Raw genomic sequence first — 56,066 nt, forward strand, 5'->3', positions numbered from 1 at the left:
GAGGCTCTTGCTTTTCTAACCGTTCGGGTGTTATGAACCTTTTATAACGACTGGGGCTCTCTCTTTCCTCGCCGTTCAGGTGTTATGAACCTTTTATAACGACTGAGCCTCTTGCTTTCCATCCCGTTCGGGCGTTATGAAGGCTACATGAGAACGGACCGTTTATTTTTTCATTAGTTTTAGCGCATCGAAAGGCTGTATGTGTCCGGACAAGCTATTTTTCTAAGTGTTAATATCCCGATAAATCCAATTAATAAATCGTTTACTAACTTGATATGGAAATAAACGCTTTCTGCATGGGCTACTTGCTCTTCAATGGTTACGCGTTTGTATACTATTAGTTTTATAGGAAATAAACACGAAAATGGAACTCTTCAACCAATTTCAGCTACTGTAAAACAAAAAAACCAACCTCATTATTGGTTGGTTATATAAGCAAACCTTTTTTTCTCCTAATTCCCTTAACTGTTTCAATAAGTACCATTATTGAATAACCAAAGAGGAAAATTAAAAATAAAACAATACCGTAAAAATAGAAAGTAGCCTTATAACCAATTGGGGCAACTAATTGAAGTGATGTAAATAGAAAAATAATCAAATATACTTCAAATAAAATAATAAAACATAAAAACAGAAGATACGGTATAACTATTTTTTTATGGAAAATCTGTTTTAAAGTAAAACCTTCCCACATTAAATCAGCTATTCGTCTCAAATATACCCCTTCTTATATCCTTTTGTATATTATATTCTGAATTTTTGGTAAATATCCTTTAGACTTTTTGCATTTCCGGCAATAAATTTTAAGTAATTTTTCAATCCTCTCACCTTATATTCTTCTATTAATAATTCCATCCAATAGAAATTAGGTCAGTTGATTCTATATCGTTATAAAATATCAAGTTTCTTTCAAAGCGAAACAAAAGGCTGTCTAATGTTTCTAGACAGCCTTAGGACATTCTTTGGTACATCCCTTTTTCTTTTTACGAAGCTGGTTCAACTTTTGTTGCTTGATAGCCAGAGCCATTCCATTGGAGATACACACGATATTTTGGCGAACCTTGTGCTTTTGCTGATATCGTCCCGACTGAGCCGCCTGGGTTGCTTTTGTCGCTCCCTAAAAACCATACAGTCATATTGCTTTGATCTATTCCAGTAGCAGAAGAGATTGTCTGCAGCATCTGCTGCCAATCCTGAGAACTTGAATCATAGTTTGTAACATGCTGCTGATCCGTTTGTGCCGGTGTTTCCGGTGCAGGTGATGTTGGTGAACTTACCTGTGAACTATCCGAAGAAGATGAGGATGCATTGCCTGCTGCTGGATCACTATTCGTTTGATCACTTTGAGTTTGATCTTCAGACGATGAGTCGTCATTTGCTTGATTACTTGATGAACTCTTTTTCTCAGCTGGCTCATCCTTCTTTATATTTTGAACTGATTGTTTTTCGGCTGAAGCTTGAACACTTTTTTGAGATGCTGCCTTGTCATCTCCTCCCGAAAAAATCGAATAAGATACAAATGCAATAAGTATAAGGACAATTACAATTGATCCGTTTAAAATGATATTGATTTTTTTCCTCTTTGCTCTGTGCGTTGCACGTGAGTTGTCTAGAAAATTTTTCAAAATAACCACTCTCCCAAAACTGAGACTCTCAACATTCTACCATGTGTGGGGAATAACTTGAAGTATTCTATCACCCTATTCCACATTTTGGTACCTTTTCTCTATTTTCTAATACCTTTCATGAAGCTTTTTAACTATTTCGGAAAGCAACTTTATGCCCCTTTTTCGTTACCAGTCACATTTCAACTTTATTGTTTCCTAACTTTTAAGTACTATGATTCTATCCAATCCTAATGGGAGCCTCCACCCCCCATTTAAAACAATTGGAGTAATTCCAAGCTCCTCTGCTTTAAAAGAGCTTCGAAATTAATTATTATATCAAAATAAGATATAATGAAAAAAAATACTTGAGGTGATTTTCATTGGATTATGATTCACAGTCAGATCAACAAGTAGAAAAAGAGAATGTAGAAGAAAATATAGAAAGAGATTACCCGACGAGGCAAGCTGTCAAAAGAGAACGAGAAAAAAAGGAACATAATAAATTGTCTATGGGGAAGAACAAAAAAGCCGATGATAATGGCTTTGCGGGAGTATCCTCGATATTCAAGTTCTTTTCGTCAAATAAGAAAAAGAAAGTAAAGATGTTTTGGATAAAACTAGTCTTTAAGATTTTTGTTATAGCGGCCGTTTTTTTCGACATCAACTTCATTCTGAACTTTATGAAAGATCCTATTAGTAATTTTCCGCATACATTATCTGTAGTTGGAATGTGTGCAGGAATTAATTTTATTGCCATTTTGGTTCTGTTTTTTAAAAATTCATTGATAAGGTTGTATCTCTCCCTATTTGCAATAGTAGGATCATTTGCGTATTACATCTATGTAAATTATACGAATCTTTCTTTTTTGGGTGTTAACACCATAGCTTCAGTGCTTGTTATTATTTCGTTATTAATGGTCATAAATCCTAAACTAAATTATTATGTAAAAAGCATATTGTTACTAGTGATACCTGTCTCTGGGGTATATTTTAGTGGTAATAAATACGCACTTGTATGGACTCTTATGATTAATGCCGGATTGATATTATTATTTAGAATGCCTAAATCATCTAAAAAAGAAGAAGATAGAATAAAAAGAAACATAAAGCAATCAGCTTAATTGAGATGTTTTGAATGAAAATAGGCCGAAAATATACATTTGTTTAAAACACTTGTATATTTTCGGCTTATTAAAAATTTCAAATATGTAAACATATGTTTAGTCAAAAACAACCTTATTAAGTATTTTTATAATAGAATCAATTTTTCACACCTTTAACAGTTGTTTATCCAATTCACGTACTTGATCATATGCTTTTAATAGATGTACCGGTACGAGTGTTCTTCCATGTTCCCAAGCATTTTCTTCGACTTCTGCTAAAAGCTGTTTCTTATCTTCTTCTTTTCCATAATAGAGAGTCTTTAAAACTCGAGGATTTTTCCTGAATTCCAAATAATAACCTAGCTGATGATAAAGAATAATTTTCGTAAAGTTTTCATCTGATTCTCTAACTTTAAAGTTAATTTTAGCGTTATATCCGTTAATTTGTAGGTAGTTAAACTTTATCGTATTTGTGGATACGTTATAACTCATTGGTGCAGCGAGTTTGTTGGTGAATTCAACATTTATTTTTAGTTTAAGCTCTTTTAATGTATTTGTAATGATCTTCTCAATATCCCACATATAAAGCATATGATTTTTCCTTTCCTAAAAAAACATTTTCAACTCTATTAGTCTTCGTAATTAATAAACAAAGCAAATATTAAATTGGCATGTTGAAGTTGTTTTAACAATATAATACGCCTGCATAATGTAACAAGAGTCATTTTTCATAATTTTTGTTATGGACTATACTCCCTTTTATTAATAAGGTACATAAAAAAAAGACCGTTCTTCATGTTAACGGGTTCTCTTTTGAGGTTCAAAAAAATTTCACAATACATTTTTAACGTGAATTCAGACATGAATTCACGTTTTAAAAGTAAGAGAATTTCTTTGTAACGAGAAATGCTTTTTATTTTTGTAAAAATAAAAGGATATTTCAATACAACAATAATATAATAAAAAACAATATTAATTTATTGTAAAACGATAAGCCACATGATAAAATCATGTTGTCATTAAATAAGTGAGGTGTTTTAAATGAAGGTTAAACGAGGTTCAACCACTTTCTTAAAGGTAATTATTTTTCTGGCTGGAATTGCAGTTCTTGCTTTATGCATATTTTTAGTGCCCCCTATGGCGCATTTCGCAGCAAAAATGTTTCCAAATATTGCCCCAATGAAATATCTCGTTTTCATCGTGATGTATGGAGCAGCTGTGCCTTTTTACTTTGCTCTCTATCAGGCTTTCAATCTTTTACGGTACATTGACAAGAACACAGCGTTCTCGGAATTATCTGTAAAGGCGTTAAGGAACATAAAGTACTGTGCGATTACAATCAGTGTTTTGTATGTATTAGGTTTGCCACTCTTTCATTTTATAGCGAAGAAAGTTGACCCTCCTATTGGATTCCTGGGAATATTCATCATTTTTGCTTCGTTGGTTATCGCCGTTTTTGCGGCTATCCTCCAACGGCTTCTACAAGAGGCGATTAACATAAAATCAGAAAATGATTTGACAATCTGAGGTGTTTGATATGGCAATTATTATTAATATTGATGTGATGTTAGCAAAACGAAAAATGAGCGTAACGGAGCTTTCGGAGAGGGTTGGAATTACGATGGCGAATCTTTCCATTCTGAAAAATGGGAAAGCAAAAGCGGTTCGCTTTTCAACATTAGAAGCGATATGTAAGACTTTGGATTGTCAGCCAGGTGATATTTTGGAGTACAAAAGCGACGAAGACATTCGATAAAAACAAACAACAAATTTATTTAACTGGAGTCGATAGAGAATTTAAGGGATAGCGATTAAGCTATCCCTTCTTTACTTTATTGATATTATTTACTTAGGAATTTCCATTGAGAATTGCATTGGTATTCAACCTTCTATTGGGAAAGCATCTAACGTATTTTTAATTACTGCTCTTCCGTATTGCCACTGAAACTAACTTTGTTTCAAGATAGTCTTCTAACCCGTACTTCCCGCCTTCTCTTCCTAGTCCGCTTTCCTTGACGCCGCCAAATGGAGCCTGAACAACGAAAGGAGCTGGGTCGTTAACACCTACCATGCCATATTCCAGCCTCTCCGACACACGGTGTGTCCTTGAAAGATCATTTGTATAAAAATAAGATGCCAAGCCGTATTCGGTATTATTAGCTTTTTGAATGACTTCTTCTTCTGTACTAAAGCGGATGATTGGAGCAACAGGTCCAAAGGTTTCTTCATAAGTGATTTTCATTTCATCATTAACATCGACCAACACTGTCGGTGAAAAGTAATAACCGTTTTTAAATTCACCGTCCGTTAATGGCTTTCCGCCGCAAAGAATGGCAGCTCCCTTATGAACGGCGTCAGTCACATGTTCATAAGACTTATTTACAGCATTCTGATTAACCAGTGGTCCAATTTGAGTTTTTTCATCTAAGCCATTACCGACTACCATGGAGGAAACCTTGTCCGCAAAACGCCTGGAAAATTCTTCATAAATCGAATCATGAACGTATATGCGGTTCGCACAAACACATTGCTGCCCGCCTGAGGCGAATTTACTGCTGATGGTACCTTCAATAGCCAGGTCAATGTCCGCGTCCTCAAAAACGATAAACGGTGCATGCCCGCCAAGCTCCATAGAAACGCGTTTTACTGTGTCAGCGGATTGACGAATCAGCTTCTTTCCAACTTCAGTAGAACCTGTAAATGAAATTTTCCGGACAACCTCGCTCTCCATTAGTGCTCCGACTACTTCAGAGGAGTCCCCAATGACAAGATTGACAACACCCTCGGGCAATCCGGCTTCATCAAATATTCTAAATAGCTCAAGAGTTGATAACGGCGCCTCTCGGGATGGGCGGAACACGACGGTGCACCCTACCGCTAATGCGGGGCCTAGTTTTCTGGCACCCATTGATAACGGGAAATTCCAAGGTGTAATGGCACCGACAACGCCAATTGGTTGTTTTAAAACAGAAATTCTTTTATTTGGCGCAGATGCCGGGACAATATCGCCATATACACGTCGGGCTTCTTCCGCATACCATTTAAAAAAGGCAATCGTACTGCCCACCTCATATCGGGCATTATGGATAGCTTTCCCCATTTCTTTCGTGATCGTTTGAGCCAGCTGCTCTTGCTTCTTTTCCAATAAATCTACTACTTTATGCAAGTATGCACCGCGCTGTTCTCCGGTTAAAGCGGACCATGATGGAAAAGCATGTTTAGCCGCCTCAATCGCCCTTTCAGTCTCTTCCCTGCCAACTAAATAGACTGTATCGACCAGTTCACCATTGGCGGGATTGGTCACCTTTAATACACGTTCGGTTTCTATCCATTTTCCATTAATATACATTATACAAACGTAGCCTCCTGCTGATATAGTGGTAAAACTCTTTTATAAATCTTGATAATATCTTCCTTCTCAGCCTTACGGGGATTATTAGGGATGGTTCCTTTATCATCCATCGCATCATTTGCCAAGCGATCTACCATATCCTCTGTAAACTGGATGCCTAGATAATTGAAATCACTTGGAATATCTAGTGACTGATTAAAATCACGGAGTATACCTGCCAAGCTTTTAGCAGCATTCCGATCATCAACTGAGATTAAGGAAAAATCGATAACTCTCGCAATTTCCGCATACTTTTTATAGTTGGCGATTAAGTTGTACTCAACTACACTTGGTAATAGAATGGCATTGGCCAAGCCATGTGGTACATGGTAGACCGCTGACATCGGGTGGGAACAAGAGTGAACGATGCCCAATCCGCCCAGACCGAAAGCCATCCCGGCAATTGTGCTTGCTAAGTGGACTTGTGACCTTGCCTCAAGGTTGTCTGGATGGGCATAGGCAGCAGGCAAGTGCTCCTTCAACATTTTGATTGCCCGTATCGCCAATCCATCTGTGATGGGAGTGGCGCGTATGGATACATAGGCTTCAACCGCATGAACTAAAGCATCAATTCCTGTTGTGGCAACTATCTGACGCGGCAGCGAGGCCGTTAATAATGGGTCCACAATGGCAATTTTTGGTGCCAAGGTCGGTGCCGCGATTACATATTTCCTTCCTGCCTTATGGTCGGTAATGACCGATACAGTTGTTACCTCAGAACCGGTTCCGACCGTTGTTGGAATCGCAAATAACGTGGGAATTTCATTGACAACCGGCTTTTCGCCACGCCGGTAATCAAGGATATGCCCTGGGTGACTGACCGCTACACCAACCGCTTTGGCAAAATCCATCGCGCTTCCACCACCGATGGCAAGAATCATATCACAGCCTTCAGCCTTATATAACTCTGATCCTTTCATGACGGTTTCCGCATGTGGATTGGGCTCCACTTCGGAAAAAATGATAGATTCAATTCCGTCTCTCTTTAAAATGGCATAAATTTTATGTGGAATGCCGGCTTTAACAAGCCCCTGATCAGTCGCAATAAAAACCTTTGACTTCTTACATTCTTTAATCTTAGATGCCAAGTGAGCCTCCAAGCTGTTAACTCCAAAAATAACAAGGGTCGGCAAGGCGGAATTGAAGGATTGTTGACTTAAAAACAAAGAAAGATCCCTCCTATTAAACTAGCTTTTGATTAAAGTTTCCTTCAATCTTTTCAGGAATCAAAACATCATCTTAAATTGTGCGAATCCTGCTCCTGTTGAAATAGAAACAAGGGATGATACGAATCCGTTTGGTTCGTCTCTTCCTCGGTATCTGCGTTATTTTATTTCTTTTTTACTGCCGCACGGTCGAAAGCAAAACCTTTATATCCAGCCTCTTTTATGAAGCTGCGGTAGTTTCCTAGGCCGCCGACATAGAATCGGACCGCATTTTTCTTGCCTGGGATATTCGCTCCAAATATCCACGATTCTATCTTTGAAAACAGTGTAGCTTCTGCCATCGATTTGCATAATGCAAGCCATTCGTTTTCGGCTTCCTGTGTCGGTTCGATGGTCGTCATGTTATTTTCCATCATGTACTTGACTGTATCTGAGATCCATTCTACCTGGGTCTCAATACTTGGTGTCAAATTGGTGAATGGACCGTTCGGACCTAGGACCATGAACATATTTGGAAAATCAGTATTTGTCATGCCAAGATACCCTGTCGGTCCATCTGCCCACTTTTCATTAATGGAAACACCTCCGCGGCCCCGCAAATCGATTTTGACATAGTTGCCCTCAACCGCATCGAAACCGGTTGCATAGATAATCACATCAAGCTCATACTCACCGTCAGTAGTACGGACCCCTTTTGGTGTAATTTCTACAATCAGATTTTCCTTTACATCAACAAGTGAAACATTGTCGCGGTTAAAGGTTTGGTAATACCCATTGTCACAAAGCGGACGTTTCGCATAATAGTCAGTAGGTGTCAGCTTTCTGGCTGTTTTCGGGTCTTTGACAATTTCGTGAATCTTCTTACGGATAAAATTAGCGGCTGCTTCATTGGCTTCAGGATTGATAGCTATATCGTTGAAGGTTCCAAACATGAAATAGAAACCGCCCCCTTCATTCCATGCCGCTTCAAAGACACGTTCCTGTTCTTCTTTAGAAACGGTAACAGCAGAGATGTTGGACTCTTCAAAGCCAAATGCCACGGCTGAGGATTTAACCTGCTTCCAAATCTCATCGTAATTTTTCTTGATTTCAGTAATCTCTTCTTCTGACTGAGGACGCAGCCCGACCGGCACACTATACTGTGGTGACCGCTGAAATACGGTTAGATGCCCAACCTCCGGGGCGATGGCTGTGATGGTCTGAACCCCTGTTGAACCTGTTCCGATTACACCCACTCGTTTTCCATTAAGGTCAACGCCAGCTGGCCAGGCCCCCGTATGATATTGCTCACCCTTAAAGGTCTCTCTGCCCTTGAAATTAGGTACGTTTGTAGCCGAGAGCAAACCAAGACCATTTACGATGAACTTAGCCCTGACTTTATCCCCCCTGTCGGTCACAATTTCCCACAGGTTTGTTTCCTCGTTGAAATGGGCTGCTGTTACTTTAGTGGAAAATTGAAAGCTTTGTCTGATGTCAAACCGGTCGGCAACATGCTCCAAATACTCAAGAATTTCCGGTTGAGTCAAATAGGTATTTTTCCAAGTCCAGTCCTGAAGGAGAGCTTTATCAAAGGAATATCGGTAAACAAAGCTTCGTGTATCTGAAAGTGCTCCAGGATAACGGTTCCAGTACCAGGTTCCACCGACTCCAGTGCCTTTTTCATAGCCCCGTACATGCAGGCCCAATTCATTTCTTAGCTTGTGAACTGCATACAATCCGGCAAATCCAGCACCGACAACTACCGCATCAAATTCAGGCACATTGGTAACGCTGTCATTTTTATGGTAAGTCATAATCGTTCTCCTCTCATTAGTTGAACTATATTTAAAGCGCCTGATACCAATCAGCAATTCTCTTAATCTCTTCATCCGCTTCCTTTGCCCGTCCGGCCAGGAATGGGAAGACATGCTGCATGCCGTCTACTACTGAAAGGGTTGACTGGACTCCCATCTCTTTTGCTCGCTCATGCAGTCGAACAGAATCATCCAGTAATGCTTCCGCACCGCCTGCATTGATATAAAGCGGCGGATAAACTTTGAAGTCAGCGTAAAGCGGGTTAACCAATGGATGACGGGTTTTTGAATCGTCTTCACCGATAAACATTCCGATCATTCCTTGTAGAATTTCAGGCGTGATTAGTGCATCCGTCTCAGCATTGGTCTTGAGAGTAGAACCGGTCAGCTCCATATTCAGCCACGGCGAAAAGGCAATGACGCAGCCAGGCAGTTCCAAGCCCAATTCACGAAACTTCAGAACAGATGTAACAGCCAGGTTCCCGCCGGCGGAATCGCCAATAGTCGAAATATCCTTGGCCTTAATGCCTGATTGAAGCAATGCTTTATAGACTGCAACAGCATCCTCTAATTGTGCTGGGAACGGATACTCAGGGGACCTTCGGTAATCTATTACCAAAGCAGATACTCCGAGCGCTTTTGCCACATGTCCCGCCACTTTACGATGGCTGGATGATGACCCGACAGCGAAACCGCCACCATGAGTGTAAAGGAGAACCTTCGATTTATTGCACCCTACCGGATAAGCCCAGACAGTGTTGACGCCACCGATTGTATCTGTTTTATACGTTACATCCTCGGGCTCAAGTGTGGCTTTTTCCCATTCATCAAAAAGACTGCGCATATCCGCCAACGTCATATTTGGATTGGCCGCCATCCGATCGCTCCATTCCTTGTACAGCTCTCTTAAAAAATCTGCTTGCTTAGTTTGCATATTTCATTCTCCTCTCTTAAACTGTTTTTTATTTTTCACCTTTAACTTAGGGTGATTACTATCCTATATTGCAACTATCGTGCCAACTTATTTAGTCCGTCTTTTCAACTTTTGGTTACTTTCCTCTCCCGATTTTGTTGCAAATTTAGGACAATAATTTCCTAAAACCATAGTGCGAACCGTTATACTTTCTCCGTTTCTCAAAATTGCGACAGTGATTCCTACTTTTGCTACAGAAGTGTCCAAATCAACTTTTCAAACTGAATCAATACTCCTAAACTCTATTAGATAATTGACTTTTCACTATTTTGGTGCGACAATAAAATTGTGAAAATTATGTATTTTTAGAATATTACTACTGAAAGGGTGAGTAGTAGATTGTCGATGGTGCCTCCTTCAGTCTATAAACCGATTAAGGATAATATTTTTCTTTTAAGGGAAAAAAATTATCAAACGTGGGAACGATTTTTTTTCAAGCAGAAAATACAGGAGCAGCAGCATGGAGAATTAACTGAAACGAGAGATGTTATCATACAATCTTGGAACCGTTGTAAGCAGTATGAAGACCTCCATCCGCTTATTCCGGGTTCGGTAAAAAATATATCGAATGAACAGCTTAAAGAAGCAAGAGTAAAAAATAATTTCTATCATTTGGCTCAACCAGTCCTTAAAAAAGCAACAGAAGAACTGTCCTTTACAAGACATGCGATTCTTTTTTGTGATGCTGATGGTACGATTTTAGATTGCTACGGAGATTGTTCCCTGCTTAGAAAATTAGGGAATATATCGAACGTAAACAATGGCGCCCAGTGGTCAGAGCGATGGGCTGGCACGAATGCTATTGGTACCTCCATTCTATTACAACAGCCTGTCCAAATATTTTCATCTGAACATTTCGCACATGGCTGTCATGATTGGGTTTGTTCCTCCGCCCCTATTATGAATCCGCTTACAAACGAGCTGATTGGGGTTATCAATCTTTCTACCACTGCTCCCAATTTCAACCCACTTAGTATGATGAAAACGATAGAAATCGCCAATCAAATAGAAAGGATTTTCTTTCGCAGCAATTACCAAGCCTACGAATTGATGCAATCTGTTTATATTGAAGCCATCAGCAAATGGAAACATCAGACGGTTATTTTATGTAATAGGAACGGCAGCATTCTAAAGGCCAGCAGCGAATTACCAGTTGATCAATTAGATTCTATAATAGGCAGGATAATAGAAAACAACCACCAATCAGAGAAAACGGAATGGGAAGAGGAAGTAATACTTCAAGGCAGTCTATTTCAGGTCAAGTTTAAAAAAATATGTTGGCATTATCAATTTCTTGGTCTGATTGCTATTATGGAGAAAAAAATAAAGAGCAGCCAACCGATTGGTAAACAAAATTTTCATGCAAAATACTCTTTTCAAAACTTAATAGGAAAATCGGAAGCTTTTAAAAGTGTTCTACATACAGCTAAAATTGCGGCTTCAGGTGATTCAAATGTGTTGATAACCGGTGACAGTGGTACTGGGAAAGAATTGATTGCCAACGCAATCCACCAGGCCAGCAGCAGGTCTGATTATCCTTTTATTGCTTTAAACTGTGCTGCAATCCCGAAGGATTTATTGCCAAGCGAGTTGTTTGGATACGTAGCCGGGGCATTTACAGGTGCCAATCCGAAAGGCAGCATTGGAAAGTTCGAATTGGCAAACAAGGGCACCCTTTTTTTAGACGAGATCGGCGATATGCCGCTAGAAGCACAGGTTCAGTTATTGCGCGTTATTCAAGAACAGGAAATCATCCGAATTGGAGACAAAACCCGTATTCCAATCGATGTAAGAATTATCGCTGCCACAAATAAAAATTTTAGCGAAGAAATCCAGCTAGGGAAATTCCGAAAGGATCTATATTATCGGCTTAATGTTATTCCGATAGAACTCCCTTCCCTGCAACAACGAGCTGAAGATATTCCTCTGTTGGCCGAGTATTTTGTCCGGAAACTGACGCTTAAAAATCGCAAAGGCCCTTATCAAATAACAGTTGAAGCGATGGAATATTTAGAAAATTACTCTTGGCCGGGCAATATTCGCGAGTTAGAGAATGTTATAGAATATGCCGTCACATTTTCAGAAAATGGGGTTATTACCCCAATGAATCTTCCAAGAGATATTAAGCCGCAACAGAAACAACTCAAAGAGCCGACTCAAATGAACCCGGTAAACCAGGCGGAGTTAGATTGGATCCTATCAGCATTAAAGCAATCAAACATGAACGTATCAGAAGCGGCCAAGGAATTAAACATGAGCCGCAGTACAGTTTATCGAAAATTAAACAGGATGGGGTATGATATAAAATTCTTAAAGTAACTTACTGAAAATTCTTCATATATTACCCCGAAACACACTATATATTAAACTGCACCTCCAATTGGTAGACACAACTAACAACTGGAGGTGCAGTTTTTAATTATGCTTTCTTTTTTCGAGAGGATATGGAAGTTTTCTTACGATTGCTATTTCCCCCTTTCCCCCTAAATTCCATATTCCCTTTAGAGTTTTTCCTTGATTTCTCTTGGACTTTTGTTTTAGGCTTACTGGCATATCGGGGTGTCTCGGAAGTTAACTGAACAGGAACATCACTCTGTTCCTTTGACAACAATTTCAAGGCAACTGAAACTAACGCGATAGAATCGTACTGATCGAGTAATTCGCCTGCTGCGCGTTTAAACTGCGTGTACTGCTCCTCTTCAACCAATTGAATCATCTTTTCTACTGCGGCTTGCTGTATTGACTCCCTTGCCTCTGCTACCGTCGGTATTGATTTGCGCTGGATATGTCCTTTAGAAGCTTTTTCAATACTGCGAATTTGTCCAGTTTCCCTCGGTGTAGCAAATGTGATAGCTAACCCCGTCTTCCCAGCTCTCCCCGTTCTGCCGATTCGGTGAACATAACTTTCCGGGTCTTGAGGAATGTCAAAATTGTAGACGTGGGTAACCCCTGAAACATCAATTCCCCTCGCAGCCACATCGGTCGCAACTAATATATCAATGTTACCCTCACGAAATTTATTCATCACAACATCTCGTTGTCGTTGATTTAAATCACCGTGCAATCCATCAGCAAGATATCCTCTTTTATTCAATGCATCACTTAATTCATCCACGCGTCTTTTTGTTCTTCCAAAAATAACCGCTAATTCAGGGTTATCCACGTCTAGCAGACGGCAAAGAACATCAAATTTATCCCGTTCATTAACCTCATAATAAATTTGCTTAACAGTTGGAGCGGTAACTTCCTTGGCTTTCATCTTTATAAGCTCTGGATCCCTCATAAACCTTTCCGCAAGATTTTGAATCGGTTTTGGCATGGTTGCGGAGAACAGCAAGGTTTGTTTTTCTTCAGGGGTCTCTTTTAGAATTCGTTCGATATCCTCAAGAAAGCCCATATCTAACATTTCATCAGCTTCATCCAATACCACCATAGAGATACGGTCTAACTTTAACGTCTTCCGTTGAATATGGTCCAAAAGTCTTCCGGGCGTTCCCGTAATAATGTGGGGTCCCTTCTTTAATGCCTTAATTTGGCGATCTATCGACTGCCCTCCATAAATTGGGAGAGAGGTTATGCCCATGTATTTCGCCAGTCGATTGATCTCTTCTGAAACCTGAATAGCTAATTCTCTTGTAGGTGCAATGGCAATCGCCTGAACATATTTTTTACTCGTATCCACTTTCTCCAAGATCGGTATGGCGAAGGCAGCCGTCTTTCCGGTACCTGTTTGCGCTTGTCCAATAATGTCCTTACCCGTCAAAGCTATGGGAATGGCTTTCTCTTGAATAGGAGATGCTTCTTCGAATCCCATATCTGTAATCGCTCTTTGAATGGGCTCACGAATACCCATTTCATGAAATGTTGTCATATCAAAACTCCTTTGAAAAATAAATAACAGACTCATGAAGAGGCTGTTATTTATTCGTTCTTCTTATTATTAAGCTTTGTGAACGTTTGAAGCTTGTGGTCCACGTTGACCTTGCTCTACGTCAAATGTAACTTCTTGACCTTCTTCTAATGATTTATAGCCTTCACCTTGGATAGCTGAAAAATGAACGAATACGTCTTCTCCACCTTCACGTTCGATGAATCCAAAACCTTTTTCGCTGTTAAACCATTTTACTTTACCTTTTTCCAATATTGCTGCCTCCTATTGTGTAAATATGATTATATTATTACCTAGATGAATGAAAGTTTATTCAGTTTATTTAATATGAAGCCACAGACCGATGCTGATTTTCGTAACAACATGGCACACATCATAAATTGGGATAACCCTTAAACCTATATTTGCTGTATTAATGACTTACTTGCCCGGAAAACCGGAACTTTGCCAGCTTGAATGATCGATTCTTCCCCCGTTTTAGGGTCGATACGAGTACGGGCTTCACGTTGACAAACTTCAAATTTACCAAACCCTGAAAGCGCAAAAGAATCTCCGCTAACTAGTGATTGTGTGATTATATCGAATACAGCCTCCACAGCTATTTCTGCATCTTTCCTAGACAGCTCTGACTTTGCTGAAACTTCATTTATTAATTTTGTTATGTTCAAAAGTAATCCCTCCAATTTGTCAAAAAACTGCTTTCCTGACCCTAAAACAATGAAAGCCCTACCTCTCTTTCATCCTTACGGCTCCTTGACCGTGCCAGTATGAATCAGGATTGTAAACTCTAAAAATTACTTTAATTAACTCATTCAGAAAATATCGATTTGTGCGGTGAAAAAATAAGAAATAATCGATTATGAGGAAATAAAGAGGCGCATTAAAAATATGAGCAACTGGATAACGATGGAAAAACAAACTTAAGAAACTAATCATTCAATATTTGTTACCTTTATTAGGATACCACATTCTGTCTTATTTATCAAAATTTTTATTTTATCATTAGTTTTCTCTTTGTGTCAATAATTTTTCCCCAGTATGCTTTAAGTTATTTGGTGTGAAAACTTATGCAAAAGAAACGGTTGTAAATGGTAACGCTTAATCTAATTAGATTTTATTTACTCATAGCTAAATGTAATATAATGAGCATCCTAAATGAATGGACACCTTTGGCTGCTGTACATAAAAGAAGAATTTCATCCACTTTACTCACATATGATGAATAGGTAATTTTACATAACAAAAATATGGGGGAATAGGATGAAAGTATTCAATAAAGTGATTGTCGTAACAGGTGCTGGTGGTGGGATTGGGAGAGAGCTTGTCCGCCAACTCCTGGAAAAAGGAGCCAAAGTCGCTGCCATCATTCACAAAAACGGGCTAGAGGAAATAAAGTCATTAGCTACAGTATACGGCGATAAGATTTCGATACACACGGCTAATGTAGCTAACAGAGATGATGTGGAAAAGCTTCCAGAAGAGATCATCGCGTCTCACGGCTGCATAGATGGAATCATTAATAATGCCGGAATTCTTCAACAGTTTAAAACTCTTAACGATCTTGATTATGATCAAATTCAAAAAGTCATGGATGTCAACTTTTATGGAACGCTCTATATGTGCAAATCGTTCTTACCATACCTTTTAATTCGACCAGAAGCGCACATTACCAATGTATCAAGCATGGGTGGATTTCTTCCGGTGCCGCTTCAATCGATTTACTCCGCTTCAAAAGCAGCTGTCAAGATGTTAACGGAAGGCCTGCATTTAGAGCTTAGAGATACCAATGTAGGCGTAACCATCGTCTTTCCGGGTGCAGTCGACACCAACCTAGTCCAAAATGCGAAAATAGAATTCGAAGGAACTTACAACCATTCCTATAAGATGCTCAGTCCAAACGAAGCAGCTGCGATCATTATTAAAGGGATGGAAAACAATAAATACCGAGTATTAGCAGGAAACGATGCAAAAATCATGGACTTCCTTTATCGATTACATCCAAAAAAAGCAACCGACCTTATTTTGAAAAAAATTAAAACACCGGGTAAAAAAGGATGAACTCTTAATTCCATTTCAATCCCCTTCCTATTAGCCCAAAAAAGCGTCTGCTAATCAATATTTCTATGTAACTAAAGAAATGCGGGAAGAAGAGAATGTAACTATTTAAAGGCCCAGAGTCTTATGCTCTGAGCCTCATATATTACGCTTTTTTATTTGGCTCTGTTATTATTCATTGTTCATTTTCGTGTAGGCATAAGAATTGATAGGCGGAGGATTTCCGGCTAATGTATATAGATGGAGATTAAGAAGCAGAAATAAGCGGAGAATTTCCGGCTAATGTATATAGATGAAGATTAAGAAGCAGATATAAGCGGAGAATTTCCGATTAACCGCTCAAAATTAGACAAAATCCAAAGATTTGGATCAAATAAACGGAAAAACCTCCTTTATATTTAAGGAAATAAGGGTATTTCCCAATTTAAACGAAATTTTTACGTTTATTTCAAATACATTGAAATCAACATTAAGCTATAACAGAGCTTTTTATTTAAAAAGCTTGTTATGCTTGAGCAGTCATCCATGCTACCTACAAAGAGTGTATTCCCTCCACTCCACTAAAGAAATTAAGATTCCCTAATATGTTCATCACAATAATTTTCATCAGGCTCAGGAATACCATCGCAGCCCTCCACCCGACATCGTCTTCTAGCTTTAGGAACAGCCGGAACCCAGCCACCATCATCAAAAGATAGTTTTTCATAATTCTCTTCCCATTTTTCCTCTGTCCATTGGTCCAATTCCCTTGCACATGGAGATTGTGGAGGTTTCACTTAAACCAGGTTTGTTAAAGAAGGAATATAAATGAAATCGGTAGAATAAGTAAATTTGATATAAATCTTAACATCTAAATATTAATAAGAGGAAAAAGTCTATGGGAACTAACGAAGTAAAAAGTTTAAACTAAAATAAGTGCGGGGGTTTAAAAAATATGAAACAATTGGGGACGCTATACTTTTTCTGCGGAAAAATGGGAGCTGGAAAATCAACTAAATCAAAACAATTGGCGATAGATAAACATGCGGTACTGTTGTCTGAGGATGAATGGCTTTCATCTCTTTATCCCAATCAGATTGCATCATTTGATGATTATCTAAAATTCTCAGCGCAGCTCAAGCCATTGGTGAAAAAGCATGTCCAAAACATATTAAGTGTCGGTACAGATGTAGTGATGGATTTTCCAGCTAACACTCAAAAACTGCGAAAATGGTTTTTGGATATGGTGTCAGAGGTCAATGCAAGCCATCAACTAATTTTCCTTAATCTAAATAACGAGCAATGCTTACGTCAAATTGCACAAAGGCGTAACGAACAACCCGAAAGAGCAACTTTTGACACGGAAGCGGTGTTTATTCATGTTACTAAATTTTTTGAAGCACCAGAGGCATCTGAGGGTTTAAATATTTTAGAGTTTAGCGGAAAAGAATAACAAAGAGTTCAAAGATTCGTGTGTATAGAGTACCTTTTGTTCTGGGAGGTGCTCTATATGATATTAATGAAATGTGAGTAAGAAAAGTTTCAATGAGCTAAAATCGATAGTTAAACAACGATTGATTAATTGGGAGTTAGAAGATGAAAAATAAAAAAAGAAGTAGAGACGGCTTTTTTAAAGATACCCTAATTGAGTTTATATTTGAAGTGATTTGGAACATCTTAATGTTTATACCAAGAATGATAATTCGCTTAATAGGGAACATTTGGTGAAGTTAGTCAAAATAGAGTTAACGAGGGCGATTGAAAATAATCATTCTCTTTAATGTCTCTGATTTAAATTACTCGAAAAAATATCCACCAGAGTTTCTAACTCAAGGGTGGATTGTTTTTTCTAGCAAACACTAGTCTTCAAAGATGTCGGGAGCATGTTTGAAAGTTTTTACAAAGTCAACCAGGCAGCTTTCGCAAAGATCAAATTTCCATCTTTGTTCATCATACATTGATTCATATCCAAATGTTAAATTTAAAGAATGGAATTCATCTTGTTCGAAGCCGAAGTCAGTAATTTCTTTAGACTTTCCACACTTATTGCAAGTAATAGATTTCAGTACTTTTTTTGTTACTTGTATTTCATCAAATTCTTTCATATAAATCCCCCATTCAAAGATTCGGTTAATTAAAGCATCATACTTTCATTCTACTAAAATATTAGCAAAATAACATTTTTTTCAAACAACAGATCGCAAGCCTCTCAAGTCACACCCACTCTCCCATTCAACTGAAAATTTGAAAATTAAGGCCAGACTCCCGCCCCCCCTCCTGCTAGAGCCTTTTTCTCTGGAAGATATTTTGTTATCAATTATCAAAATAGTAAGCTAAAATAATAAAGTAAACCGCTTTCAGGAGGATTAAAATGGAAAAACATCTATCTCAAGAGATATTGGAAGAGATTTTGCAGGAAATGTCCAAGGTGATTATTGGTAGAAAACAAGAATTGAAGCTGCTATTAACAGTCTAGTTTGTTGGAGTGTATGGAAGAAAGGCAGGTATCGATTGAAGGCCAAACCTATCAGCTGGAGAGTCCTTTTATCGTTCTTGCGACACAAAATCCGGTTGAGATGGAAGGAACCTTTCCACTACCAGAGGCACAGCTTGACCGATTCTTAATGAAGCTAACTTTAGGTTATCCTTCCCGGGAGGAAGAAGAAATAATGCTTGAGCAGGTTGGCGATGAAACCCCTTTTGGGGACATAAAGAGCCTCTTACATCCACTGCAAATTCAACATCTGCAGCAGCAATCTCAACAGTTTGTCGTCCATGCAGGCATACGAAAATATATTACGGAACTAGCGCATGCGACTAGAAATCATTCGCTTGTTTCAATTGGAGTAAGTCCGCGAGCAACGAAAGCCCTTTATAAGACGGTGAAGACATGGGCACTGATGCATGGTCGGGCGTTTGTTGTGCCTGATGATGTGAAGGAAATGGTCAAGCCTGTTTGGAGTCAACGCCTTTTATTAAAAACGGAAGCGCAACTGAACGGGACGAATGCAGAGGATGTCCTGGCCGACATCCTTGCTGCACAGGAAATCCCTAATGAAGAGGTCTCTTAGTAAGTATTTTTCAGTGGTCTCGAACCGTCCTTCTGCCTCATTCATCTGCTTACAAAACTCTTATACTGTTTGCTTACAAAATCTTTTAATTGCTCTAATTTTTCTTTAGTGTCAATTATTTCAAAAGGAATGAAAACCTCATGTTTTTTTAATGCAAAGCTTCTCATTTCCTTGATTTCAAAATGGAAAAGTTCTTGAATCTCTTTTTGAATCATTTTTCCTTTAATAGATTCCGGATTGCCTGGGTCAACATGTAGTATCAAACAGTTATAGCGTTTTTCACCATATAAGGTGGCAAACTTAGAAAATCTTCTACCAAAACGAAGGGGTATATATCCTAACGATAAACTCTTTGGCGCAAGCGTACAATTCATTTCACCTAACCCATTTAAAAATTTATGTAGTTCACTAAATACCTGTAATTCGTTCATTTACTTCTCTCCTTGCATTAAGGTTCGATAATATTATAGATATAGAGTAATCATAGAGACCTCTATTTTCCTAACCTGTCAATAGGTAAACATGTCATTAATAAATATTGTCAAAAAAAAGGACTTGAATTACCCCAGAGTTGTGGATTTCTGGCAGTTAAATGACAAACTTTGATTCTCTTAGAATCGCTTTCGCCAAAAATAAACCAGTAGCAACGTTCACCTGGTCCTTACAACACAAATTAGAATAGGAGCAGTTCGTCCAAGTCGATGATTTCAATTTTTTTATGAGGCTTTTGTTTAATTAGACCTGCCGCTTCAAAATCTGATAGCTTGCGGCTAATCGTTTCCGGGGTGGTTCCCAAATAGGACGCCAAGTCTTTTTTGCTCATCGGTAGGGTAAATTCAACTTCGCGACTATCTGGATCCAAACATTCCGCCAAAAACAGGGCCAGCCTTGTTTCCACCTTTTCAGTGGCAAAGCGTGCGGTTTGTTTTTCAGATTGTTCCAATCGCTTGGAAAACTCAGTTAAAATTTTTAAGGAGATGGATGGGAATTTCAACAGAAGTGCCTGCAAGTCTGCGCGTCTAATCATACACACTTGCGTGTCTGCCATAGCCTCGGCAAATGCTTCGTGGACACCTTCGTTAAATAAGGCTAATTCACCGGTAAATTCCCCCGGTGTCAGAATCCGTAACAGCTGCTCTTTTCCAGACTCTGAGAGGCGATAGATTTTAATTTTCCCTTTATTAACGATATAAAGGGCGTTTGATTGATCGCCTGCCTGATAAATGATCTCCCCTTTTTTGTATGAAACCGACCTGGCTGCCACCATAATTTCATCCATTTGTTCCTGTTCCAAATGATTAAAAATTGGAACTATAGAAACACATGCGTTATGAGTTCCTGTACATACATGTTGGTTATACTCCATTTCTACCACTCCCGATAATCCATTGCTTCTATTTTCTTCTTTATTAGAAATATAGTCCAGCGTTATTTTAATAAACCTGGTGCAAGCTGAGTCATGCTATTCACTTTTATCTTACCTGGATTAAATCTGACTAATCTCATCGCATTTAAAATAACGAGGAGAACGCTAGCTTCGTGGATAAACATACCGGATGCCAAATGAACTGAACCAAACAAAACACCGACTAACAAGAGAAAAACAATCGTAACCGCAAAGTACGTATTTTGCTTGATATTTCGAATCGTTGCTTTTGCCAGCAAGTGGGCGTGTGCCAATTGCATTAACCGATCAGCCATTAATACTACATCCGCCGTTTCCATGGATACATCAGTCCCGCCTTCGCCCATAGCAAACCCGATGTCGGCTGTCGCGATAGCTGGTGCATCATTGATTCCATCACCTGCCATAGCAACAACATAACCCTCTTGCTTTAACTTTTTTACGTAATCAACTTTATCTTCCGGGAGAAGTTCAGCCAAATACTCATCTACACCTAGTTTGTTGGCCACAATTGCAGCCGTATAGCGGTTATCTCCAGTTAACATAACAATTTTATCGATACCGTTTTTTCTCAGTTCTGACAAGGCAGTTTTTGCGTCATCACGAATTTGGTCAGCAATGGAAAGGATTCCAGAAATTTCACCATCTATTGCAGCAAATATAGCCGTATTTCCAGCCTTTTCCTGGTCAACTGCATATGCTGCAACCTCTTCTGAAATGATAATGTTTTCTAAGGACATGACCTGTCGGTTCCCAACAACCAAATCATGCTCTTCGAGGTTCACTCGGATGCCTTTTCCTTTAATGACCTCTCCTTCCACTGCGCCCTTATTGATAGATAAATCTCTTGCCAGAGCTTCCTTAATAATGGTTTTACCCAAATGATGCTCAGAAATGGTTTCAGCTTGGGCTACCAACTGAAGCAACTCATTCTCCTCCAGTTGACTAAATACCTTGATATCGGTCACTTCTGGTTTTCCTCTCGTTAATGTTCCCGTTTTATCAAACACAATGGCATTTACCTTGGATAATCGGTCCATCACTTCACCACCTTTAACAAGGGCGCCGTTCTTCGCACCGTTTCCAATCCCGGCGACACTTGAAACAGGAGCCCCTATGACCAAAGCCCCCGGGCAAGCAATCACTAAGAACGTTATCGCCAATTTCAAATCTTTAGTAATTACAAAAGCTAGGATGGCCAGCAGCGCGATTACCGGTGTATAAATATTGCCAAACTTATCCAGAAATTTCTCAGCCTTCGTTTTTGATTCTTGCGCTTCTTCAATAAGCTCCATTATCTTTGCATAGGTAGTGTCATCTCCTACTTTTTCTGCCATCATTTCGATATAGCCAGTGTCAACAATCGTGCCTGTATACACCGTATCCGATAATTTCTTCGTTACTGGCACCGATTCACCTGTTAGAGCCGCTTCGTTTAAAGAAGCGTGACCGAATACGATACTTCCATCTACTGGTATCCTTCCTCCAGAACGAATGATCACCCGATCGCCCGTGCCGACCTCTTCGATCGGGACGATAATCGTATCTCCGCCTCGAATTACCGTAGCCTCCTGTGGAGCCATGTCAATCAATTCTTTTAAAGATGATCGCGTCTTTTCTAATGTTCGTGCCTCCAAATAAGCACCAAACAGGAATAGAAAGGTAACGACTGCAGATTCTGTATATTCTTTCAGGTAAAGAGCGCCCAAAACTGCGAGACTTACCAATAATTCAATGCTAAACACTTTCATCCGCAAACTCTGCAAGGCTTTAAGAAAAATTGGGATACTTGCGATAACGGTTGCGAGTAAAAATGCAATTTTTCTAAACTCAATATCTCCAGGCAATCCTGTCAAAAATCCAACAACAATTAAAACGAATGAACATGCGGTAATTTTGTTTTTATTTTTGTTTATAAGCGTAACCATTTTCACGCCTCCTTCCTGACCTTTAAGAGATTAAGAGACTTTGGTTGAAATTACTTCGTATCCCAATTTATGAAACTTTTCCTCCAATTGGTTTGCATTTACCTCGGATTCATTAAATTCTGCTTTTACCTTGCTCATATTAAATATAACCTTGGCCATTCTGACACCGGGCGTTTTCTGAAGTGTGGTTTCGATTTTTTTAATACATGATGGACAAGTTAATGGTTCTAATTGGAATACCGCCTTTTTCATTTTCTTTTCCTCCTCGAATTGGTTATGCCTTTATTTTACTTAAGTTTTAAAGAAAAAAATTGATTAGGGACAAGTTTGGTTTTATATTTGCGAACAAACTCAGAGCCTTGAGTCAATGACTTTGAATGAGCTTTTCAGAAAATATTGCACACGCAGCCTCAAGTTCTTCAGTATACCAGCGGTCAATTTTCAAACCTTCAACTACTATTTCCCCACCTTGCGCTTGTATCGCTTCTTCCCAAATATCGACTGCTCTGGCAAAGTGAGGATAGGTGGAATCACCCGGGCCAAAAACTGCCGCCTGTTTACCATTTAAATCAAGCTTAGATAACTCTTCATAAAAATCGACCATTTCATCAGGCAGGTCACCATCTCCCCATGTATAACTGCCAATTAAAACTCTGTCGTACGATTGCAGGTCATGTGCGTAAGCTTCAAGGGCATCTTTAATTACTACTCTCTCCCCTGCCTCAGTGAGTTTTCCCCCAATCATCTCCGCCATTAATTCCGTTGTCCCTGCCATACTTGTATAAATGATAATTGTATCCATACACTCACCCCCAACATGAGTATTTGTCAAAATGAGTATATCTTTTAACGTATAAAAAGAAATTGACCACCATCAAATTCCACAAGAAAAAAGCTGCGAAAAGCCAAGGGGCCCATTCTAATGGTAAAAAAAGTCACCGAAACGATCTCCATGGTCCTGACCTAAACGGATGATGGTATGAAGCTTGTTTCCGTCATCTTCAATAAAGCCAACTACCCTGTTATTAGGATAGTTGGCTTCTTTAAGGGACGATGTCTAGTGTAAGTTTAACGAGTTTATTAAGAGAGTTGTTTGTAGTAATTTATTTTTATTTTTAAAAATATCAGTTATAATATGATTAAATATGGAATAATTTAAAAAAGACCGAACATGCAGTAACATGTCCGGTCCAGTAATAGACGGTTCCCTTTGCGGGGGTCGGCTTATTGGCGGGATAATCCACCTGAGCGCCTAACTCAAGGGTGGATTATTTTTTTCGGTTAAATGACAGAATGGTTACGATTAAACCTGCAAAACCAATCGCAAACATGAATGATTCATAAACTGTCATCCAGCACCACCCCCTTTCTGTTTGGGAGTGTGCCGACCACCCTTGAAAAAACCTATTCTATTGTATCTAAATTATACCATTACCACACACCGATAGGAACATATGTTCACTTCGGATTCCACTAATATTTTTCAAAGTTCCCTATTTAATTTCCAATCTAGACAACTGCCTAACACTCCCGACAATCTTCGAATGAAAATATTCATCTTCAGCCCCTGGCACCACCCTAATCGCTCCCATGCCAAATTGCTCTTGGAATTCCAATTGAAAATACCTCATCTCCTCGGCCACTTCATCCGTTGTCGGTGTAAGAATATAAACCTCCTGAACGGCCCGTTCACCTGAGTCCCGCTTGAGAATACCATCGCGATATTTATGCATTTCACCCAGTGCCGTACCCAGATTATCCGGAACCCGATATTTCGGGTCAAACACGATCATGCCGTTTTCCCCTTCCAGAACAATATCTGGAATCATTTTTTGAGTAAATGTATGAAAAGTTGGTGAGTTGAATTGATAGGCCCGTTGGTAGTACAGGCTCACACCGCACTGCAACTGAATTTTGCTTTCCTTGTTCTCAGCTAGATTCAGAAAAATGCCATCCTTCGTCAACTTATACAAACCAGCAGAATCGACTACAAGGCCCGCTTCCCTCAGAATCCTGACAACCTTCATAAAGCACCACATTTCATACAATTGAAACGTGTCTTTTAATGAAATCGGGTAATCAAAGCCAATGCCCTCACGGTTATGCTTATAAAGCTGATCAAACCATTGATACCACAAACGGTAAACGGGGTGCTTACGAAATTTTTGCGTAATCGTATAAGTACCTTCATTTGCTGTGACTTCATTCATAAACGCACTGTTTAACCAACGCTTGACAATCCCTTTATATCTCAACGCTTTGCCGGCTACCTCATCATGTTCAACCACTTCGTACTTGCGGAGGAGCCGATACAAATCCTGTAACTGCTGCTTTAGCACTTGATTTTCGTACAGATTTCGCGATTCCAATGTCTTCACATTTTGAACCATACTTGGAATCTCGTCGCCGTGCCCCTGCAGATCCAACCACCTTAAAGTAACCTGTTCCGAATGCTGGACCTTTTCCCGTTTCATCATCATCGTATACTTGTCCAAACGGCGAAGCGGCTGCTTTTCAATTTTTGAAAAAATGTGCTTCAACTGATGAAAGGATCGATCCAAATAACTCCATTGTGTCCAAGTGATATCACGGTTTCGGCCAGATGCATTGACATGGGTCGTCAACCCGCTGAGCTGGAAGCAGCTATTCGCCTCCGAAAGGATTTCTTCCAGCATCAGGTTGAACTGTTCTTCCGTCAGTTTCCGATCATCCGGATAAACAAAGGTCTCAGATTCCTGACCATTTATCAAAACCCGAACGGTGCCAGATTGAAAAGGCGTCATAAACGTGGCAAATCCTTTCCCCTCTTTTTGAAAAAATGGTACCGGAATTCCCTGAAACCTCACATCCATTTGCGTACCGTTAAAACGCAGCTTGTATTCGGTCGCTTCTCTAAGATACGCATCCAAAAACGGAATCCAGCCTTGCTGTAAATCAAAAAGCTCAAGAAGATTAGCGCCAGAATTGGGTTGCACCATAATACTCTAACTCCTCTTTCATCCGTTTCACGTGCTGGAGTGAGATAGAAGCAGCACCTAGATTCATGGTCAGCCATGCCTCCAAATTCACCAGCATATCAGAAATCCGCTCATCCCCTCGGACCTTTGTTAAAACTTTTTCAGAAATCACCCGATCCAATGCTTCCATTGCATCCAATTGATACTCTTCAGGAAGCTGACGATTGGCATATAGCTTTTGCAGCATTTCCCCCATCGAACGATAGCCAAAATGCAGCTCATAAAAGGATAACGTGCGATGCAATTCCCGTAAAATCGTAAACTCGTTCGCAAGCGCAACTTTCAGATCCTGGTCGACCCGTTCCCAATACGAATCAAAATCAACATCGGAAAGTGTCATGACAAAGGCTCGGTCCAAGACTTTATCTGAGATGGAATGGGTGGTTTCGTCGACATTAATGGTTCCCAACACATAGACATTCGGCGGAATCACCATTTTCTTCGGAATATCGGTAATCTGATCATCCTGATGCAGCGGAATTTCTTTTCTGGATTCAACCGCACTTAGGTAATCACTCAGATAATATTCCACACGAGCCAAGTTCATTTCATCTAATAAAATAAAATGAGGCTTATCCCTCTCTTTTAACGCATGCAGAAGAACCTGCAGAAACTCCGTTTTGACATAGCGTTTTTCAAAGGAACTATAATAACCGAACAGAGCAGTCGTATCAGTCCAGTCCGGACGTACCGGAATAATCGTAAAATACGGATTCTCACTCTCATATTCCAGACCATAAACGGCATTAGCATATAAGCGGCAAAGCTGGGTTTTCCCTGTTCCGGAAATCCCGCTTAACAGAACAAAATGCTTATCATCCAAAGCGGTCAGATTCAAATGTAAGTCACGAATAATGTCATTGGAAAACGTAAATTGACTGTTGGTAATCATGTTGATGATTTCGCTGAACGTAAAGTTCGGTTCCAAACCTGGTTCCGTATCGGGGTCGTCCTCTTCTCCATTCCCTCCAGTATCGGTATCAGACGGCAATTCCAGTTTTTCTTTAGCATGATGAAAGATTAGGGCAGCATCGATAAACGTTTTCTTGACCTTTTCGGTCCCTTCCACAAATGACTGCGTTTCATTATTGAAGCTTCCCACATAATAGGAACTTCCTTTAACCTCTATATGATGTTCACCTAACAATCGCATTGCATTGGCCATCACTTTCGTGTTCTCCTGGCTCTGTGACGCGAATACCTTGGTAATCCACCATTCTTTTGTGCCGTCCCCAATTATTTCTCTGGCACTTGTGAAAATATGATTATGGCCCTCCAGCTGGACGATAATCGTCTGAAGTGGCGAGTTCTTATCATGATAGTCAAGGTAGCTGATAAACCCCTTTGTTAGCAACTGCTCACCATCAAAAATATAAAAAGCCTGGCGTTTTCCCTGTTTTTGATCTTCCAATGGCCCTATATCGACCGTATAGGGACGGCCCAGCAACTGGGTTTCCTTAATGTTTCGGGTCGCTGCCAAGAGCATAAGGGCATCATACGCTAGAGTTGAAACATCAATTTCTTCGTTATAAAAACTTCGGAAAGGGCCAAGCTTTTCCCAAACGGACACAAGCTGGGCAATCAGGGATTCCTCTTCCATGTTCCCTTCCAACGGCAGGCTTGTTCCAATTTCAAAGTTAGGCCGTTTGCGTGGTTTAATACAGCTTTTGACAAACGGAACAAACTCCTCTTTGGGGATCACCGACTTTTCCTTCCAGCCCGTAAAAATAGAATAATCGGACGGAATCGCCTCCAGGACACCTTGAATTTTTTCGTTCCGAACCCATGCCCAAAACGGGATGAAATTCAGTTCAGAATGAATCATCAACATTCTACTGATCCCATCTAGTTCAAGGGTGAGGAAATTGTACTCCTTGTCATCCACTTTCCTATTCAGTTTTATATAGTGTTTCCGGCCAATATCCGATTCCTTTTTCTTCTCGGCATACGTTGGGTTACGAGCATCATGGTAGGTAGTGGTAAGCGTCGTATCATAGCTCCTGATTATGTACTCATTCCCGAGTGGAATCCCGATTCTTTCAACAAATTGTTGAAAAATTGGTTTTACAACTGGTGAAATTTCGTCCAGCACCTTCCGGCAGCGAATTTCTGTGTTGTCTTCGTTAAATAATGATTGAAAATATGTAAGATTTAGCATTATTAGTTTCACCCGCTTAAAATAATTCATTGATCGTAATCTTAAACTTGTTCCGGCCTTTATGGCAGGTGTCGAGGCGCTTTAAAAGAGCGCATTTGAAATAATTAAGATTTATTTATATTCTAGCAGAATTAGGAAAATTACATCTACCAAATTTGGTGTAACTGAAGGAGAAGTTCTACCAAGTGGACACAATTTAGGGTCAGACCTGTAGCACGTTAAAACTTTTGCATGCTGGAAGGCTGACCCGCCGGCCTTTTATTCTATTGCAACGTGTGCACTAGAAAATATATTTACTATTACAATCATAAACGAATTACCTAATTTAGCTAAATTAGGTAATGTAGTCTAAGAATTCCGAAAAATATGATATTATTAAAAGGGAGAAATTTTAACAATGGGGGAATTATCGGTGAACAAGCAAGAATTTATGGCACATATGGAACAGGCTTATGATACAAGCGCCATCAAACCGGAAAGTATATTTATGTTCAATATGTTGCAGTTTGAGTTTGATTATGATGATGAGGCGAAAACATGTACCATTACTTGTCCGGTTACTGACATTATGTATAACCCGGCTGGGATCGTGCACGGCGGCATCTTTACCTTTCTCGCTGACACAGCGATGGGTCATTTAAACTTTCGGCTGAAGGACGTACCTTATGTATCGCTAGAATTGAAGACCTCTTTTTTTAAAGCAACGAAATCTGGAAAATTGATTGCAACGTCTCGTTATAAGAAGGATGGCTATAAAATTTCATTCATGGAAGCAGACGTCCGCAATGAAGAAGGCGAGTTATTGTGCACGACCTCGGGCACATTTTATCGATACGACAAGTAACCGAGGGTGACCAGGAGGGATAGTTCTCTACTTTATTTTATTATTACTTCCTCTACATAACTACTTCAATCTACTATTTATTATTATCTTAGGCACCATCCAATACTTGGGTGGTGCCTATCACGACTAATTCCTTTTTGTTAAAAATAGAATGATTTTGCTTAACTTGATGGCCATATTGTCATCAGGCATCTAATTGCATAGCTTTTTTTATCGAAAGTAACAATACTTGTTTAATGGTTACAGCTTTATGCCATGCCACTTTTTCAAATGCTCAGCATGGGTGGATAAGTAAGAATGCGGGTCAAATAGTTTGTCATAATACTCCAAATCTAGATGATGCGACTGTAAGTACATTAATGAATAGACAGAAGGCACGGTTGCCGGAAATTTCCCGAATGTATCATACATGTATTGAGCCTGCAGGGCAATAATTTCTTTAAATTCTTCATCATGAACTTGTGCGTTGCTGCGCACGAACGACGGATTCTTCCAAATTCCCTTTGTTTCAGGATGAAATGGACCGTCCTTCCCAAATTTGCGTTCCACTAATGCTTCAACTGCATCTCTCATGGTCGGATAATGTGGAGGTGTATACGAAGTAAATACTCCTTCAAGTCCTGTTGGGTTAGGTATTGCCCAACGTTCATCTGTATCATAGCGGAAACCAAGACCGGGAACATCCGGATCACCACTGGCTCCTAAAACGGTTAAGCGATCAATTCCATCAAACATCCAACCGCCGAGCCCGATTGCTTGCTGCAATAACATTCCTGAGTATGTTGCTGTAGCCAATTCTGCAGATAGTTCAGCAAGCGAATATTGATCAAGGAAGCTAAGGGGAACCGGATTATCGACATCCACAATATGTCTGTATTTCTCTAAACCTGGGATTTTCCGTTTATTAATATCGTCATAGATCACTAGCCCATTCTGAACGTAGAAGCATAAATTTAACAGTGTATGCTGAGCTAAATCCCCTACTGGGAACACTAAGAAAGTACCAGGTTTATTGGCCACCCAAGAATTATGCCCCTCCATATAGGGCTCATAATTAGGAATATACAGGCGATCATCGGATAATTTCTCAATTCTTTTTTGATGTGATTGCAGTAATTCTTTTGTAGAAAGTTTTCCATTGTCTGAGCGTCCCACTTCTGGTGCAAAATCACGGGTACGGAAAATGTAGGTCCCTGTGTCATCCGTAAAAAATACTTCCGAAGTATGAAAGCCTGCTGCAGATGGATGGGTTCTGCCCGACGCTGATCCAGAATAATTGGATAGATACGGTTTATAACGATCATGTCTAGTAACTGAATGATGCCAACCCGTTACACCACTGACCCCCAATAATATTAGTAGTTTTTCTAAATTATTTAGCGGTACTGGTTCGTGTCTTGATTTATATGCAAGCGGTCCGTCAGGTATTTCTGCTCCAAGAAAAAATCGGCGGGAACGCCGTCCAAAAAGTGCTTCAAGAAGTGGGAATTCTGATAATTCTCTTAGTAAATCTTCATTTATGTCCGCCTCAGAAAGATCAAAACCACTTTGCTTTATTTTTGTCATCGTTACATATTCCTCCCTCATAATAAATTATTTTCTAATCATAATTTCTTCTTCTACCATCGTGTTGAAAAATGGGGTTTGTGTATGACACTTTTTCTTTTTTACCTTTGTCAGCACGGTTTCATTCTCTTTCCATCTGAAATAAATAATATAAAATGTGATTTTGTCTATTTCTCTATTATTCTGTCTATTTGAATTATAATTGAGATATACGTTGATTTAGAATTAACAATATTTAATATGGGGTATAAGTACCACTTATACCCTAAACTTTTCGCTGCTTTTATGTAACATCCCCCATCGGCAACCTGATTCCCTTAAATGATACGAAATTATTTCTCCTGCTTCCTTTATATCCTTACAAGGTTCTATATCCATATACTTCGTTACATTTATATCCGTGAAATGCCTAAAAACCTCTTCTGCATTTTCAAGGTTTAAAATTTTTAATTTAATTCTCTCCGTTTACAATGGAGGGAACTCAACAATTTTTGTATTCATGTCGATTGAACTAGCTCATTGTAATAGCTTCTCTAGCAAGATTGGATTCTGTAACAAAAAATACCTTTTAAGAACCTTCCCTAAATCAATTTATATAGTTTTGGTCGAAACTTCTTAAAATCAGCTCCAAATTAGAAATAAGACAGTAGATTTGCCATTTTCAGGGGGTAATTCTGCTCCAAATTAGAAATGAGTGGATTCGCTGAAATTAGGAATTCCCGCTATGGTAGAGATACCCGGGAATACAATGGCATAAGCGCGCTTTCCTGAAAGGACCTAGCGTTGGAAAGCTTTGAACAGTTAGCAGAACAATATCAGCCGATGATCCACAAGATCATCCACTCTCTTCATCTTTACACAGACCTGGAGGAATTTTACCAACTTGGCCTCATTTCCTTATGGGAGGCTAGCCAACGATTCAATCCGGAAAAAGGGAATTTTACAAACTATGCTTATTCATATATTAGAGGCAAGCTGCTTATGGAACTCAATAAGATGGCAAAAATCCAGGAAAGAAGTTTTTGTCCGGAGGAGGAATTCTGGGAGGTGGCACCTGACTGCCAGCAAGACCCCTCTTTAGAAAAAGAAATCTTGTTATCCTGTTTGGAAATGCTAACTCCGAATCAAGGGAAATGGCTTCAGTACACTCTCATCAATGGCCTATCCGTCAGGGAAATTGCCGAACGGGAAAGTGTAACGGTATCGGCTGTAAAGCAATGGCGGGAAGGAGCGCGTGGGAGATTGAAGGGTTTAATCAGAAACTGAGCTGCAGGAAATGCCATAATAAAAAATCGTATAGAGAGAATCATCTAATACATTATTGATATCCATTTATGTTCCACAAAATGGGTGATATTGAACTACTTTTGGATAAATAAAAGGGGACAATTTGTCCAAAAGTACATCCGTTTTGAAAAAAGAGGATAACATAACAAAAAATAATTTAAAAAAATCCTCAAATCACTATTAGATCTGAGGATTTTTTCCCTTACCTTCAAAATGATAATGAAGCCGGTATTCACAAATAAAGAATTTCTTCATCTTCCTTTGCGATGTCAAAAGTAAACCTAAAGATATTATCATTGAAAGCCAATGATTTTCCTATTTCCAACGGTTGCCGATATCTATTGCAAAATCCTCATAGGGACGAATAGGAAGCATTTCCTCAATTTCAACATACTCTGATAATGGAAGCCCAGCCATAAAGGTTCGATCCAGTTCATCATGAGAGGAAGCATCATAAATAAGCACGACTTTTCTTTGTCCAGAAATCTTATAGGCCCCGACGATTTTCTTCCGCTCAACTGCTTTAAGACAAAGTTGCGCTTCAGCCTCCCATTTCTCCCATAACTCATCCATAGAGAGATCCTTTTGAATAACAGCAGCTTTGATTAAAAATAACAAGATTAACGCCTCCTTTGCTTCACTTTCAATTTTTTTAAATTATACTCTTTCTATAATCAGCGCCGTTCCTACTCCTGCTCCTCCGCTTATGGCAACAAGTCCGCGCTTCTGATTGCGTCTTTCCAATTCGTCCAACAGCGTACAAATGAGCATACCTCCCGTTGCCCCAAGCGCATGTCCCATTGCAATCACACCGCCGTTCGGGTTCAGCTGATCCCGGTCAAGACCAAAATCACGTTGAAACTTTAGTACCGTCGCAGCAAAAGCTTCATTAAACTCAAACAAATCAATATCCCCGATTGTTAATCCCGATTTCTTCAGAACCTCTTCAGCTGCCTTTTGCCCGCCGCCTAATAAGAAAGGGTCATCCGCAACGCTAGCGGAAGCCACAATTCTGGCTCGCGGTGTTAAGCCCAGCTTTTTCCCTTTTTCTTCCGAACCAATGAGAATCAAAGAAGCTCCGTCGGCTAAGGAAGGAGAATTCCCGGCATGATGGACATGGGAGATTTCCTTCAATTGAGGGAATTGCAGTTTAATTCGGCTCTCCATTCCACTTATATGTTTTTCGGAAAACGATGGCTTTAAAGCCGTTAATTTTTCCATTGAAATATCAGGACGAACAAGTTCGTCCTTTTCCAAAAATTCTTGATGTTGTTGATCATAGATAGGGAGTAAAGAACGGTTGAAATAGCCCTGCTGATACGCATTCTCGGCGCGTTCATGCGATTCATAAGCATATTGGTCAAGCTCTTCGCGAGTAAATCCTGATAACGATGCCATAATATCAGCGGATACCCCCATATGGACATAATTTGTTTTATCCATCACCTCGGGAGCAGAAAACCACGATCCTTCATCAGAAAACATGGGAACTCTCGAGGAAGACTCCACGCCCCCTGCAATGACAAGCTCATCCATTTCTCCCTTCACTTTTGCAGCAGCAATCAGAACGGCATCTAAACCTGACGCACAATAGCGATTGACAGTCATGCCGGGAATGGTATTGGGCAATCCGGCAAACAGAGCTGCCACCTTAGCAATATTAGACCCTTGGTCGCGGACCTGTGTAACACAGCCTAATACAATATCGCTCACTTCTGATAAGCGCAGTTCGTTCCTGGATTCAAGCGCATGAAACAGTTGTGAAACGTAATGGATGGGATTCACTTCAAGCAATGAACCATTTTTCTTTGCTGCCCCGCGCGGTGTACGGATCGTATCATAAATATAAGCCTCCATCTTGCACACCCTCCTTTCTTAAAAATAAAGCTCCCTAATTAACTCGTTCACTCTTCACCATCTCCCGGAGCTGATTCTTCAAGATTTTCCCTACCGGATTTCGCGGCAGCTGATCTAACAGGACCAATCGCTCCGGCAATTTATAAGAAGCAATCTGTTTCTCCCGTAAAAATGCAACAAGTTCCTCCAGCTTGATTTCTGCAGACTCTCTTGGAACGATGCAAACGCATACATTTTCACCCATAATCGGGTCCGGATAAGAGACGACAGCCACATCTTCCACCATTGGATGGCCTTGAAGCAATCCTTCCAGCTCCTCAGGTGATATCTTTAGTCCCCCGCGGTTGATTACATCCTTGACTCGTCCAACAACTCGATAATATTGATTTTGATCACCGGCAATCTCAAATAAATCCCCTGTACAAAAGTATCCGTCTTGATCAAATGACGTTTGATTCATTTCTTCTGAATTCCAATATCCAGAAAACAGACTGGCCCCTCTAATCCGCAGCTCACCAGGGTGAAGTGATTCTGTAATGTCCTCCCCTGTCTCTAAATCTACAATCTTACTTTCAATCCTTTCAGAAATTCGGTTGTCCCAGTTGAACCCTTTGACTCCAAATCTCGGAAAATATTTCGCTCGCATTTCTGGATCGGGGATATCATTCGGACTGCTTAAAAATGCTGCCCCTTCGTTAGAGCCAAAGAAATTGATAATGTCCACGCCATACTTTTCCTTCCAGCCGGCAATCATCCATGCGGTCAAAGGAGCAGAGCCTGTTCCCACAGCCCTTAGTGGGGTAATGTCTTTACCAATTAGCATGGCTTGATTTTTTAGCATCATATTTAGTAAGGCAGGTGGAATTAGTGTGTACGTAATCGTTTCCTGTTCAACCTGCTGAAGAAATGAGGGTAAATCGAAGGGATGATGCAGCACCAATTTCCCCCCTGACAATAACCACGGAATCAACATCCCACCGATACCCGCCATATTCACCATCGGAAAGGTATTTAAAATGCGGTCATCTCCTGTTAGTTGAGCGGCATCTACTGTTCCATAAGCACTGATAAACCATTCATTATGGCTTCTTGGGACACCTTTTGGTTTCCCCTCTGTTCCAGATGTCCAGCAAATAGTGAATATATCATCCGCTGTTATTTCAATCGTATCACGATAGGCTTTCAATCTCGTAAACTCTGAATCAATCCCGTCTGTATGAATCGGAATCGCCCCTTTGGGAACATCATTCCCAAATACAAAAACATGTTGAACCGATGGGACTTGCTCTTTAATTTTGACATGCATGGCTGCATATTCACGTTGATTCATTCTCTCTATCGTGATCACTGCTTTTGCACCTAACATCTTCAACTGTTGGGAACATTCAAATTCACGATATTGAACCGGAAATGGACTGGAAATCGCCCCCACTCGCAAAACCGCCAAATAAGTAATAACAAGTTCCACGATATTAGGCAAATGTATCGCCACAATATCATCCTTCACAATGCCGTGTTCAAGGAGAATGTCCGCTAACCGACTCACCCTGTGATCCAATTCTTTATAGGTTAGCCTTTGCATCAGACCTCCACATAACGCCCCCCGGTTAATCGGATCGACAATGGCTTCCTTGTCCGGCCATTGTTCAACGTGCTGAAGAAAATACTCCTCTATGGTGGCAGCTCCCCACCAGCCTTTTTCTACATACTCTTTTATTCGTTCATCTGATGAAAGAATCATATTTTTACCGTCCCCCTGCTATCAGGTGCAAATTTTGGAAGGCTTACTTTTCATTTCATTAGGAAAAGTAAGCCCTTTCTAAAAAAACAGGTCAAACTTTACCGCCCAACTTGAGCCTGTTACGTGAAAAGCTTTTCACCGTTAATCCACGTCGCATGGAAGCCCATTGGGATATGCTGCGGGACAAGAAGTCTGGCAATCGGGCCAAGCTCAAATTCCTTTGCATCCATAATAATCAGTTCCGATCGATTCTCCCGCTGATCATGAACATATGTCACCAAATAACCATCATCCTCAGCTTTGGCATTTATTTTCGGTGCATAGGCCCCCTCCGTACCATAACGGCCTTCTCCGAACATGTACTTCTTCGATTGCCCTGTCCATGTATCATATTTGACCAATCCGTCAAATTGTACCGTTTCCCCAGGACCGATATGAACATTATAGGAATAACGCGATTTATGCCCCATATAATCAAGGTTAATTACCGGAAACTCTGTGTTCATGTCACATAGCTCGCCCTCTTTTACTTGCCCTGTTTTCAAATTAAAGCGCCAGTAATGAAGCTGGGCATCTATACGGAGAAAAGCCAGCATTCTTTCAATTGGACCGCCCCTTTTTGTACTTGAAGGAACAGGTTCTTTTACCCGGCATCCCGTTAAAACGATTTCGTCTCCTTCTTCCCAGGCATTAATCACATGGTAAATATAGCAAGGGCTTGCTTCAAACCAGCGAATGGACTCGGCTCCACCATAACGCGGAATAATGCCAAAACGGCTCGGCAATTCGCGGAAAAACTTGACACTGTATCTTCCTAATTTCGCTGATTCAGGGTCGTTAAATAACGGCAAATCCATCAGGATCGAGTAATTTTTCGTAATTGCCATATCATGCGGCAGTCGCGGACCCGGAAGCTCAACCGGTGCAACATGCATCAGCTCTCCTGTTACCGAAGCAACGCCATACATCATATACGGATACACATTACCATAATCGAAAAAAATAAACTCACCCGTAGCCTCATCCACTTTCGAATGGGCCGAAATATTGCACGTCAGACGGCCGCCAAAATCCTCTACTCCGATTGTCTCCAATGTTCTGGCATCGACTTTGTAGGGCTGGCCGGACCGATACCAAAGTGTCAGCAAATTATTGTTATGAAAGACGACATCCGTATTGGATGTATTTTTTTCTTTTTCAAAAAACGGATTTTGCTTTTTATCTTCCATTAATCCTGCCCATATGGCTTTTCCTTCAATGGCTTCATGCTGGAAGGCCTTTGTATGGATATAGCGGTTTCGATAGCTGACTTTTCCATTTTCGAAATAAACGGCATGAAGCATTCCATCCCCATCGAACCAATGATAGCGGCCCTTAGGTTCATGTTTTGGATTAGGGCCGTTTCGCACATAGGCTCCGTAAAAATCGGTTGGAACCTTCCCCTCAAGGACCGTTAATTCATCCACATACATTTCATCCTTAATCGGAGCGTATAGACCATCGTGGAAATAGGGATTTTCATAGGTTTTTGTGTCAATCATCGTATAAATTCCTCCTTTTCCTTTTGTTCCGCTGGAAGCCACTCATTTGGCTGCTGAAAATCTGAATAGGCCTTTCTGTATTGCTGTTCAAGCTCTTCAATGATTTCTTTTGCCGGTTGAGTTTTTGTAATCGTATCCACGCCGTGCCCAGCCGACCAGATGTCCCGCCATGCTTTTGTTTCTCCATGTGGATTGTCAAAGTTTATTGCTTTTTTAGTTGATAGATTATTAACATCATAGCCTGCTTTTTCAATGCTTTGCCGGAGCATATTAGCATGCACACCAGAAAATGCATTTGTCAGAATAATATCCTCGTGTGTGGCTTCGATGAGCATTTCCTTGTATTGATCATTGGCCATGCTCTCACTGGCTGCGATAAATTTGGTCCCTAAATACACGAGGTCTGCCCCTAATGTTTGGGCAGCCAAAATGCTTTTTCCCGTAGAAATTCCTCCGGCAAGTACAATGACTCCATCCCAAAATTCGCGAACAGCATCAACAAAGGCAAAGCCAGTAATAGATCCAGTATGTCCTCCAGCCCCGGCGCTGACTAGAACTAAACCATCCACACCAGCTTCAGCTGCTTTTTTGGCATATTTGACTGAATTCACATCCGCAAACACAAGCCCTCCGTAGGAATGAACAGTTTCAATAACAGGGATCGGACTCCCAAGTGCGGTAATGACAATCGGCGGTTTAAATTTTTTCAGTAAGGCAAGCTCCTGCTCGAGGCGTTTATAGCTTCGATGCGCGACGATATTTGCTGCCCAGGGAGCCACTTTTTTGTCTGGATTTCTTTCTTTGTACTCCTTTAACTCCGTTGTCAATCGCGTCATCCATTCCTCAAGAATGTCGTTGGTTCGAGCATTCGGGGCAGGGAAAGAACCAATGACCCCATTTTTGCAGCAGCTTAAGACAAGATCCGGTCCCGATACTAAAAACATCGGGGCAGAAATAATCGGCAATACCGTGTTTTCGGTTAGCCAATTTGGTAATCTTCGACTCATGGACAATCACTCCTTTTCATTCATACTTTGCAGCCACTGGCATTAAACTACAAGCTACACTATTTATTAATGCAAGTACCGTGCCAATAGTTTAAACACACGATGGATGATGAATATTTTATCAATCACTCTTTTTTGATGAATTTCTGAATCAATTGATGAATTTTTTATCAGAGGTCTTTAATGTATGAAAAATGGTTCAGACAGAGTTTGTACCCTGCCTGAACCTTTTTCTTATGCAAAATCATTAGATTTTAACTTTTGGCTCTTTTCTAAAACATTGTTGCTTTCTGCTACCTTCTTAAGGCTCATTCTAAAAAATAGAGGAAGAAATTCCGCTTATTTAGGAAAATGGGTGTAAATTAGCTGAAATAGACGGAGAAATTTCCCTTATTTGAGTTTAAACCGCTAAAATCGGGAGTTTTTCATTGAATAACGGAAAAAACTCCGCTTATTTTTTACTAAAAAAGCTCCATTTTGCAAATAACGGAAAAACTTCCGCTTCTTTTTTACTCTTCCAAGGGTGTCGACCCATAATCCAGCTTTTTCGCAGAGGGGAACCCGTTCCTAATTGAATAAACCACTGCTTTTCTTGCATAACAACAAAGTTTACGAAAACAGCCTAACTTTTTGAAGCTCTTCTAGTATCAAAGCCCTTAATTTGTATTTCTCAATTTTATTTGTCGGCGTTTTTGGCAAGTCCGGAACGATACGAATGTGCTTCGGCCACATAAACTTCGGCATTTCCTTTTTCGTCCATTCTTTTAGCTCTGTTTCGCTTAATTCATGTGTTTTTGGGACAACGTATACGACAATATCATCCTCGTCCCCTTCTTCAGCTGGAATCGGGAATGCGGCACAAAGATCGACTTGGTCATGATGATTGATGAGATCTTCAACCTGGAAAGTTGATATATTTTCGCCTTTATGCCTAATCACATCTTTCATCCTGTCGACAAAATAATAGAATCCATTTGCGTCTTTATAGCCTAAATCCCCGGTGTGGAACCATAAATTTTGAAAAACCTCGGACGTCGCTGCAGGATTATTAAAGTATTCTTTCACCATGATATGCGGAAACAGTGGACGATAGGCAATTTGTCCTTTCTCCCCAATGTCACATTCCTCATCATGTTCATTGAGGATGGCCACTTCTATAAAGGGAGTCGGAGTCCCCATGAAGCCTTTCGCAAATTCCTGATTGCCTTTTGGAAAAGAAAGGTTTAAACTTTTGGCTATTTCAGCAATTTCTTCTCTTGAATATCCCTTATAAAGTTCAGGAGGAGTGCCTTGTTCCTCTCCAAGTTCATCAATAACGACATTACACCCGCCTCCTGCTTCCGTCTGCCCATATCCCGTCTGGACAAAATGAATACCAAATCGTTTCGCAAATTCATGGTGAAATTTAGGAAGTGGCTGCATTTGTACTTTTTTCAAAGTATTATTACGGTCGTTGTCAGTCGGCTCTTGTTTCATTAACCGCGGTATCATGACATCGGCAAGGATGGCATTTGTCGCTCCGCTAACCTCAATACGCCTCCAAAAATCACTCGGGCTGAATTTATCCCACATTGCAACCGTACATCCGACAAAAGCGGCATTAACAACATTCCCAAATGCTGCACCAATATGATACATCGGCATATCACTGTAAAGGACATCTTCTTGATTATTAAACGAGCGTAAGACATACGTATAACTGTGAAGACAGCGATGGGATTGAACAACCCCTTTGGCAGGTCCAGTTGTACCAGACGTGTAAATAATGTTTGCTGTATCATAAAAATGAAGGTCGATATTTGGATTTTCACAATTTCCTGTTAGGAAATCCTGAAATGATAAACTTGGAAACTTACGGTCTAGTTCGATATTTTCATCTTGATAGTCATGCTCTTCCTCTTTTGGGTCATGAATCATGACAGGTAAAGCCGCTAGATTATCCTTTATGTCATTGATAATTCCTGCCATTTGTCTTTCAGTAATAAGCATTTTCTGCTGGGTACTATTAATCTGGTATGATAGCAGGCTGCCTTTATAATTAAAGTTTATCGGACAGTAAACAGCCCCAGCTTTCCAAATACCAAACATTGCAATCGTGGTGATGTAGGGATTTTTTAAAAATAGCGAAATACGGTCCCCTTTTTGAATACCTTTGTCCATTAAATGATGGGCAAAACTGTTTGCCATTTCATTGAATACCTTATAGGTAATGGATCGATGATCTTCCCCGTAATAGATAAACGTTTTATCCCCTTTTTCTCTTGCCCATTTTTCAAGTTTTTTGATAACGGACTCTTCATCAGTCCCTAATGTTTGTTTAAACAATTCCACTCCCATTACTGCTCCTCCATCTTGTAGAATTCCATGCCAACTTTTTGAATTCGCTTACATGTTTTCCCCGAGAAAACTACTACGTAAGGAAAAAATCGCTATGAAAGATTTGTACGTAAGGGAACGGTCTCTGGAGTTAATTCAAGAAGTACTCCATAAGCGTCTTTGGGATGCATAAAAGCTAATTCTATGTCGTCTGCTTCAAAATAGATACTATTTACGCGGAGCCCTTTTTCTCTTAACTCCGCTAGAGCCAGTTTAGGGTCCTGAAAAGTGAAACAGAGATGATGAAGGCCTTCTCCATGTTTTGAAATGTATCGTCCAATTACACTGTCTTCTGACATAGGCTCCATTAAGTAAAGACAGAAGTCCCCAATTTTGACCATACAATCCAAATATAACTCTTCCTCAACCGTCCCTTTACTTACTATTTCCCCTCCGAATGTATTGGCAAAAAAATCGGCTGCTTTATGCATATCTTTAACGGCAATCGCTACGTAAGGAACTTTCGACACTTTAGTGTTCATTCTATTTTCCTCCTCTCATTAATTTCCTGTAAAAACGGGCTCTCTTTTTTCTTTAAACGCACGAACCGCTTCCTCATGGTCCTTTGTTTGTGCTGCCCTTGGACAGTATACTTGCTCATAGATTAAGGATGTCTTGAGATCTCTTTCTAAACTGTGGTTAAGGAGTTTCTTAGCAATTCCAAGTGCTTTCGTAGGGGCTTGCGACAACTTTTTAACTTCCTTTTCCACCACCTTATTAAATTCTTCAAAACCCACAACACTGGAAATAAGGCCTAAGTTAAAAGCCACATGGGCATCAATGGTTCGGCCAGAGAATACTAATTCTTTTGCTTTCGCTAATCCAATTAAACGTGGGAGAAAATGGGTCCCACCCATTTCCGGTGCCAAACCAACTTTTACAAAAGCTGCTGAAAATTTTGCCTGATTAGACGCAATAATAATATCCCCCGCCAAAGCTAGACTGAATCCGGCGCCAAAGGCGTAGCCATTGACAGCAGTAATAACAGGAACTTCTAAATTGGCGATGTTGTAGAGAGCGCGATTAGCGAGTCTTAGCGCTTCCTGATTTTGCTCCTGCGTTGTGGTCTCCATTTCTTTCACGTCTCCACCCGCGCAAAAAGCTCTGCCTGCCCCAGTAATGACTAAAACTCTAATTTCGTTAATATCCTGAATAATGGATGCAGCCTGATCCAACTCCTTGATTAAAGCAAAATTTAATGCATTTAGACGGTCCGGTCTGTTTAAAGTTAACCTAGCAATCCCGTCTTCCACATCCAAAGTAATTGTCTGGAACTCATATGCACTTGACAATCTCAACTCCACCTTTCATGTATGTTTATATAGTTGTTATTTATACATTTGATTCGGAAGCCAGGTTACAATCTCAGGGAAAATAAATAATATAATCGTACCTAATGTAAATAATCCAACCATTGGCCAACACGCTTTAAACGTGTCGGAAATCTTTATGTCCGGAGCAACTCCTTTTAAAATAAACATCTGTATTCCAAAAGGCGGAGATAAATTCGCTGTTATAGCACTGATGATAAAAATAACGCCAAACCATACTAAGTCAATCCCCATGCTTTCAAAGATAGGCATGATAATAGGTGCCGTCATGAACAAAATCGGTACAGCATCAAGAGGTATACCTAGGATAAAATAGACAATGAGAACAACAATTAGAAACATCATAGGAGATAAATTCCAACCTTCTATTAAGCCTGACAGATATTCACCTACTCTAGTAAGGCTGACAATTTTTGCATAGGCTGAGGCGCCAATAACAAGCCAAAACAACATGGCACATAATCCAATTGTCATTTCAAACATATTTTTGATGTTGCTCCATGATAATTTCCGCTTGATTCCCGCACAAATTAAGGAACCTACAACTCCAACTGCAGCAGCTTCTGTCGGTGTAGCTACTCCCATGAAAATGGTGACCAAAACTGTAGCAATGACTGCTAATGGTAAAATAACACCTTTAAGGGCTACAAATTTCTCTTTCCACGTAAACCTTTCTGCCTTTGGGATAGCAGGGCCGAAGTCAGGTCGCACCCAACAAACGACTAAGCTGTATATGATGATAAGGACAGCCATCATGATTCCAGGAAGAATACCAGCCATAAACAACTGTCCAGGAGATACATCCGCAATGACAGCATAAATGATCATGACAATACTTGGGGGAATGAGAATTCCTAACCCGCTCCCTGCCAAGATTACGCCTTGTGTTAAAACATCATTATAACCGCGGCGAATCATTGAAGGACGTGCAATAGCTCCTAGTGCAGCTGTAGAAACCATTGTAGTCCCAACCATAGCAGAGAATAAGGTGGCGATGATAGTTGTTCCAACCGCTAGTCCTCCCCTGAGCCCCCCAAACCAACGGTAAAACGCTTCATACATCCCTTCTACCAAGTCACTGTATCTTAAGATTCCGGCCATGAAGATATATAATGGTACAGCAGTAAATACAAATTGGCCTACATCACTATAGGCAGACAATACAAACCCTGTCAGACTAGTAGTTCCGCCCCATATGAAGAAGCCAACGATAATGGAAATGCCGGACATCGTAAAGGCAATGGGAATACCCATCATGATACCGATCATCAGTGCTCCAAACATGATAAGTGCTATAACATAACCATCCACTTATTTGTCCTCCTCATATTTTCTGCCAGTAACAATTAAGTAAATATCCTTATAAAAGGTTACAAATGCCTGCAGGCCGAGCAGGGTTCCTCCGAATGGAACAATAAGAAACTTAATCCATAATGATATATTTAAGCCTGATGTAGCAACCGTTCCTTGTTCAAATAATTTAAGGACATGACTCCCCCCCCACCAGACAAGGGGAATAACCGTAAGAAATATGAAAAGATGAGTGAACAGGTCCACGATACTTTTTCCTTTGTCGGAAAACTTTTCATAGAAAATATCAACTCGAACGTGTTCATTTTTTAATTGCGAATACCCTCCGCCAACAAACGCCATCACCACCGTCAGCCAAATCGATGTGTCAAACCCGAAACTAGTAGGTTTATGAAAGAAGTAGCGGGCAAGTACATCGTAGAAAATCATGAATGATAGAAAAACAATAATCACGCCAATCACAATATACATTTTTTCATTTATATAATTGATTGATCTGATTGTTTTTCTGATTGATTTGTTGACAACCTCCATCAATGTCCTGTTTTCTTTTGCTTGGATTATTTCACTCTCAACTTTCATCCTTAACCCACCCTTCATAAAAAACTGATATTGCGCTGCGTCGAATCTTATCTGGCGTTACCTAATCCTCGACAAAGAAACAACAGTCATGATGTCCAAGCTAATGGGTGGACATCATGACTGGAATGAAGACACTTCCCGGAACTTTTAGCTATTGACTTCCCCCATTTTCCTTACGTAGTATTTCCACGGTTTTTGCTGTGTTGCCATTCAATTTGGCATATTCATCCCAAACGACTTGGGCGCTATCATAAAGTTTCTTCTGGAAGTCTTTAGGAAGATTGATCACTTCAATATTATATTTGTCCACTTGTGCCTGAATTGTTTTTTCCTTTTCTTTATTCGTTTCAAGAGCCTTTAGCTCCATTTCTTGAGCAACTTCCGTCATAACCTTCTGTAAATCCTCGGGTAGTTTATTCCAGGCATCCTTGTTGATAAATAGACCGCTTAACCCTCCATTTATGAATGCTGGTTGAACGATATACTTAACAACTTCACCATATTTCGAAGATTCTAGTTCTGTAAATGACCATGGTGTTCCATCAACAACTCCTCTTTGCAGTGCATCATACGTTTCTGCTAAAGGAATGCTGGCACCTGAGATTCCGACATTTTTATACCATGTATCAGTAGCCCACCCGGATGAACGTAACAGCAGTTTACTAAGATCTTCATACTTCTTTATCGGTTTATTTAAGGCAAATCCATAACCACTGCCGCCAACAGCATAGGCAAGGACTTTGACTCCATGTTCTTCCAGTTCTTTTTCAAATAGTTCCCCTACACCTGTTTCACGATAGAGTTTATAAGAATGTTCAAGTGATTTAGACCAATAAGGAAGACTCTGTGTCGAAGCAGTAGGAACGCTATCGCCAAAGTAAACAGGGCTGGTGAGACCAAGATCTATGGTATTGCTAGACAGTGCACTCAATATTTCTGATTGAGGGACAAGCTCATTTGAGTAGAACGGTTTAATCACAATCCGTCCGTTGCTTCTCTTTTCAACTTCCTTGATAAATTCAGGTCCTATAAAATTAAGCCCTGCTAATGTGGTGTCTGGGTATACAGAATTTAGGTTAAATGTATAAACTTTCTTTTCATCGCTGCCATTAGATTTACCAGAATCCCCAGAAGTTTTATCACTTGAGCAAGCTGCCAAAATAACGATTAAACTTAACATTATGAAACTAGCAAACAACGAAACATGCTTTTTGTCTCTTTTCACCATATTTTCCCCCCTAGAATTTTTTCCAAATTAAATAGATTCTATTAATCATTCCTGTATTTGATATTCTCAGGGGTCAACTCGATTAACACCCCATATGCATCTTTTGGATGAAGGAAAGCAAGTTCATCCGTGGCTTGACCTAAATCGAAAACCCTTAGTGATCTTTCTCTTAAATCTTCTACGGCTTCTTGTAAATTTGGGAAAGAAAATGCGATATGATGAAGCCCTTCCCCACGTTTTTTAATAAATTTGTCTACAACACTGTTTTCTTCCATTGGTTCCATTAAATAAAGATGAAAATCCCCGATTCGAATCAAAGCATCCTTATAGCCTAAAAAGTCGTTGTCAGGTCCTGAATAACTAGTAATCACTTCTCCACCAAACGTCTTTGTAAAAAAATCAGCTGCTTTGTCACGGTCCCTTACTGCAATTGCCACATATGGTACCTTTGTTACCTTCGCTCCATTCCTTACGTTCATTCTGATTCTCCTCTCTTATTTTCCTAAGAATTTAGGTGACCTTTTATTGATAAAAGCCTGAACGCCTTCATGATAATCATCTGAGTCAAGGACAAGGTTTTGTCCTAGTTGTTCATAGCTTAAAGCTGTCTGCAGATCATGATCATAACTTTTGTTCAGCAACTGTTTCATAATCCCGATGGCTTTTGTTGGGGCTTGGCTAAACTGCTGAGCCAGGTTTTCGATTTCTTGTTCAAAATTTTCACTATTTACTACCTTACTCACGATCCCCATATCACAGGCTTCTTTCGCATCTAGCATTCTTCCTGTAAACATCAGCTCCTTCGCTTTCGCTAACCCTATTAGCCGCGGCAGAAAAAAGGTGCCTCCGCCGTCAGGAATGACGCCAATTTTAATGAAAATCTGCGAGAATTTAGCCTTGTCTGATGCGATAATAATATCTCCAGCTAAAGCGAAGTTAAAACCGAGACCAACGGCATGACCATTGATTGCTGAAATAACCGGAATTTTTAAATTAGCAATATTCGTAATCACTCGATTGCCAATTTCCATTTGGTGATTCATATGGCGAAGGGTTGCGTTCTCAAAACCATTAACATCGCCACCTGCACTAAAAGCTCTCCCAGCCCCCGTTATGATTAATACCCGAATGGTGTCATCTTCTTTAATTCTGGTAACAGCCTTATTTAAATCTAGTAACATTGCATAATTTAGGGCATTCAGCTGATTTGGACGGTTTAGCGTAATTTTCGCGATCCCATTATTGTTTTCAAATACAATCGTTTCGTATGTTTCTTCTGTAGACAACAATCATCCCACCTCTTTCATACATAATCCTTAGATTTTAACTTTTTGGAGTTCTTCTAGAATTAAAGCCCTTAATTTATATTTCTCAATTTTATTCGTCGGTGTTTTCGGCAAGTCCGGAACGATTCGAATGTACTTAGGCCACATATACTTGGGCATTTCCCTTTTCGTCCATTCCTTTAGCGCTGCTTCATTTAATTCATCTGTTCTTGGGACAACATAGACAACAATATCATCCTCGTCCCCTTCTTCAGCTGGAATCGGAAAAGCGGCGCAAAGATCCACTAGGTGATGCTGAGTGATGAGATCTTCAATTTGATAGGATGAAATATTCTCCCCTTTATGCCTAATCAAATTCTTCATCCGGTCAACGAAATAATAAAATCCGTTTTCGTCTTTATAGCCTACATCCCCTGAATGAAACCAAAGATTTTGGAAAACTTCTGCAGTCGCTGCAGGCTTGTTAAAGTATTCTTTCATCATGATATAAGGAAAAAGAGGTCGATAAGCAAATTGTCCCGACTGCCCAATGTCACATTCCTCATCATGTTCATTTAGGATGGCTACTTCCATAAATGGAGTCGGACCTCCCAAATAACCTTTTGGAAATTTTATATTGCCTTTTGGAAAAGAAAGATTTAACCGTTTGGCTATTTCAGCAATTTCTTCTCTTGTATATCCTTTATACAGTTCAGGTGGAGTGCCTTGTTCCTCTCCAAGCTCATCAATAATGACATTACACCCACCCGCAGCTTCAGTCTGCCCATAGCCTGTTTGTACAAAATGAATCCCAAATCGTTTAGCGAAATCATGGTGATATTCAGGCAGCGGCTGCAATATCACTTTTTTCAATGTATTGTTACGATCGTCTTCAGTCGGTTCTTCATTCAATAACCACGGAATCATCACATCTAAAAGGATTGCATTTGTCGCTCCGCTTATTTGGATACGCCTCCAAAAATTACCTGGGCTGAATTTATCCCACATCGCAACCGTGCAGCCGACAAAAGCGGCAGTGACAACATTCGCAAATGCTGCACCGACATGATACATGGGCATATCACTGTAAAGGACGTCTTCTTGATTATTAAAAGCTCGTACGAGATACGTATAACTGTGAAGACAACGATGAGATTGTACAACCCCTTTGGAAGGACCTGTGGTACCAGATGTGTACATAATATTTGCTGTATCATAAAATCGAAGGTCAATAGACGGATTGTCACGATTGCCTGCCATAAAATCTTCAAATGATAGGCTGAGAAACTTACTATCAAGTTGGACATGCTCATCCTGATAATCATGATCATCTTCTTTTGGGTCATGGATTATGACAGGTAAAGACGTTAACTGATCTTTTATATCATTGATGATTGATACCTTTTGTCTTTCTGTTATAAGCATTTTTGGCTTAGTATCATTAATTTGGTATGAAAGCAGACTGCCTTTATAATTAAAGTTTATCGGACAGTAAACAGCCCCCGCTTTCCAAATGCCAAACATCGCAATCGTTGTGATAAAAGGGTTATATAAAAATAGTGAGATACGATCCCCTTTTTGAATCCCTTTTTCGATTAAGCTGTTCGCGAAACTGTTAACCATTTCATTGAACACCTTATAGGTAATCGATCGTTGTGTTTCACCATAATAGACAAACGTCTTATCCCCTGTTTCCTTTGCCCATTTTTCAAGTTTTTTAATAACAGACTCTTCTTCAGTCCCTAATGTTTGTTTAAACATTTCTACACCCATGCGACCTCCTCCAAACTCTTACATTATAAAAATAGCAACTCATTGATTCCGTTTACATTTTTGCGGTAATCTCTCCTTTTCTAACCATGGTGACTTCCGGGAACGACATGGTCATAAAATAACAATGCAAGTAATGTGCCAACAGTGAAAACGCACTAAAAAATAATGAATATTATGAATATTATCAAAAATAGAGAAGGATTTTACATGTTATTGATGAATAATAGAATCAGATGATGAATTTTTTATCAGAGATACTTTGATGAAGGGAGAGTTTTCATTTGCTCGAATTATACAAGCAGGTATTTGAATCATCCTATGACGGCGTAGCTATTAGAGATGCCGATGGATATGGAATCGCCATCAATAAGGCTGCATGCAGAATTACTTCGTATCCAGAATCAGAATTTGTAGGAGGAAATATAAAAGATGCATTGAAAAAAGGGATAATAAACGATTCTATTACTCTAGCAGTCATAAAACATAAAAAACCCGTTACAAAAGTCATGCATATTAGAGGGTCGGATGTGTTAATTACGGGGAGCCCAATAAAAAATGAAAAAGGCCAAGTTACACATGTTGTGTTAATTATTCGCGATATCGCTGAATTGAACAAACTTAAAATTGATCAAATACTATCGCTTGCTCTTAAAATGAAACATCATCACAAAGACAACATGAAAATTCATGAAGAGATCCCGGTTTATCCTGATATTATTGCCAAAAGCCCAGAATTTCGAAAAATCCTTGCTATATGTGCAAAAATTGCCCAAGTGGATACGACGATCCTTATTCATGGTGAATCAGGGACAGGGAAAGAAGTGCTGTTAAATTTTATCCATCGGCTAAGCAAACGCGCAAATGAACCATTAATTAAGGTGAATTGTGCCGCTATCCCTCCAAATCTTCTGGAGTCAGAGCTTTTCGGCTATGAAAAGGGAGCCTTTACAGGGGCAGACAGCCGCGGAAAGCCAGGGTTATTTGAACAGGCAAACGGTGGAACCATCTTTTTAGATGAAATTGGAGACATGCCGCTTGATTTGCAGGTCAAGCTGTTAAGGGTACTGCAAGAATTTGAGATTACTAGAATTGGCGGCAGGAAAAGCATCAGAGTCAATGTACGAGTTGTCTCGGCAACGAATAAAAACCTTGAACAACTCGTAAATGAAGGGCGTTTCAGACAAGATTTATTTTATCGTTTGAATATCATTCCGATTACGATCCCGCCCTTACGTGAAAGAGTTGAAGACATTGCTCCACTTGCCTATCATTTCCTTCAAAAAACAAATAAAAAATATGGGTTAACCAAGAGATTTGGAGATGATACTATCCAATTATTCGAGGATTATAAGTGGCCGGGAAATATCCGCGAGATGGAGAATTTAATTGAGCGGTTAGTGGTGACCATTGATCATGATGATATTCAATGGTCAGATCTCCCGTTCCTTCATTCTCCGGAGAACCCCCATCAACGGACCTTGAAAAAAACGCTTCAAGATTTAGAGAAGAAAATCATTTTGGAAAAATTAAGGGAATTTAAAACAACTCGTAAAACAGCAGAAGTACTTGGAATCAGTCAATCCTCACTCGTAAAAAAGCTACAGCGGTTGAAATAGCCTTTGGCATGAAAATTGCATCCTAAATAAAACAGTAAGTCGATTTTATCAATTCTTTTATGAGGAGGCAGTGAATGATGAATACGTCAAAGGTTTATGTGCTTGGCGGATACCAAACCGATTTTTCAAAAAATTGGGCACGAGAAGAAAAAGACATTTTTGATCTATTAAAATCCAGTGTTGAGGGTGCACTTGAATCAACAACAATTGATCCCAGTGAAGTGGAAGTTTGTCATATAGGGAATTTTATTGGAGAGCTGGGGAGTAAGCAAGGACAGCTTGGCGGATTATTCGCTTCGATTCATCCCGCCTTCTCCGGCATTCCGGCAAGCCGCCATGAAGCAGCATGCGCTTCAGGTAGTATTGCCGTCCTGGCAGCGGCAGCCGATATAGAGTCCGGCCGTTATGATCTAGCTTGTGTTACGGGAGTAGAATTACTGCGAAATGTATCAGGAGAACAAGCGGCAGATAATCTTGGTGTCGCCTGCTGGACAGGTCGGGAAGCACAAGACGCCACCTATCCTTGGCCCTATTTATTTAATCGATTAATCGATGTTTATGACGAGCGCTACGGAATTCGCTACGAACACATAGCTGAAATCGCGAAAATTAATCTTGATAATGCGAAGCGAAACCCAAACGCTCAAACAAGAAAGTGGCAATTCAATGAATATAGCTTTCTGGAAAATGATGAGCATAATCATGTGATTGAAGGCCGTGTTCGCCGTCAAGATTGCGGGCAAGTAACAGACGGCGGAGCAACAATCTTTCTCTCATCCGAAAAATACGCAAAGGCGTATGCCGAGCGTCTCCAAATACCGTTCGAAAGCATCCCTGTCATCAAAGGCTGGGGGCATAAAACAGCCCCCATGCTGCTTGAAGACAAGATAAAGGAAAGTGCGGAGCAACGCTACGTGTTTCCACATGTCCGCAAAGCCATCGAGGACATGTTTGACCGAGCAGGACTTCGCGGCGTGGATGATATTGATGCGATTGAGACACACGATTGCTTTTCCATCACCGAATATATGGCTATCGACCATTTTGGGATTACGGAACCCGGCGAAAACTGGAAGGCAATTGAATCAGGCGATATTGCCTTCAATGGTCGAATCCCCATCAATCCAAGCGGCGGATTAATCGGCTTAGGCCACCCAGTCGGTGCAACCGGAATTCGAATGGTTCTTGATGCATATAAGCAAGTCACTGGTACTGCAGGAAGCTACCAAGTAAAAGATGCAAAAAATGTCGCCACCTTAAACATCGGTGGCAGCACAACAACCACCGTCTGTTTTGTGATTGGGAGATAAAAAAAGGATTCCAGATTTCACAGTGAAGGTTCTTATGGTTTTTGCCATAAGAACCTTCACTGTGGCAGTTCATGAATAGAGATATTTCAACCATCAAACAAACTTTGAAGCTGTTTTATTGGCTGTTTATTTAATTTCATTTGTAACCGCCAAGTATATATTCTTTGACAATTTCATAACCTTTATTCGTAAATGCAAATGAGTAATTTTCCTTAAATCCATCAATCCAAGCTTCAAAGAGAACTTTCTTTTGGTGGGAATCGTTCAATCTTTCTCTCTCTTCCTTATAAAATCAATTTCTTCGGAGTCCAAATATCAGTAAACCCATTTTCTACCGAATAGTGGTATAAATCTTTTAGTTTATTGCTAGAATAAACCTTCATATCCTCTCTTCTTCCAAGTTCCGGAATAGCAATTAACGTTTCATTTCGGTCTATTACCGTTTCTAAAAAGATCTTGCCAGCCAATTTATCACTTTTAGATAAGTTACAAGCACTACAGGCGATAACTAAATTCCAGAGCTGGTCAGCCTGAACAAAACTCCATGGGATAAAATGATCCACGTGAGCATTTTCCTTCTTAATAACCTTTCCGCAGTAAAAACACTTCCCGTTATAAAAAGAGGATAGCACTTGATAAAATTGATCAAGGGATGACCTCTTGATACATTTTCAACTTTTAATAGCAGGTTGGTGGTATCCCCTTTTTCATTGAATTTTTCCAAAAATAAGGCAAGATGATAATTCGTTAAATAATTCAAGACTCGCTGGAACCGCAGCATGAAGGAGTAAACTGTACTATTCATTCTCAGTTGTTCCTTTTGATTATCAAAATCATAGATGGTGCAGCCTGTATCGCCATATATCGCACCCATGACATTGATCTTACATTTTTTCTTCACTTTATTGATGATTTCCACCTGAATTTCGGCAGAAAGTCTATCAAAAACAACCGTTTCAGGGAGTTGATATTTCGACTGGATATTGAGCAGGATGTTTTGAACTTCAGCCCTTTTATCCGTCATGTTTATCTGATTAAGATTATGATGAATAACCAGATTCCAATAGATTTTTGCAAAACTCGAATATAAGCTTGAGTAATTCAATTCCAGCTTATCATTGACATTGTATAAGTTTTCTAACAACGATTTGATTAATACAAATTTATATGTAGTTGAATTCTTGGATTTCGATGAAAATATGTAGTTAAAATGGCCCCAAATTTCTTTATCTGTTAAATAAGCGGCTTTCATTTCGCCCACTTGTAATTTATGACTCATTGTATTGTCACCTGCAGTGCCCTTTTTTCCTTAACTTTATTTATCTTCAACTTCAATTAAAAATATCCTGTCTTGAAATCCACCGCGCTGTTCCCGCTTTCTTTTCCGAATTTCCTCGATTTGTTCAATCGAAATTCCATGATAATCAGCAAGGGAATGAAAAATCTCTAATAAATCAGCTAGCTCCTCCATTATCTCAATGTTTGTGGTGCTAGATACATACTCATCGAGTTCCTCGTAGCATTTCTCTTGAAGTGCCTTTATATATTCATCATCATTTAATACTTTACAAGAACATTTCTGGCCCGTGCTCCCAATAATTTCTGGTATTTTATCGCGGACCAATTTATTATAAATTGGCATTTTTACACCCCATTACTCCTCTTCTATATATCCTATTTGATTCATTTACTATAGGATTATTTTACCATAATTAATAGTTTAATAAATTTATATTTCAGAAACAGTAGGATTAGCGATGCATAAAGACCATCTCCATGTAAAAATCAAAATATTACTTTCTACCCCCTGTCCTTTTTGCCTCAAAAACCCTAAATAAGAGGTGAAAGGAGGTGAACGAAAATGGCACAAGCATTATTAGAAGGTTCAAAGCTTCGGTTGGCGTTTCAAGTAGACCTTGATGAACAAGGAAACCCAGTCGTAAAAACCAAAACGTTTAGTAACATCAAAAAAGAATCAACGGCTGACCAGTTATTCCAGGTTGCACAAGCAATTTCTGCACTATGCAACTACCCGCTAAACAAAACCGAGCGCAGCGACAGTACCGAATTAACTGCGTAACCGGAAAGTAATTAGTGATTCAATGGAATGGTTCTTCTGATCTAAATCAACGAAGCTTCCAATCTAATAAGCAGGTAATGAGTTAGAGATTGAGGCAAAAGAACCGCCCCATGACTTAAAGGAAGGAGGTGATAGAGAATGGCAAAAACATTGGAATTAATGTTTGGCACGGAATTTGGGAAGACTGCCCGTATTGCGGTAGATAATCCGAAAGAGCCGATTGATGAGGCAGCTGTTAAACAGTCAATGGAACAAATTATCGCAGCGGATGTATTTACGTCTGCTAGCGGACGATATGTTTCCTCAAAAGGCGCTAGAGTCGTCGACCGCAATGTGGTTGAGTATGAGATTGTCTAAGCTTAAGCAGTTTAGTCAAATTCGATAGTGTTTAGGAGAGAGGCCGGGGCAGTTCAGACTGAAACCGGCCTCTTTTTAAAAATTGGAGAGGAGGAAAATTGTTGTGGATCAAATCATTTCATTCATCAACGAGGTAGGATTTCCCATTGTAGTGACACTTTATCTGCTTTATCGTATTGAATCGAAGCTGGATTTAGTGGTCCAGTCGATACAGAGTTTACCTGAGCGGATGAAGGTGTGAAGGTTATATACGACAGGATGAAAATAGCCAACTACCATGTTTTCGGGATAGTTGGCTTTTATGCTTTAAATGACGTTGCCGGGTGTAATTTCGGTGATTTTGGCAATGTACTGTCATATAATTCAATAAATTACGACTACATCATTTCCAAAATCTAACGAATCTTCTCCTTAGACAACCTACCAACACTTTCCTTAATCTTCCCTCTGAAAAATTCATCCTTCCGCTGATTCAATCAAATTCAAGGGTATGAAAATTGTACTCCTTTTCATTCACTTTCCGATTAAGTTTGATGTAGTGTTTCCGGCCAATGTCGGACTCTTTTTTCTTCTCGGCATCATTAACGTCACCTGCTTGTATAGTTCACTTACGTACTACTTTTGCTTAATTAACATTTCCTTCAATTCTCCAAGACTTTCATCAATTCTTGAAACATCAACAAAAAACAATTGGACGTCCAGTTCCAGATCCTCACTGTTGAAGGCCTTAAAACTTATTTCCCTATTCTTCATTTCCTCATTGATTGGATATAACAGCCATATTTCTTTTGTTTCGTATTTCTTGGCGTAAGCATACATTTGATACATGTCCACTTGGGATATCCCATAATTCTGCCGGGGATTATATACCAGTGACTTCCATTTGGTATCCAAAACGATTTTACTGCCATTCTCACGAGTAATAACAATATCCGGCTTTAAGGCAAACTGACGAGGATCATCAAACAAATAATACCTTTTATCCTGAGTTGCTATCTCCCATGGAAGGTCCGTCAAAACAAGTTTTAAGTTCCGAGCAACATACGCTTCAAACACCTTTTCCATTGGAAAAAGTAATGCCCTTGCAGTTGTATTGCCGGCAAAATTGGTAAAGCTTTGATTCATTAAGAAAACTTTTGACCAGCGCAGTAACAATTCATAATCCTTCATAAAACGATCACAGACGGCACTTGAAAAATCCTTAGAAACGTTTTGTGAAGGCTCCACTAATTCAAAGTTAGCAAGAAGCTGTCCGATTGATTTAATATTTGTAGCACTAGTTGAGATTTTTTGCAGTTTTAGAAGTGTAGATTTGATTAAGCGATTTTCCGGCCTATTCACCCCAAACTCGTCATACCCCACATAAAATTTCTCTTTGTGAACCTGATTTTTTTTCATATGTTCACGAAAAATCAATTTCCCTTTATAGTATCTTAAGTTATCTTCTACAGGTAAATAGGAAGACCGAAACCCCTTTTTCAATAGGTTGCGCACTTCCTGAATATACATATTGATAAAAATTTCATAAAGGTTCATTCGGTCCATTTTCAGATTGGCATCGTGAAACACTTTACTTGGAAAATCCTTCATACTGCGGAGCATTTTCAGAAATGTTTTCTTTGATTCTTCCATATTTTCGTATAGTACCTTAGGTAGAATCTGAATTCTATAACCACTTCTCAGTTGAATTAACCCAACGTAATTCTTGGCTTGGATGATTTTGCCGACTTGACGCCGTACACTAATCTTGAGGAAATCCACAGCCTCAGCTTCCCCAGAACTATTAAAAGACAAGATGAAATGTTCCAGCTCCGCAAAGGCCTCTTGGTTTAAGAACTTTAAAGAAGGATCTTCCCTGTAATCCTGATTGCATGTTATCGACTCAAACTCCCGGACCTCTAATAACTTGTCCATCTTTTCACCACTTTAATAGATTTGAATATAACTTTCAGGTTTATAAAAAGCATCTCTCTGAATGGAATACTTCATTTCTGGTAAGTCGATATCAGGATTACCTTTAAAAACATTCCTCATTTTCTTATCAAGAATAAATTTAAAGGAAGGTTCTGTTTTTGCATTGTCCCCTAGAATTAATTGGATTTTGCTGTAATCCTCATAGAAATACTCCTGAAGCAATGGAATGATTGCATTTAAAAAGATACCTTCAAGATTGGATATCGAAGGATCCTTGGCTAATGGTGTAAAATAGGCATGGCCAATTGTATGCTCTCTATCAAAAAGATACTCTATTCTTTCATTGATTGTTTCTAGCATTAGTGGTATATCGATTCCTTCAATTGTGTTTATACCTAAATTCCTTAGAACATCAGCATCCGGCATCATTTCAATGAATTTGAATCTTCTTCTTAATGCAGTATCCAGCAAAGCGATTGACCGATCCGCTGTATTCATAGTTCCAAGAATATAAACATTATTGGGTACTCCAAACTCACCACCCGTGTAGGGTAAGATGGCTGTTGTAGCTTCTGGCTCCCCTAATCTTTTGGTTTGTTCGATTAGCGTAATTAACTCTCCAAATATTTTTGAGATGTTTCCCCTATTTATTTCGTCAATAATAAAAACGTAAGGTTTACGGTTTTCTTCAATTTTAATATCATGATTGATTTTATATTTATCAATCAGACCAATAACATCCTTAATATTCATGTTTCTCAATGGATAAACTGACAATCTATTTAACCTAGTATTCTTATTGATTGAATACACATCTTCATTAATATTTGTTGCAATCCATTCAACGTTTCTTCTCCTAGGATACTTCTCCCCGGATTTTATAAATTCATATGGCCCCGTTATAATCCCTATTCCGTCAATTGACGTATTTGTTCTTTGAATAAAAACAATATCTCCTATCTGCATTTCATCTTGAAAGTTAAGGAGAATTCTTTTTTCCGTACTATTAAGGTTCTTTGATTCGTCCGTGACCATTTCGTCTACATTCGACCAACCAATCTTAATGAAATTATTATTGAAACAATCAATTTTTAGCTTTGTTTGTCCCGTTCCTTCTAGAATTACATTCCAAACTGTAGGATTTTGTCTTATTTTTAAAGATGACGTTTGAATTTTAATACCTTTCGCTGTTTCGCAAAATTTCTTAAATACTCCTGATACATGCTCATATTTAATATCTGATGAGAGTCCCTCATCCTGCTCGTTTATGACAGGCTTAATGCCCTCGATAAATTCTTCATATCCGTAGGACTGATGAAAAGTTGTAAAGGCAATTCTTCCGTCATTTTTAAGTGAATTATAACGTTCCAATACTTGTTCATACGGTAAATTTGCTAATGCATCGATGCTTTCATTATCACAAATGGCTATCGCATAAAGAACTGTATTGTAAGTTTTCCCTGTTCCGGGTGGGCCATAAAGGATAGAATTAACACTGAGTTCTTGCCGACTATCATTAATCGGAACATTGACTTCTAAGTTATT

At 39.6% G+C, this 56,066-nt stretch carries 54 protein-coding genes; 15 read left to right on the top strand and 39 right to left on the bottom strand.

Annotated elements, in window-relative coordinates:
• Positions 1-427: 427 nt before the first annotated feature.
• Positions 428-715 carry a hypothetical protein gene (locus tag KHB02_RS18580; RefSeq protein WP_213145861.1) on the bottom strand — a complete coding sequence of 96 codons (288 nt, stop codon included), beginning with the start codon at positions 713-715 and terminating at the stop codon, positions 428-430.
• A 268-nt stretch (positions 716-983) separates the two neighbouring features.
• Entirely contained in the window at positions 984-1,625 is a 642-nt protein-coding gene (locus KHB02_RS18585; protein WP_213145860.1) for a YrrS family protein, read from the bottom strand.
• 362 nt (positions 1,626-1,987) lie between these two features.
• Between KHB02_RS18585 and KHB02_RS18590 the strand changes: the two genes are divergently transcribed.
• Positions 1,988-2,728, top strand: coding sequence for a hypothetical protein (locus KHB02_RS18590; protein WP_213145859.1), 741 nt, complete (start codon positions 1,988-1,990; stop codon positions 2,726-2,728).
• 147 nt (positions 2,729-2,875) lie between these two features.
• Here the strand turns inward: KHB02_RS18590 and KHB02_RS18595 are convergent, their stop codons facing one another.
• Positions 2,876-3,301, bottom strand: coding sequence for a hypothetical protein (locus KHB02_RS18595; protein ID WP_213145858.1), 426 nt, complete (start codon positions 3,299-3,301; stop codon positions 2,876-2,878).
• A 450-nt stretch (positions 3,302-3,751) separates the two neighbouring features.
• Here KHB02_RS18595 and KHB02_RS18600 point away from each other — a divergent pair, with 450 nt between their 5' ends.
• Positions 3,752-4,237 (top strand): DUF2975 domain-containing protein, encoded by a 486-nt coding sequence (locus tag KHB02_RS18600; RefSeq protein WP_213145857.1) that lies wholly within the window; start codon positions 3,752-3,754, stop codon positions 4,235-4,237.
• A 10-nt stretch (positions 4,238-4,247) separates the two neighbouring features.
• Positions 4,248-4,466: a helix-turn-helix domain-containing protein gene (locus KHB02_RS18605; RefSeq protein WP_213145856.1), complete on the top strand. Its 219-nt coding sequence runs from the start codon at positions 4,248-4,250 to the stop codon at positions 4,464-4,466.
• 159 nt (positions 4,467-4,625) lie between these two features.
• On the opposite strand, the gene KHB02_RS18610 is transcribed toward KHB02_RS18605, so the two are convergent.
• The 4 genes from KHB02_RS18610 to KHB02_RS18625 form a co-directional block, all read right to left on the bottom strand.
• On the bottom strand, positions 4,626-6,059 hold the full coding sequence (locus KHB02_RS18610; protein ID WP_213145855.1) for an NAD-dependent succinate-semialdehyde dehydrogenase: 1,434 nt from the start codon (positions 6,057-6,059) through the stop codon (positions 4,626-4,628).
• Positions 6,059-7,267, bottom strand: coding sequence for an iron-containing alcohol dehydrogenase family protein (locus KHB02_RS18615; RefSeq protein WP_213145854.1), 1,209 nt, complete (start codon positions 7,265-7,267; stop codon positions 6,059-6,061). The genes KHB02_RS18610 and KHB02_RS18615 overlap by 1 nt, the downstream gene beginning before the upstream one ends.
• Before the next feature lie 164 nt (positions 7,268-7,431).
• Entirely contained in the window at positions 7,432-9,060 is a 1,629-nt protein-coding gene (locus KHB02_RS18620) for a flavin-containing monooxygenase (protein WP_213145853.1), read from the bottom strand.
• A gap of 31 nt (positions 9,061-9,091) precedes the next feature.
• On the bottom strand, positions 9,092-9,994 hold the full coding sequence (locus tag KHB02_RS18625; protein ID WP_213145852.1) for an alpha/beta hydrolase: 903 nt from the start codon (positions 9,992-9,994) through the stop codon (positions 9,092-9,094).
• Positions 9,995-10,378: 384 nt separating this feature from the next.
• Here KHB02_RS18625 and KHB02_RS18630 point away from each other — a divergent pair, with 384 nt between their 5' ends.
• Positions 10,379-12,352, top strand: coding sequence for a sigma-54-dependent Fis family transcriptional regulator (locus tag KHB02_RS18630; protein ID WP_241113963.1), 1,974 nt, complete (start codon positions 10,379-10,381; stop codon positions 12,350-12,352).
• 100 nt (positions 12,353-12,452) lie between these two features.
• Here the strand turns inward: KHB02_RS18630 and cshA are convergent, their stop codons facing one another.
• The 3 genes from cshA to KHB02_RS18645 form a co-directional block, all read right to left on the bottom strand.
• On the bottom strand, positions 12,453-13,904 hold the full coding sequence (gene cshA / locus KHB02_RS18635) for a degradosome RNA helicase CshA (RefSeq protein WP_213145850.1): 1,452 nt from the start codon (positions 13,902-13,904) through the stop codon (positions 12,453-12,455).
• Between the two features lie 69 nt (positions 13,905-13,973).
• Positions 13,974-14,174, bottom strand: a complete 201-nt coding sequence (locus tag KHB02_RS18640) for a cold-shock protein (protein WP_213145849.1) — start codon at positions 14,172-14,174, stop codon at positions 13,974-13,976.
• A gap of 146 nt (positions 14,175-14,320) precedes the next feature.
• The gene (locus KHB02_RS18645; protein ID WP_213145848.1) at positions 14,321-14,590 is read right to left on the bottom strand and encodes an HU family DNA-binding protein; all 270 of its coding nucleotides are present in this window, start codon (positions 14,588-14,590) and stop codon (positions 14,321-14,323) included.
• Between the two features lie 592 nt (positions 14,591-15,182).
• Here KHB02_RS18645 and KHB02_RS18650 point away from each other — a divergent pair.
• Positions 15,183-15,980, top strand: coding sequence for an SDR family NAD(P)-dependent oxidoreductase (locus KHB02_RS18650; protein WP_213145847.1), 798 nt, complete (start codon positions 15,183-15,185; stop codon positions 15,978-15,980).
• A gap of 566 nt (positions 15,981-16,546) precedes the next feature.
• Here KHB02_RS18650 and KHB02_RS18655 read toward each other — a convergent pair.
• Positions 16,547-16,720, bottom strand: coding sequence for a hypothetical protein (locus KHB02_RS18655; protein WP_213145846.1), 174 nt, complete (start codon positions 16,718-16,720; stop codon positions 16,547-16,549).
• A 191-nt stretch (positions 16,721-16,911) separates the two neighbouring features.
• Between KHB02_RS18655 and KHB02_RS18660 the strand changes: the two genes are divergently transcribed.
• Positions 16,912-17,409 carry a P-loop nucleotide/nucleoside kinase family protein gene (locus KHB02_RS18660; protein ID WP_213145845.1) on the top strand — a complete coding sequence of 166 codons (498 nt, stop codon included), beginning with the start codon at positions 16,912-16,914 and terminating at the stop codon, positions 17,407-17,409.
• Between the two features lie 406 nt (positions 17,410-17,815).
• Here the strand turns inward: KHB02_RS18660 and KHB02_RS18665 are convergent, their stop codons facing one another.
• Positions 17,816-18,061, bottom strand: a complete 246-nt coding sequence (locus KHB02_RS18665) for a hypothetical protein (protein ID WP_213145844.1) — start codon at positions 18,059-18,061, stop codon at positions 17,816-17,818.
• A gap of 384 nt (positions 18,062-18,445) precedes the next feature.
• On the opposite strand from KHB02_RS18665, the gene KHB02_RS18670 reads away from it, so the two are divergent.
• Positions 18,446-19,027: an AAA family ATPase gene (locus KHB02_RS18670; RefSeq protein ID WP_213145843.1), complete on the top strand. Its 582-nt coding sequence runs from the start codon at positions 18,446-18,448 to the stop codon at positions 19,025-19,027.
• A gap of 41 nt (positions 19,028-19,068) precedes the next feature.
• Here the strand turns inward: KHB02_RS18670 and KHB02_RS18675 are convergent, their stop codons facing one another.
• The 7 genes from KHB02_RS18675 to KHB02_RS18705 all read right to left on the bottom strand — a co-directional run bounded on the left by KHB02_RS18675 (position 19,069) and on the right by KHB02_RS18705 (position 27,535).
• Complete coding sequence (locus KHB02_RS18675) at positions 19,069-19,458, bottom strand: hypothetical protein (RefSeq protein ID WP_213145842.1); 390 nt, start codon at positions 19,456-19,458, stop codon at positions 19,069-19,071.
• A 242-nt stretch (positions 19,459-19,700) separates the two neighbouring features.
• Entirely contained in the window at positions 19,701-20,393 is a 693-nt protein-coding gene (locus KHB02_RS18680; RefSeq protein WP_213145841.1) for a Crp/Fnr family transcriptional regulator, read from the bottom strand.
• 62 nt (positions 20,394-20,455) lie between these two features.
• Positions 20,456-22,360, bottom strand: coding sequence for a heavy metal translocating P-type ATPase (locus KHB02_RS18685; RefSeq protein WP_213145840.1), 1,905 nt, complete (start codon positions 22,358-22,360; stop codon positions 20,456-20,458).
• Positions 22,361-22,390: 30 nt separating this feature from the next.
• The gene (locus KHB02_RS18690) at positions 22,391-22,612 is read right to left on the bottom strand and encodes a heavy-metal-associated domain-containing protein (RefSeq protein ID WP_213145839.1); all 222 of its coding nucleotides are present in this window, start codon (positions 22,610-22,612) and stop codon (positions 22,391-22,393) included.
• A gap of 112 nt (positions 22,613-22,724) precedes the next feature.
• A complete protein-coding gene (locus KHB02_RS18695; RefSeq protein ID WP_213145838.1) occupies positions 22,725-23,162 on the bottom strand; it encodes a flavodoxin in 438 nt (145 codons plus the stop codon).
• Positions 23,163-23,853: 691 nt separating this feature from the next.
• Positions 23,854-25,338, bottom strand: a complete 1,485-nt coding sequence (locus tag KHB02_RS18700) for a DUF2357 domain-containing protein (RefSeq protein ID WP_213145837.1) — start codon at positions 25,336-25,338, stop codon at positions 23,854-23,856.
• On the bottom strand, positions 25,313-27,535 hold the full coding sequence (locus tag KHB02_RS18705; RefSeq protein WP_213145836.1) for an McrB family protein: 2,223 nt from the start codon (positions 27,533-27,535) through the stop codon (positions 25,313-25,315). The genes KHB02_RS18700 and KHB02_RS18705 overlap by 26 nt, the downstream gene beginning before the upstream one ends.
• A 412-nt stretch (positions 27,536-27,947) precedes the next feature.
• Here KHB02_RS18705 and KHB02_RS18710 point away from each other — a divergent pair, with 412 nt between their 5' ends.
• A complete protein-coding gene (locus KHB02_RS18710; protein WP_213145835.1) occupies positions 27,948-28,379 on the top strand; it encodes a PaaI family thioesterase in 432 nt (143 codons plus the stop codon).
• Positions 28,380-28,619: 240 nt separating this feature from the next.
• On the opposite strand, the gene KHB02_RS18715 is transcribed toward KHB02_RS18710, so the two are convergent.
• Positions 28,620-29,945, bottom strand: a complete 1,326-nt coding sequence (locus KHB02_RS18715) for a glycoside hydrolase family 18 protein (RefSeq protein WP_213145834.1) — start codon at positions 29,943-29,945, stop codon at positions 28,620-28,622.
• A 783-nt stretch (positions 29,946-30,728) separates the two neighbouring features.
• Here KHB02_RS18715 and KHB02_RS18720 point away from each other — a divergent pair.
• Positions 30,729-31,211 (top strand): sigma-70 family RNA polymerase sigma factor, encoded by a 483-nt coding sequence (locus tag KHB02_RS18720; RefSeq protein ID WP_213145833.1) that lies wholly within the window; start codon positions 30,729-30,731, stop codon positions 31,209-31,211.
• A 336-nt stretch (positions 31,212-31,547) separates the two neighbouring features.
• Here the strand turns inward: KHB02_RS18720 and KHB02_RS18725 are convergent, their stop codons facing one another.
• The 5 genes from KHB02_RS18725 to KHB02_RS18745 form a co-directional block, all read right to left on the bottom strand.
• Complete coding sequence (locus KHB02_RS18725; protein ID WP_213145832.1) at positions 31,548-31,850, bottom strand: muconolactone Delta-isomerase family protein; 303 nt, start codon at positions 31,848-31,850, stop codon at positions 31,548-31,550.
• 39 nt (positions 31,851-31,889) lie between these two features.
• Positions 31,890-33,089 carry an acetyl-CoA C-acyltransferase gene (locus KHB02_RS18730; RefSeq protein WP_213145831.1) on the bottom strand — a complete coding sequence of 400 codons (1,200 nt, stop codon included), beginning with the start codon at positions 33,087-33,089 and terminating at the stop codon, positions 31,890-31,892.
• A 34-nt stretch (positions 33,090-33,123) separates the two neighbouring features.
• A complete protein-coding gene (locus KHB02_RS18735; RefSeq protein WP_213145830.1) occupies positions 33,124-34,830 on the bottom strand; it encodes an AMP-binding protein in 1,707 nt (568 codons plus the stop codon).
• Between the two features lie 119 nt (positions 34,831-34,949).
• Positions 34,950-36,371: a carotenoid oxygenase family protein gene (locus tag KHB02_RS18740; RefSeq protein ID WP_213145829.1), complete on the bottom strand. Its 1,422-nt coding sequence runs from the start codon at positions 36,369-36,371 to the stop codon at positions 34,950-34,952.
• Complete coding sequence (locus tag KHB02_RS18745; RefSeq protein ID WP_213145828.1) at positions 36,368-37,378, bottom strand: NAD(P)H-dependent flavin oxidoreductase; 1,011 nt, start codon at positions 37,376-37,378, stop codon at positions 36,368-36,370. The genes KHB02_RS18740 and KHB02_RS18745 overlap by 4 nt, the downstream gene beginning before the upstream one ends.
• 187 nt (positions 37,379-37,565) lie before the next feature.
• Between KHB02_RS18745 and KHB02_RS18750 the strand changes: the two genes are divergently transcribed.
• The gene (locus tag KHB02_RS18750) at positions 37,566-37,739 is read left to right on the top strand and encodes a hypothetical protein (RefSeq protein WP_213145827.1); all 174 of its coding nucleotides are present in this window, start codon (positions 37,566-37,568) and stop codon (positions 37,737-37,739) included.
• Positions 37,740-37,987: 248 nt separating this feature from the next.
• Here the strand turns inward: KHB02_RS18750 and KHB02_RS18755 are convergent, their stop codons facing one another.
• From KHB02_RS18755 to KHB02_RS18795, 9 genes are all read right to left on the bottom strand, one after another.
• On the bottom strand, positions 37,988-39,715 hold the full coding sequence (locus KHB02_RS18755) for an AMP-binding protein (protein ID WP_213145826.1): 1,728 nt from the start codon (positions 39,713-39,715) through the stop codon (positions 37,988-37,990).
• Positions 39,716-39,807: 92 nt separating this feature from the next.
• Positions 39,808-40,236 (bottom strand): VOC family protein, encoded by a 429-nt coding sequence (locus tag KHB02_RS18760; protein ID WP_213145825.1) that lies wholly within the window; start codon positions 40,234-40,236, stop codon positions 39,808-39,810.
• 18 nt (positions 40,237-40,254) lie between these two features.
• The gene (locus tag KHB02_RS18765; protein ID WP_213145824.1) at positions 40,255-41,046 is read right to left on the bottom strand and encodes an enoyl-CoA hydratase/isomerase family protein; all 792 of its coding nucleotides are present in this window, start codon (positions 41,044-41,046) and stop codon (positions 40,255-40,257) included.
• A 36-nt stretch (positions 41,047-41,082) separates the two neighbouring features.
• Positions 41,083-42,396 (bottom strand): TRAP transporter large permease, encoded by a 1,314-nt coding sequence (locus KHB02_RS18770; RefSeq protein ID WP_213145823.1) that lies wholly within the window; start codon positions 42,394-42,396, stop codon positions 41,083-41,085.
• Complete coding sequence (locus tag KHB02_RS18775) at positions 42,397-42,978, bottom strand: TRAP transporter small permease subunit (RefSeq protein WP_213145822.1); 582 nt, start codon at positions 42,976-42,978, stop codon at positions 42,397-42,399. It lies immediately after the preceding gene.
• A 151-nt stretch (positions 42,979-43,129) separates the two neighbouring features.
• A complete protein-coding gene (locus KHB02_RS18780) occupies positions 43,130-44,206 on the bottom strand; it encodes a TRAP transporter substrate-binding protein (RefSeq protein WP_213145821.1) in 1,077 nt (358 codons plus the stop codon).
• A 41-nt stretch (positions 44,207-44,247) separates the two neighbouring features.
• Positions 44,248-44,685, bottom strand: a complete 438-nt coding sequence (locus KHB02_RS18785; RefSeq protein WP_213145820.1) for a VOC family protein — start codon at positions 44,683-44,685, stop codon at positions 44,248-44,250.
• 15 nt (positions 44,686-44,700) lie between these two features.
• Positions 44,701-45,492, bottom strand: coding sequence for an enoyl-CoA hydratase/isomerase family protein (locus tag KHB02_RS18790; RefSeq protein ID WP_213145819.1), 792 nt, complete (start codon positions 45,490-45,492; stop codon positions 44,701-44,703).
• 30 nt (positions 45,493-45,522) lie between these two features.
• Complete coding sequence (locus KHB02_RS18795; RefSeq protein WP_241113959.1) at positions 45,523-47,244, bottom strand: AMP-binding protein; 1,722 nt, start codon at positions 47,242-47,244, stop codon at positions 45,523-45,525.
• Positions 47,245-47,525: 281 nt separating this feature from the next.
• Here KHB02_RS18795 and KHB02_RS18800 point away from each other — a divergent pair, with 281 nt between their 5' ends.
• A complete protein-coding gene (locus KHB02_RS18800) occupies positions 47,526-48,860 on the top strand; it encodes a sigma-54 interaction domain-containing protein (RefSeq protein ID WP_213145818.1) in 1,335 nt (444 codons plus the stop codon).
• A 74-nt stretch (positions 48,861-48,934) separates the two neighbouring features.
• The gene (locus KHB02_RS18805) at positions 48,935-50,170 is read left to right on the top strand and encodes an acetyl-CoA acetyltransferase (protein ID WP_213145817.1); all 1,236 of its coding nucleotides are present in this window, start codon (positions 48,935-48,937) and stop codon (positions 50,168-50,170) included.
• A 284-nt stretch (positions 50,171-50,454) separates the two neighbouring features.
• Here the strand turns inward: KHB02_RS18805 and KHB02_RS18810 are convergent, their stop codons facing one another.
• From KHB02_RS18810 to KHB02_RS18820, 3 genes are read right to left on the bottom strand one after another with little or no spacing between them, the layout of a single operon-like run.
• Complete coding sequence (locus tag KHB02_RS18810; protein WP_241113960.1) at positions 50,455-50,733, bottom strand: HNH endonuclease domain-containing protein; 279 nt, start codon at positions 50,731-50,733, stop codon at positions 50,455-50,457.
• A complete protein-coding gene (locus tag KHB02_RS29945) occupies positions 50,679-51,449 on the bottom strand; it encodes an HNH endonuclease (RefSeq protein WP_241113961.1) in 771 nt (256 codons plus the stop codon). Before KHB02_RS29945 ends, KHB02_RS18810 begins: the two co-directional genes overlap by 55 nt.
• Positions 51,450-51,485: 36 nt before the next feature.
• Positions 51,486-51,812, bottom strand: coding sequence for a nucleoside triphosphate pyrophosphohydrolase (locus tag KHB02_RS18820; RefSeq protein ID WP_213145816.1), 327 nt, complete (start codon positions 51,810-51,812; stop codon positions 51,486-51,488).
• Positions 51,813-52,031: 219 nt separating this feature from the next.
• Here KHB02_RS18820 and KHB02_RS18825 point away from each other — a divergent pair, with 219 nt between their 5' ends.
• From KHB02_RS18825 to KHB02_RS18835, 3 genes are all read left to right on the top strand, one after another.
• Positions 52,032-52,250 carry a DUF1659 domain-containing protein gene (locus KHB02_RS18825; protein WP_213145815.1) on the top strand — a complete coding sequence of 73 codons (219 nt, stop codon included), beginning with the start codon at positions 52,032-52,034 and terminating at the stop codon, positions 52,248-52,250.
• A gap of 138 nt (positions 52,251-52,388) precedes the next feature.
• Positions 52,389-52,607 (top strand): DUF2922 domain-containing protein, encoded by a 219-nt coding sequence (locus tag KHB02_RS18830; RefSeq protein WP_213145814.1) that lies wholly within the window; start codon positions 52,389-52,391, stop codon positions 52,605-52,607.
• A 103-nt stretch (positions 52,608-52,710) separates the two neighbouring features.
• Entirely contained in the window at positions 52,711-52,848 is a 138-nt protein-coding gene (locus tag KHB02_RS18835; protein WP_213119625.1) for a YvrJ family protein, read from the top strand.
• A gap of 374 nt (positions 52,849-53,222) precedes the next feature.
• Here the strand turns inward: KHB02_RS18835 and KHB02_RS18840 are convergent, their stop codons facing one another.
• Entirely contained in the window at positions 53,223-54,521 is a 1,299-nt protein-coding gene (locus tag KHB02_RS18840; RefSeq protein ID WP_213145813.1) for an McrC family protein, read from the bottom strand.
• A gap of 12 nt (positions 54,522-54,533) precedes the next feature.
• Positions 54,534-56,066: AAA family ATPase (locus KHB02_RS18845; RefSeq protein ID WP_241113962.1), on the bottom strand; the 1,533-nt coding region annotated here is incomplete at its 5' end.

It is taken from the genome of Neobacillus citreus (genome assembly GCF_018343545.2).
Classification (GTDB): domain Bacteria; phylum Bacillota; class Bacilli; order Bacillales; family Cytobacillaceae; genus Neobacillus; species Neobacillus citreus.

Bases quoted from the DNA above. Each gene is read 5' to 3' on its own strand.
- KHB02_RS18595 (WP_213145858.1), bottom strand. From the start codon at position 3,301: ATGCTTTATATGTGGGATATTGAGAAGATCATTACAAATACATTAAAA.
- KHB02_RS18600 (WP_213145857.1), top strand. From the start codon at position 3,752: ATGAAGGTTAAACGAGGTTCAACCACTTTCTTAAAGGTAATTATTTTT.
- KHB02_RS18605 (WP_213145856.1), top strand. From the start codon at position 4,248: ATGGCAATTATTATTAATATTGATGTGATGTTAGCAAAACGAAAAATG.
- KHB02_RS18610 (WP_213145855.1), bottom strand. From the start codon at position 6,059: ATGTATATTAATGGAAAATGGATAGAAACCGAACGTGTATTAAAGGTG.
- KHB02_RS18620 (WP_213145853.1), bottom strand. From the start codon at position 9,060: ATGACTTACCATAAAAATGACAGCGTTACCAATGTGCCTGAATTTGAT.
- KHB02_RS18625 (WP_213145852.1), bottom strand. From the start codon at position 9,994: ATGCAAACTAAGCAAGCAGATTTTTTAAGAGAGCTGTACAAGGAATGG.
- KHB02_RS18630 (WP_241113963.1), top strand. From the start codon at position 10,379: ATGGTGCCTCCTTCAGTCTATAAACCGATTAAGGATAATATTTTTCTT.
- cshA (WP_213145850.1), bottom strand. From the start codon at position 13,904: ATGACAACATTTCATGAAATGGGTATTCGTGAGCCCATTCAAAGAGCG.
- KHB02_RS18650 (WP_213145847.1), top strand. From the start codon at position 15,183: ATGAAAGTATTCAATAAAGTGATTGTCGTAACAGGTGCTGGTGGTGGG.
- KHB02_RS18660 (WP_213145845.1), top strand. From the start codon at position 16,912: ATGAAACAATTGGGGACGCTATACTTTTTCTGCGGAAAAATGGGAGCT.
- KHB02_RS18665 (WP_213145844.1), bottom strand. From the start codon at position 18,061: ATGAAAGAATTTGATGAAATACAAGTAACAAAAAAAGTACTGAAATCT.
- KHB02_RS18670 (WP_213145843.1), top strand. From the start codon at position 18,446: ATGGAAGAAAGGCAGGTATCGATTGAAGGCCAAACCTATCAGCTGGAG.
- KHB02_RS18675 (WP_213145842.1), bottom strand. From the start codon at position 19,458: ATGAACGAATTACAGGTATTTAGTGAACTACATAAATTTTTAAATGGG.
- KHB02_RS18680 (WP_213145841.1), bottom strand. From the start codon at position 20,393: ATGGAGTATAACCAACATGTATGTACAGGAACTCATAACGCATGTGTT.
- KHB02_RS18685 (WP_213145840.1), bottom strand. From the start codon at position 22,360: ATGGTTACGCTTATAAACAAAAATAAAAACAAAATTACCGCATGTTCA.
- KHB02_RS18690 (WP_213145839.1), bottom strand. From the start codon at position 22,612: ATGAAAAAGGCGGTATTCCAATTAGAACCATTAACTTGTCCATCATGT.
- KHB02_RS18695 (WP_213145838.1), bottom strand. From the start codon at position 23,162: ATGGATACAATTATCATTTATACAAGTATGGCAGGGACAACGGAATTA.
- KHB02_RS18700 (WP_213145837.1), bottom strand. From the start codon at position 25,338: ATGGTGCAACCCAATTCTGGCGCTAATCTTCTTGAGCTTTTTGATTTA.
- KHB02_RS18705 (WP_213145836.1), bottom strand. From the start codon at position 27,535: ATGCTAAATCTTACATATTTTCAATCATTATTTAACGAAGACAACACA.
- KHB02_RS18715 (WP_213145834.1), bottom strand. From the start codon at position 29,945: ATGACAAAAATAAAGCAAAGTGGTTTTGATCTTTCTGAGGCGGACATA.
- KHB02_RS18730 (WP_213145831.1), bottom strand. From the start codon at position 33,089: ATGGAGGCTTATATTTATGATACGATCCGTACACCGCGCGGGGCAGCA.
- KHB02_RS18735 (WP_213145830.1), bottom strand. From the start codon at position 34,830: ATGATTCTTTCATCAGATGAACGAATAAAAGAGTATGTAGAAAAAGGC.
- KHB02_RS18740 (WP_213145829.1), bottom strand. From the start codon at position 36,371: ATGATTGACACAAAAACCTATGAAAATCCCTATTTCCACGATGGTCTA.
- KHB02_RS18745 (WP_213145828.1), bottom strand. From the start codon at position 37,378: ATGAGTCGAAGATTACCAAATTGGCTAACCGAAAACACGGTATTGCCG.
- KHB02_RS18750 (WP_213145827.1), top strand. From the start codon at position 37,566: ATGAAAAATGGTTCAGACAGAGTTTGTACCCTGCCTGAACCTTTTTCT.
- KHB02_RS18755 (WP_213145826.1), bottom strand. From the start codon at position 39,715: ATGGGAGTGGAATTGTTTAAACAAACATTAGGGACTGATGAAGAGTCC.
- KHB02_RS18760 (WP_213145825.1), bottom strand. From the start codon at position 40,236: ATGAACACTAAAGTGTCGAAAGTTCCTTACGTAGCGATTGCCGTTAAA.
- KHB02_RS18775 (WP_213145822.1), bottom strand. From the start codon at position 42,978: ATGAAAGTTGAGAGTGAAATAATCCAAGCAAAAGAAAACAGGACATTG.
- KHB02_RS18780 (WP_213145821.1), bottom strand. From the start codon at position 44,206: ATGGTGAAAAGAGACAAAAAGCATGTTTCGTTGTTTGCTAGTTTCATA.
- KHB02_RS18785 (WP_213145820.1), bottom strand. From the start codon at position 44,685: ATGAACGTAAGGAATGGAGCGAAGGTAACAAAGGTACCATATGTGGCA.
- KHB02_RS18795 (WP_241113959.1), bottom strand. From the start codon at position 47,244: ATGGGTGTAGAAATGTTTAAACAAACATTAGGGACTGAAGAAGAGTCT.
- KHB02_RS18805 (WP_213145817.1), top strand. From the start codon at position 48,935: ATGATGAATACGTCAAAGGTTTATGTGCTTGGCGGATACCAAACCGAT.
- KHB02_RS29945 (WP_241113961.1), bottom strand. From the start codon at position 51,449: ATGAGTCATAAATTACAAGTGGGCGAAATGAAAGCCGCTTATTTAACA.
- KHB02_RS18820 (WP_213145816.1), bottom strand. From the start codon at position 51,812: ATGCCAATTTATAATAAATTGGTCCGCGATAAAATACCAGAAATTATT.
- KHB02_RS18825 (WP_213145815.1), top strand. From the start codon at position 52,032: ATGGCACAAGCATTATTAGAAGGTTCAAAGCTTCGGTTGGCGTTTCAA.
- KHB02_RS18830 (WP_213145814.1), top strand. From the start codon at position 52,389: ATGGCAAAAACATTGGAATTAATGTTTGGCACGGAATTTGGGAAGACT.
- KHB02_RS18840 (WP_213145813.1), bottom strand. From the start codon at position 54,521: ATGGACAAGTTATTAGAGGTCCGGGAGTTTGAGTCGATAACATGCAAT.